This window comes from Vibrio sp. 05-20-BW147, assembly GCF_013369385.1.
Classification (GTDB): domain Bacteria; phylum Pseudomonadota; class Gammaproteobacteria; order Enterobacterales; family Vibrionaceae; genus Vibrio; species Vibrio floridensis.
Genome location: NZ_SZTO01000003.1, coordinates 288,358 through 344,289 on the forward strand (window position 1 = coordinate 288,358; position 55,932 = coordinate 344,289).

A 55,932-nucleotide genomic window follows, 5' to 3' on the forward strand; every position below is an offset into this window, starting at 1 on the left:
AAACAGTGCGGCAACGAGCATTAGAGGGGGCCCCAATGCTCGGCGAGTGGCTTCAAGCAACAACACCATACCAGTGACGGCTACTACTACATCCACCGTAGTTGGAGCCCCTGAACGGCCAGCAAGCTCGGTATAGAAAATGTAGATGTAGGAAGCCGAGAAACTGCCGAGTAAGGCCAATATCCAATCAAGGGCAGGGATATAGTCTCGAGGTGAGTTCTTCAACGCAGGATAGGCGGTGAAGGCAAGAAAGACAGCAAAGGTTAAATGTACGGCTCGTGCTTGCGTGTCATTAAGAACAGCAAAATCAAAAATAAAAGGTAGCGGTGAAGCGTACCACAGTTGAAACAATGACCAGCAAAGAGGAACAAACCAAAGAATTTGTCCCTGTAACCCCGCTGGGTTACGTGCGCCAGTATCGGCTTGAGCCACCATTTCTTGCACATCTTGTGACGGAGTGGTATTCGTCGTCATGTACGTTTCCTTGTTATTGATGGTCTAATTTATGTGATGCGCCCTTGTGTAAGACAAGAGTGCGCTTTCCGTAACGCTGTCTGGTAATAAGAGTTGCAAACAATGGCATGCCAGACAACAGAAATGTTGAAGTCGGGAGCAGAATTGAATAGCAGACAGGAAGCGCGAGCCTCCTGTCTGTGTCAGTGGATGATTACTTAATCAAGCCCACTTCTTTGTAGTATTTCACTGCACCAGGGTGTAGAGGAATAGAGAGACCCGCACTCACCATGTCTTCTTTCTTAAGATTGGCAAATGCAGGGTGTAGACGTTTAAAGGTATCAAAGTTTTCAAATACCGCTTTCGCCACATTATAGGCTACCTCATCAGAAACGTCAGAGGTCGTTACCAATGTCGCCGCTACACCGAAGCTTTTCACGTCTTTGTCCGTGCCGCGGTACATATCCGCAGGGACTGTGCTATAGGCGTAGTATGGGTTATCTGCAACGATCTTATCGATTTGAGGACCTGTTGCTGAAACCAACTTCGCATCACAAGAGGTGGTGGCTTCTTTAATAGAACCATTCGGGTGACCAACCATGTAGATGAAGGCATCAATCTTGTTGTCACAAAGTGCTTGAGAACGCTCAGAACCTTTTAGCTCTGACGCTAACTTAAAGCTGTCGCTAGTCCAGCCCATAGCATCCATTACAACGCTCATTGTTGCATGGTCACCAGAACCTGGATTACCAATATTCACTCGTTTGCCTTTCAGATCTTCTAGCTTATCGATGCCAGCGTCTGAGCGTGCGATGATGTTGAATGGTTCGGTATGCAGTGAGAACATCGCTCTTAGTTTAGGATATGGGCCTTGCTCTTCAAATTTGCTGGTGCCTTTGTAGCCATGATATTGCCAGTCAGATTGCACGATACCGAAGTCTAACTCACCAGAGCGAATAGTGTTTACGTTGTAGATCGAACCACCAGTGGACTCAACAGAACAGCGAATATTGTGATCTTTACGATCTTTGTTGATCAGTTTACAGATGGCGCCCCCGGTTGGGTAGTAAACACCCGTTACAGAACCTGTACCAATCGTAATAAAATCTTGAGCGTGAACTGCACCTGCGCCGATCACAGCGGCAGCAATTGAACCCACTTTAATTAGTGTCTTAAATGCCATGAATGTTCCTTCCTTTATCCATTATTAACCCAGAAGCATAGCCTGCTATCTTCAGGGGTTTCCTTTTGGAAACGGCACCTTTCTCATTTCTATCGTTTGAGAAAGTGGCAGAATAATAACAAATAATTGGCAGATAATTATACAATTGTTAAATCTTATAGCGAAAAAATCTAAGAAAAGAGACGTTTGTTGGATATTTTTGAGTTGGTGATTAAATAGAACAATGACTTAAAATGACAATAATGCTTTTAGAGGTAATGAGGCGTTATGAGTGATATTGTTGATTTAGGTGCAAATTTAAACCATTTGTTAAAGAATGCGCTCCTTTAGTTTACAGCGGAGCGCATCGCAAGTCGCACTTTAGCCTGCGTACTCGAAGAGCTCACAAACCGACTTAAACAGCTGCTCTGTTGTGATGTTAAGGGTTGGGGTAATGAAAATGGTGTCATCTCCAGCGACGACACCTAAGATACCTTCTGACTTACCGAGGGAATCTAGCATACGGGCAATCAGTTGGGCTGCCCCTGGTCCCGTATGAATGACGACCAATGCTTGGTTATGGTCGACGTCAAGCACGAGTTCACGTAGCGAGCTGCTAACAGTCGGTACACCGAGCTCGGTTGGAAGACAGTAAACCATTTCCATTTTTGCATTACGCGTGCGCACCGCCCCAAACTTAGTGAGCATGCGTGAAACTTTAGATTGGTTGATGTTATCAAAGCCTTCTAATTTCAGAGCTTCGACTATTTCACCTTGAGACCCAAAGCGATCTTCTTTCAATAAAGCTTTGAAAGCGCGAACGAGATTATCTTGTTTTTCAGATGGACGCATGAAGTTCAATTTCCAATTATTCTATGGTTTTGCATATTTTCGCATAGGTATTCACTTAGTGCCAAAGGCTGATTGCATTCTGTTAGTTATATCACTGTAAATTTTAAACAGGTTAGCGTCCTATTAGCCGAGTAAATACGGCAACAGAGGTAAAAATGTTGTTTAATTTCTTCAAGCTTAACTCTTTGTCATACCTGCATTTTATGTGGATAATAGCGCCAAATAATGTGGCACGTGAAGATCGAGTTGCGCAAGGTCGCAAAGCGCGCGTTAATTGATTGTAATCAAGTTGTAATTGCTATAGCTTTCTGTACAGCTGTTTACAAAATACCCTACTAAAAACGTTTATAAGAGATCGCTCTCAAGGAGAACTACAATGAAAGTAGCTGTAATTGGTGCCGCGGGTGGCATCGGTCAAGCCCTAGCTCTTTTGCTGAAAAACCGCCTGCCAGCGGGTTCTGATTTAGCCCTATATGATATTGCACCGGTCACTCCTGGTGTTGCTGCTGACCTTAGTCACATCCCAACACCTGTTTCGATCAAAGGTTATGCTGGTGAAGATCCAACGCCGGCACTAGAGGGTGCAGATGTGGTACTTATCTCAGCTGGTGTTGCTCGTAAACCAGGAATGGATCGTGCAGATCTATTCAACGTAAATGCTGGTATCGTCAAAGCGTTAGCGGAAAAAATTGCGGTTGTATGTCCGAACGCTTGTGTTGGTATCATCACTAACCCAGTGAATACCACAGTGCCAATTGCGGCTGAAGTACTGAAAAAAGCGGGTGTTTACGACAAGCGTAAACTGTTTGGTATCACGACTCTCGACGTTATCCGTGCAGAAACCTTCGTTGCAGAGTTGAAAGATCAAGATCCTGGCGAAGTTCGCGTTCCTGTGATTGGCGGCCACTCTGGTGTGACCATTCTGCCTCTTCTTTCTCAAGTCGAAGGCGTGACGTTCACAGATGAAGAAATTGTAGCGTTGACAAAACGTATTCAAAACGCAGGTACTGAAGTGGTTGAGGCGAAAGCAGGTGGCGGAAGCGCAACACTCTCTATGGGCCAAGCCGCTTGTCGTTTCGGTCTTGCGCTCGTGAAAGCGCTTCAGGGTGAAGAAGTGATTGAATACGCGTACGTTGAAGGTAATGGCGAACACGCTAGTTTCTTTGCACAGCCAGTGAAACTTGGCAAAGATGGTGTTGAAGAAGTTCTACCTTACGGCGAGTTAAGTGATTTCGAAAAAGCGGCTCTCGATGGCATGCTAGAAACGCTTAACGGTGACATTCAAATTGGTGTGGACTTCGTAAAGTAAGCCAGCGAATGTGAGTGGTTAGAAAAACAAAGCCGATCGTTGGATCGGCTTTTTGTTTGTGGTTGATAGCATTTTACTTAACAAAAACGAAAGGGAGCCATTGCTCCCTTTCTTCTCGTTGACTATTTGCTGCGTTTTACCGCCATGTGTGCAAGTGTAATTAACGCTTGCTTGTACTCGGACTCAGGCAATACCTTCAATTCTGCAATGGCTTTATCGGCTTCTTCCATCGCTTTTTCTTCAGTGTAGGTCAATGAGCCGGCTTGCTGCATCACCGCCAGAATGTCGTTTAAACGCTCCATTCCGTTGGCGTTTTCGATCGCTTCGCGAATCATTTGAGCGTTGTCTGCACTGGTATGACGCATGGCATGTAATAAAGGCAGTGTGGGCTTGCCTTCTGCGAGGTCATCCCCAACGTTTTTACCCATCTCTTTGCCATCTGATGTGTAATCCATGACATCATCGATCAACTGAAACGCGGTACCGAGATACTTGCCATAATTTTGCAGTGCGGTTTCGACTTCCGCTGGAGCATCATTAAGAATAGCCCCAATTTGTGTTGCGGCTTCAAACAGGCGTGCGGTTTTAGAATAGATCACCTGCATGTAGCTTTCTTCGGTGGTATCAGGATCGTTACAGTTCATCAATTGCATGACTTCACCTTCTGCAATCACGTTTACCGCATCGCTCATGAGTTTAAGGATCTTCATTGATCCTAGTTCAGTCATCATCTGAAAAGAGCGGGTGTAGATGAAATCCCCAACCAAAACACTGGCAGCATTGCCGAATGCGGCATTGGCGGTAGCTTTGCCTCGACGCATGTCTGATTCATCCACGACATCGTCGTGCAACAGCGTCGCAGTATGGATAAACTCAATAAATGCTGCCGCTGTGGTGTGCGCATTGCCCTGATAGCCTAGTGCTTTTGCCGAAATGACGGCAAGGAGAGGGCGAATACGTTTACCGCCACCACTGATGATATAAAAACCAAGTTGATTGATTAAAGAGACATCAGAATTGAGTTGGGCTTGAATTGTTTCGTTCACTTTTGCCATGTCATCGGCAGTAAGCGCTTGGATAGTTTTAAAATCCATCGTATATCCGGCTGAAGTTAGACCCTGCAAGGCTTAATCGATTTGTATAATTGTCGAATAATACACTAAAAAACATTGATTAATACATTACTAAAGGGCATGATTGCCCCACTTTTATTTGGCGATTAGCTTTTCGCCAATTTTTTCAAAATATGGCTTGTCATGGGAAGATCCTTTCTGTAGAATCTGCGCCCTATTGATGATTAGTTTAGCGCACACCCTTATCGCACAAAATGTAGCATAGGCTGTGCGGAAAGAGCGGAGTAAAATATGTACGCTGTTTTCCAATCTGGTGGTAAACAACACCGTGTAAGCGAAGGTCAAACTCTTCGTTTAGAGAAATTAGACGTTGAAACTGGTGCAACTGTTGAATTTGATAAAGTTCTACTTGTTGCTAACGGTGAAGACATCAAAGTTGGTGCTCCTCTAGTAGAGGGCGGTAAAGTAGTTGCTGAAGTTGTACAGCACGGTCGTGGCGATAAAATTAAAATCGTTAAGTTCCGTCGTCGTAAGCACTCTCGTAAGCAACAAGGTCACCGTCAGTGGTTCACGGAAGTGAAGATCACTGGTATTAACGCGTAATCTAATAGGAGAGTTTAACAATGGCACACAAAAAAGCTGGTGGTTCTACTCGTAACGGCCGTGACTCAGAAAGTAAACGTCTGGGTGTTAAACGTTTCGGTGGTGAATCTGTTCTAGCAGGTAACATCATTGTTCGTCAGCGCGGCACTAAGTTCCACGCTGGTAACAACGTTGGCCTAGGTAAAGACCACACTCTATTCGCTCTAACTGACGGTAAAGTTAAGTTCGAAGTGAAAGGTCCTAAAAACCGTAAATTCGTAAGCATCGACGCTGAGTAATTTAGGTTTCTAGCAGAATCGAAAAACCCTGCCGTAATGGTGGGGTTTTTTATTGCAGTCGACATATTCAAAACACCATCTCTTGGTGTCTTCGATCTGTCATCTGCTAAAATGTAGTGATATTGATTTACGGGCGAAATAGCCGGAGTAAGAAATGAAATTCGTTGATGAAGCGGTAATTAAGGTTCAAGCTGGCGACGGCGGAAACGGTGTTGTAAGTTTCTGGCGTGAAAAATTCGTCACCAAAGGTGGCCCAGATGGTGGCGACGGCGGTGACGGTGGTGATGTCTACATCCAAGCCGATGAAAACTTAAATACGCTGATTGACTACCGTTTTCAGCGCTTCTATGAAGCGGAGCGTGGCCAAAATGGTAGCGGTGGCAACTGTACTGGTAAGCGCGGTAAGGATATTACGTTACGCGTGCCTGTTGGTACACGAGCAGTGGATATTCATACTAATGAGATCGTTGCTGAAGTTGCTGAACATGGTAAAAAAGTCATGGTGGCCAAAGGTGGTTGGCATGGCCTAGGTAACACGCGTTTTAAATCCTCGGTTAACCGCGCTCCTCGTCAAAAGACGATGGGGACGAAAGGGGAAATTCGTGAACTTCGCTTAGAGCTTCTGCTACTTGCGGATGTAGGTATGCTTGGTTTGCCAAACGCAGGCAAATCGACCTTTATTCGTGCTGTGTCGGCGGCGAAACCGAAAGTCGCGGATTATCCATTTACTACCTTGATCCCAAGTCTAGGTGTCGTGAGTGTTGTTCCTGAGAAAAGCTTTGTGGTTGCTGATATTCCAGGGTTGATTGAAGGTGCGGCTGATGGTGCAGGTTTGGGAATTCGTTTCCTTAAACACCTAGAGCGTTGTCGTGTACTGTTGCACATGATCGACATCTACCCAATTGATCAATCGGATCCAGTGCAAAATGCGCTGACGATCATCGATGAGCTTGAACAGTACAGTGAAAAATTGGCCAACAAACCTCGTTGGTTAGTCTTTAACAAAGTCGATCTCGTGAGCGAAGAGCAAGCGGATGAGATCATTCAAGAAGTGATCGATGCGTTGGGTTGGGAAGAGCAATACTTCAAGATCTCAGCGGTGAATCGTCAAGGTACGAAAGATCTTTGTTATAAGTTAGCTGACTTCATGGAGCAATTGCCACGTGAAGAACAAGAAATGTCGGAAGCTGAGAAAGTGAACTTCATGTGGGATTACCATCCAGATGCAAATCAGGGTGAAGTGATTACTGAAGACGATGACGACGACTGGGATGATTGGGACGACGAAGAAGATGATGGTCACGTCATCTATGTTCGTGAATAATCGCCTGACGCATATTAAGAGCCGCAATGTGAATTGCGGCTTTTTTGCATCTAAATCATGTTTCAACGATTTCTTTTCGGGCAGAATATTCAGTTTTCAGGAGGTGGGTATGCCTCTTTTTACAGTAAAAGGAATTAGGACGTCGTTATGGCATCAAAACAACGATCGATTTCTCGATTGGTTGCTCAAGCTGGGCAGATGTTGCTAGCCCATGGAGCTGAAAGTACTTTGGTTGGGGATATCATGCGTCGAATCGGCGTTGCTTGTGGCGTTAGCGAAGTCGAAGTGGCTTTGTCTGCTAATGCTTTAGTGGTGACAACGGTGATGAATGGTCATTGCATCACGACGACTCGCAGTTGTGTTGATCGCGGAATCAACATGAAAGCGGTCACTGAAATCCAGCGTATTTGCATCATGATGGAAAAAGGCATTTTAGATGCCAGTATGGCGCAAAAAAAACTCAATGCCATCAGTCCTGAACGTTACAATCGCTGGTTGGTGGTGTTCATGATTGGATTGTCGTGTGCTTCGTTCGCTCGTCTTGCTGGAGGAGATTGGGCTGTATTTGCGATGACTTTCATTGCCTCTGGCTGTGGTATGGTTGTGCGCCAAGAGATCGGGCATCGTCATTTCAACCCACTTTTGAACTTTGCTGCAACGGCGTTCGTGACCACCCTTATCTCTGCACAAGCGGTCATTCTTGAAATTGGCAACTTGCCGACGGTGGTGATGGCCTCGTCTGTGTTAATGCTGGTTCCTGGTTTCCCATTGATTAACTCGGTTGCAGATATGCTGAAAGGTCATATCAATATGGGTATTGCTCGCTTCGTTATGGCGAGTTTACTGACGTTGGCGACCAGCTTAGGGATTGTCGCGGCGATGAGTGTAACGGGTATTTGGGGATGGTCGAGCTAATGGAGTTGCTAATCGGTTTACTCAACGATATGTTTTTTGCCGCGATTCCAGCGGTTGGGTTTGCATTGGTGTTCAATGTGCCACCGAGAGCGTTAATTTATTGTGCGCTCGGCGGTGCCATTGGTCATGGCAGTCGATATTTGATGATGAAATTTGGCATTCCGATCGAATGGGCGACGTTTTTTGCGGCTACCTTAGTCGGGATGATTGGTGTGTACTGGTCACGGCGTTTGTTAGCGCACCCGAAGGTGTTTACTGTCGCGGCATTGATTCCAATGGTTCCCGGCGTATTCACTTTTAAAGCCATGATCGCAATGGTGGAGATCAATCATCTTGGCTATACCCCAGAGTTGGTGGCGGTTTGTATGGAAAACTTTTTAAAAGCGATGTTCATCATTGCGGGACTGGCGGTTGGCCTTGCCGTCCCCGGACTGTTATTCTACCGCCGCAGACCAATAGTGTAAGGAAGAGAGATGATCATCAGTATGATTGCCGCCATGGCAAAGCAAAGAATCATTGGTAAAGATAACCAGATGCCTTGGCATCTTCCCGCAGATTTTGCTTGGTTCAAACGCTGCACGATGGGGAAACCGGTCGTGATGGGGCGTAAAACGTATGCTTCGATCGGACGTCCGTTGCCAGGGCGATTGAATATTGTGATTAGTCGTGATGAAAGCTTGGTTATTGAGGGGGTCACCATGGCCAGCTCGATTGCGCATGCTTTAGCGTTAGCGGGGGATGCGGATGAAGTGATGATCATCGGTGGCGGTTCAATTTACGCTGAGTGTTTACCAAGAGCTGACAAACTCTATCTGACGTTTATCGATGCCACTATTGATGGTGATACTCAGTTTCCTGATTGGGGGGAGCAATGGTACGAGAGCCATCGCGAACATTATTCTGCTGATGAGAAAAATGGCTACGCGATGGATTTTGTTATTTTAGAAAGAGATAATTGCTAGTTTGCTAGTTTGCTAGTTTGCTAGTTTGCTAGTTTGCTAGTTTGCTAGTTTTCTAGTTTTCTAGTTTTCTAGTTTTCTAGTTTTCTAGTTTTCTAGTTTGCTAGTTTTCTAGTGCCTTCTGACTAAATACTTGTTTGTCTTCCCAGCGGATCAGAGTCAGGCTGCCATCCCAAACGCAGCCTGTATCCAATCCAATCACTTCTTCGCTAATATAACCTTCTAAAGCCGCCCAATGACCAAATAAAACGGGTTTATCAAGTGCTCTACGCTGTGGCAATTTAAACCAAGGCATCAGTTCGCTTTCTTTTACTTCTGATGGTGGCAGTTTGCAATCCATATCCAAACGCCCATCGGTGAAGCAAAAGCGCATGCGTGTAAAGGCATTGATGATGTAACGGTAGCGATCCAAGCCGGAGAGATTGTCCTGCCAGAGATCGGGTTGGTTGCAGTACATATTCTCAATCAGCCAGCGGTAATTTTCGCTGCGCAGCAGGCTTTCTACTTCCTCGGCACACAAACGTGCTGTCGTAAGATCCCATTGAGGCGAGATGCCTGCGTGGCAAACGACAAATTCTGGGTGTTCTGCAAGAAGCGGTTGCTGGCGCAGCCACTGGAGTAGTTCATTACCATCTTCACTTGCAAAAATTGGCGCGGTTTTGTCTTTGGCTTTGTTATTGCGGATCCCCAGAGATACGGCAATGAGATGGAGATCGTGGTTACCCAAAACCACTTTGGCACTGTCGCCGAGTGATTTGATAAATCTCAGTGTTTCTAATGATTTTGGTCCGCGCGCGACCAAATCACCAGCGACCCAGAGTGTATCCTGGTTTTTATCAAACTGGCACTGCGCTAATAGCAGCATCAATTCATCAAAACAGCCTTGGATGTCTCCAACAATATAGTTTGCCAAATTATTGCCTCAAATCAGTTAAGAATGTTGGGAACCGCGAGGCGGAAAGGTTCAATTTCGACGACAAATTCTTTGCTTTGAGCATCGTGCATGATGTATTGACCTTGCATGACACCAACTGGGGTGTCTAATGCGGTGCCGCTGCTGTAAGTGTACTCATCACCAGCATCGATAAACGGTTGTTGGCCGACGACGCCATCGCCTTCGACAGAGATCTGTTTGCCATTGGCATCGGTGATCAACCAGCGTCGACTAAGCAGTTGTACGCTCTCAGAACTGTGGTTTTTAATGGTAATGATGTAAGCGAAGATATAGCGAGCAAGTTCAGGATTGGATTGTTCTTCGACGTATTTGGTGTGAACTTGAATTTGAATACGGGGTTGAGATACGTCCATGCTGACTCCGTGTTTGGAAAAGCAGAGAGTGAGTCTATGCTCACTCTCATACCGATAGATTTATTTATGGTTAGCATCCAGCCAGTTTGCCATCGCCACAAATTGCTGCAGCGTCAGATTCTCTGGACGCATGCCAGGGTTTACCCCGAGTTCTTCAAGAACTTGCTCACTCATCAGTGACTTATAACAGTTACGCACGGTTTTGCGGCGTTGGTTAAAGCCTTCGCGGCAGACGCGTTCTAGCCATTGCAGGTTATTTGCTGGGTGAGGTAAGGTCTCGTAAGGAACGAGGCGAACCACCGCTGAGTCGACTTTCGGTGGTGGTACAAAAGCGGTTGGTGGTACTTCCAACACGGGTACCACTTTACAGTAGTATTGTGCCATCACTGTGAGACGACCATAGGCTTTGCTACCCGGACCTGCAGCAAGGCGGTTCACCACTTCTTTTTGCAACATAAAGTGCATGTCTTGAATGTCTTTATGAAATTCAAATAGGTGGAACATCAGCGGTGTTGAAATGTTGTAAGGCAGGTTACCAAAAATACGTAACTTATTGTTTGGTTTCACTAATTGAGTGAAATCAAAACGCATCGCATCCCCTTCATGAATCGTCAGTTTGTCTGCCAATTCTGGATGAGTACGAAGGCGCTCCGCCAAATCTCGGTCAAGTTCGATAACGGTGAATTTGTCCACTTCGCGGCCAACTGGTTCGGTAATCGCGCCTAAACCAGGACCGATTTCAACCAGGTTTTGTCCCGGTCTTGGGTTAATGGCCGATACGATGCCATCAATAATGTACGGATCGTTAAGGAAGTTCTGACCAAAGCGTTTACGCGCTTTGTGCCCCATATGGACATCATTTCTCATTGTTTTTTCTCTACCAGTTCTATCGCATGCTGAAGTGCTGTTCGGAAGCTCCCTGTATCCGCTTGGCCAGTCCCGGCTAAATCGAGTGCAGTTCCGTGATCTACCGATGTTCTTATAAAGGGTAGACCAAGAGTAATGTTGACCGACTGACCAAATCCCTTGTATTTCAACACAGGCAAGACTTGGTCGTGATACATACCTAGAACAGCATCGGCATCGTTTAAATATTTTTCATTGAAAATGGTGTCTGCTGGCAATGGGCCTAGCAGATGGATTCCTTTTTCTTGACGAATTTTTTCCAGCGTCGGCGTGATGGTTTCAATCTCTTCACGGCCTAAGCATCCGTCCTCTCCTGCGTGCGGGTTTAATCCACACACGTAAATCTTAGGCTCGGCAATGGCGAATTTTTCTACTAAGTCGCGATGCAAAATATCGATGATCTTCTGCAATCGCTCTGCAGTGACCGCTTTCGACACATACGCCAATGGAATATGTGTCGTGACAAGCGCTACTCTTAAGCCTTCGGTGGCTAACATCATGACCACAAGAGGCGTGTTTGATAGCTCGGCAAAAAACTCGGTATGGCCGCTAAAAGCAACCCCAGCTCGGTTAATCACCCCCTTGTGAACAGGGCCGGTGACAATAGCATCAAATTCGCTTTTCATACAGCCTAAAGCGGCTCTTTCCAGCGTTTTTAATACATAATGACCATTCTCTTCATTGAGCTGCCCTGCCACACAAGTACTCGGCATATCGATATGCTCGACCACTAATGTCCCCGCTTGTTGGGGGGAGGGGGCAGTTGAAGCATCATAATCAAGCAGGGTAACGTTAATCCCCAATTGCTCTGCACGTTGGGTGAGCATGTTTTTATCTGCACACACCACTAACTGGTGTGGCCAATGCTCTTTTGATAAAGCGAGAACAAGATCGGGACCAATGCCAGCGGGTTCTCCAGCTGTCACCACTAAGCGTTTAACCATCGTTTTCTTCCTCGTTGATGATTTCGACAAACGCACCTGCTCGAAGCTCTTGCATCCAAGCGCCGACTTCCTCGTTGAATTTACGATTAAAGAGGATGCGATAGGCCTTATTTTTCATCGCAGAGTCGGTGCGGTCGACTTCACGGCGGTCAAGCACTTCAACAATATGCCAGCCATGCACGGTCTTAAAGGGCTCGCTAATAGTGCCAACGGCCAAGGTTTCAACTTGATGTTTAAACTCCGGCACATACAAATCAGGAGTTTGATAGCCCAACTCACCGTCTTGCGCTGCTGAGCCAGGGTCTTGGCTGTATTGCTGCGCCAATTCACCAAAGGTTGCTTCGCCTGCGCGAATTCGACGGATAAACTCATTCAGTTCGCGCTGAGCACCTTCATCGCTCAAAATGACCGTTGGTTTTAACAGAATATGTCGTGCATTCACTTCTGTGACAGCGACCGTCTCTAAGCCTTTCACGTCTTCGATTTTGAGAATGTGAAAGCCGACACCACTGCGGAATGGGCCAATGATGCTGCCTTTGTTCTGCATTTTAATTTGATCGGCAAAAATGGTTGGCATCTCTTCTTTACGCATCCAACCCCAATCACCACCTTGCAGTGCTTTAGGTCCTTTGGAATAAGTGTATGCCATGGTGCTGAAATCCGCGCCACTATTCAGTTTATCGACCAGTTCTTTTGCTTGTGCTTCCAGTGCTGACTTATCTTGGCCTTCAGTAAATCGCAGCTGGATGTGGCCAATGCGGTACTCAACGCTGGCATTGGTTTCTTTTGCAAGTAGCTCAGCCAGATTATCGACTTCTGCTGGAAGAATGTTAATTCGACGACGAACTAACGCATTGCGTGCTTCGGATGCCGCCATTTCTTTACGGATCTGCTCGCGAAATTCAGCGTAGCTAACACCTTCACTTACGATTGAAGCAGACAGTTCTTCTATGGATTGCTTGTTGTTGCGTGCAATCTCTTCAATCGCTTGATTGAGGCGAGTGTCATCAATTCGTACGCCGATACGATCGGCTTCTTGTGTTTGCAGTGTATCTAGGATCAATTTGTCGACGATTTGTTCGTGCAGCACTTCAGCGTCGGGCAGAGCTTGGCCGCTTTTTTTCGCATTTGCGCGCAAGGTTTTGGTGGCGGTGTTGATGTCACTTTGTAGGATAACGCCATCGTTCACAATCACAGCGACTTTATCGAGCTCAACAGGCGCGGAAATGGCACTGCTTGTGACAAACATGCCAAGTAAAAGGGTTTTCCAAACGTTCATTTTGTAATCCATGTAAACCATTGTTTTGTTTTTTTGATATGAGATCAAAAAGCACTAATTATTCAGATAGAATGGGCGACCATAAGTGATCGCGTTATCTGAGCTATCTAGCTCTTTTGCGGCGGTATCGGCTTTGTTTTTCGTTGCAAAACCTTGAATGCCAAAGTTAACACTGATGTTGGTATCGTAAACAGGCTCATTGTTGTCCCCACCGACAACGTCATTACGCCATTTCACTAACTGATTGGTGTAGGTGAAGCCGATGTACCAACAGTCTGATTGGTAACGCAAACTGGCCATCCATTCCAAATCGATCTCTTCGGTCAAATCGTAGTAGTACTGACCGCTAGCGGACCAATGACGGTTAATGTTGTATGCACCGACGATACCTGCTTGAGAAATGCCCTTGCGAGTCACTTTGTCGAGCTCTTCAAAACTGATGGTGTCTTCAATATAGTCTTTAGTGACATAGCGATAGTTGCCTTGAATAAAGCCATCGGCAAACTGGTACTCCAAGGTGCTGTTGGCCAACTGCATTTGATTCAAGTCGATATCGTACTGGATACCACCATGGTAAAACAGGTAGTCATCGTAGTTGAAATCGGTTTCGACGGCCCATGATGAATAATTTGAGGTTTCTTCTTTGTTTCCTGTGAGCTTGGTCTTCTTGTCGATGTAATAGATCTGACCAAAAGAGATGTTCAAGCGCTCTTTATGTTCATCGTCAAAGAAACGAGTGCTTGCCCCGTAGCTCAGTTGATTCGCGGAAGCAATTTTATCGATACCACTGTATTTTCGGCTGCGAAAGAGCCCATAGTAGTCAGTTTGCAGCAGCGTCGTATCGTAGTTATAGATAGTATCTTGCTGCTCTTCTGGAATGTAGAGATACTGAAGTTGAGGCTCTAGGCTTTGCGTATAGCCCTCAAATAACTGAGCTTCTCGCTCTAGGTAGAGACGAGCATGGGAACGATATTCTGGAAGCACACGTGTAATCTTTTCGTCAAGTGTCGCTTTTAAATCGGCATCGGTTAATTGTTCCAAATCTTGCTCGTAGTAAGTCGCCAGCAGACGAGCTTCAGTGGTCCACGTTGCCCAACTGGTCGAAAGGGGCACGATAAGACTTGGCTCTACGTGGGCACGCAATGCGTTTGGTTTGGATTTGTCTTTGGTATTGAACTCTGTGAGCTCGCTTTTCAAATCAAAGTTTAAGTAGTTGCCAAACAGAGGAGTGTAGTAGTTGAACTTCATCTGTGGCAGCAAACGATAAGGTTGATTGTTGTCTGGCAATAAAACTTGGAAGTCACGTACTTGCAACGACATATCCCAATGCTCAGAACGGTAGGCTACCTTTCCTTGTTGCAAAAGTTGTCCATCTTCGCGGTTACCAAGATCCGAACTCAAATCACGGAAGTAGTCGATATCACTCACTTGCGAGTAATCAAGTGAGACTAACCACTGTTTATTGATGATGCCGTCATGTTTGTATTGATAACCCCAGCGGTTTTGCTCTTGATATTTATCGTCGCCGGGCAAGTACTCCCCTTTAAGCTCGCCGGCTCCCCAACCATCGGTGAGATAACGAAAATCAGCATCTTGCTTCACGCCACGCTGCTGCATATAGAGCGTAGTCAGCGTTAAATCGTAGTTTGGGGCGATGTTCCAATAAAAAGGAACCTCAATCTCTAGGCCATCGCTTGAACCATACGATACCGAGGGGAAAAGAAAACCTGTTTTGCGTGTGTTCCCAATGGGTAGGGTTAAATAGGGAGCGTAAAAAACGGGTACATCCAAGACCTCAAATCTTGGATGATAGAAAGTGGCGGTCTCTTCATCTTGGTCTACTTCAATTTTCGAGGCGACCAATCGCCACGAATTGTCATCGGCTGGACAGGAGGTAATGGAGCCATCTTCTAATTCGTATACCGCTTGACCGGTTTTTGCAATATAAGCGGCTTGACCGCGGCCTTGCTGGCAAATAAATTGGTACTCAGTGTTTTCAAGCGCAAAAGTCTCGTCGGTCATGTTGTTCGTGATCTTGCTAGAACTCGCTTTGACTTCGCCATCATTGAAGGTGACATTGCCTTCTGCCACGACAATATTATCTTGTTGGTGTAGGGTAACCGACTGTGCAGTAATTTTTTTATTACCTTGGATGACTTCAACATCACCGGAATAGACGGCTTTATCTCCATTGATGGCTTGTAAATTGTCCGCTTGAATTACGATTTCAGCATTTGCATCATTTTCTTCCGATTGGACCAAACATTGATCGGTGGTGGGCATTTTTTGCGCACTGTTGTTTTGTGTCGCTTCAGCTTGAGCGTTGGAGGCAAACAGGGCGGTCGCTATGGAAGCCGCTAAAAATGTCCGAGAGAAATGTTGCATTAAAGGAACTACCCTATGTCACTGCTGTGCTTTGGCACTATGGTGGTCGTGGTGAAAAAATGATTGCCTTATCATAAAGGAAATCCGTGCTTCCAGCACTATATGACCGTCACTGACGGGAAAAATTCATAGATTGAGAACTCACAAATGCAGATTTTTGGCAAAATTCTTGGTGTCTTTTTTGGTTTTTTGTTCGGCGGGGTGTTTGGTGCGCTGTTCGGTTTATTTCTTGGACACCAGTTTGATAAAGCGAGGCGATTGAGTCAAGCGGGCTTTAAAACCGCAGGTTTTGGCCAAGGACCAAGCCAAACGCAGCGACAGGAAGAATTTTTTAAGTCCGCGTTTGCGGTGATGGGGCATGTGGCAAAAGCCAAAGGCCAGGTCACTAAAGAGGAGATCCAACTCGCCAGTGCGATGATGGATCGAATGAGTTTACACGGTGAGCAGCGCAGGGCTGCACAAGAGGCATTTCGTGCAGGAAAAGAGCGAGATTTTCCGTTAGAACAAGTGCTTGAAAGGGTAAAAATCGCCACTAGTGGCCGTTTTGATTTATTGCAGTTTTTTTTAGAACTGCAGATCTCTGCGGCTTTTGCTGATGGTGATGTACACCCGAGTGAGCGTAATGTTTTACACAAAATTGCGCGAGGTTTAGGCTTTTCGTCGGAGCAGTTGGAGCGGCGCTTGCAAATGCAAGAAGCGGCCTTTCGTTTCCAACGTCAAGGTGGGTTTGGTGGGCACCAGCAGCAGTCTAATCACTCTTCCTCTCACGGAGGTTGGCAGCAAGCTTCATCGATGGATCGCCTAGCAGATGCGTACAAGATCTTAGGTGTGGATGCTGATGCTGATGGAAAAGAAGTGAAGCGAGCTTATCGGAAGTTAATGAACGAGCATCACCCAGACAAACTGATGGCCAAAGGCCTACCGCCAGAAATGATGAACGTGGCAAAAGAAAAATCACAAGAAATTCAGAGTGCCTATGACCTGATTAAAAGAGAAAAAGGTTTTAAATAGTTATGGAGCAGGCAGAGGATCTTATCGATCTTTGAAGACGAGAAAGCTTTTTTGCTAGGCGTTTGGAACAAGTGGAAGAATCCGTTCTCAGAACAAAAAAATCCGAGCACATTGAGGTTGCTCGGATTTTTCATTAGATGCTACTACGACTAAAATGAGTGGGTTTGATTAATCAATAAGATTAAGCTCAGCCAGCACTTCTTCTGCCCAGCGTACCCAAGCTTCACGCATCATCAAATTACGGCGCAAGGTGAGGCGCTCTAGGCGGCCTTGCTTATCCAGTGTCGATGGTGTCGCGTAGTAAGCGGCTTCAATTTCTTTGTAGTGTGAGACAAGCTTGCGAGACTCTTCAACCAGTTCACCGAGTTGTAAGCGGTAAGGTGCAGAGGGTTGTACTGAGCAGGCCATCAGTTTTGCTGAAAACTCGTCGCGTACAGTTGGGTGGGCTGTCGGTTGATCAAACCACTCACCTAATGCTGAGCGTCCAGCGTCAGTAATTGAATAAACTTTGCGATCCGGCTTGCCTTCTTGCGGTTCCAATACACAAGTTACCAGCTCTTTCTCTGCCATTTTATTCAGCTCACGGTACACCTGTTGGTGACTTGCTTTCCAAAAGTAGCCGATAGAAGCGGAGAATTCTTTAGTGATATCGTAACCGGTCGCATCACGAGTGCTTAAAACGGTTAGAATTACGTGTGGTAATGACATGTCTTCAATCCAAATGGTCAATAAACTTATGAACAAGCTGCCTGCACGGCGTTTACATTCTTGTTGATGCAATTTGTTTATGTGCAGTCAGCACCAACAATGTTGGTCCTGTCACCTTTAAAGCCGTTTATCACCTAGGGTGGATGGAGCGATTCCATCAGGCTGCAGAAATAATATTTTGATGTGTGATCCGCAGCGGATGAGTAGTATATCTAAATAATAAGCATAAAGTGGAATAGCAGGACAATATTACCCAAAAAACTAACAAAATGCTCAATAGTGATATTTGGTAGAATAAAGTGCTTTTAATGTGCGTCATTTGGTTTTTAATCTAGCTTTATATTCTAGTTTTTTGTTGTTGCGCTTACATGGTGATGGTGATCTGGAGCACAGAATGAGTAATTTTTATAAAATGCCAGCAAGGATGAATCGTGGCTGAAATGAGTCCTTGAAACGCCTGATGTTGCTTTCCGCTTATTAAGAGAAGTGAGGAGAGAATGTCAGTTGCAAGAGGAAAAAGGGCATGAGGCCATTGAAGAGTGAGAGTGGTATTGGATGGGCTCTGAAACAAAAAGAGCTGGCGTCAGTCGCCAGCTCTTTTACGTCTCAATGAACTTAACCTGTGTTACGCATACCTGCGGCGATACCCGCGATGGTCACCATCAACGCTTCTTCAAGCGCTTCCGATACCACGCCTGCTTGACGAGTGCGGTAAAGCAGTTCTGCTTGAAGCATATTCAACGGTTCGATGTAGATATTACGTAGTCGAATAGACTCTTGACCCCAAGGATCGCTTTGCATCAAGTTCTCGTTGTTTTCGACGTTAAGCACGGCTTTGATGTCGCTTTGCAGCTGCTCACGTAAACGATCACCAAGGGGTAGCAGCGATTTGTCGGCGAGACGTTCATCATAGTAACGAGAAATCTCACTGTTACACTTGAGGTACACCATCTCAAGCATGCCCAAACGCGTGGAGAAAAATGGCCATTCACGGCACATTTCTTCTAAAAGTGCTTGATGGCCTTTGTCAATCGAGTACTGAATCGCTTCACCAGCACCTAACCACGCAGGCAATAGTAAGCGGTTTTGGCTCCAAGAGAAAATCCAAGGAATTGCACGTAGGCTTTCCACGCCACCATTTGGGTTGCGCTTGGCAGGGCGAGAGCCTAGTGGCAGTTTACCCAACTCCAGCTCAGGTGTTGCTTGGCGGAAGTAAGGGACAAAGTCTGGCTCACCACGAACCACACTTCGGTAGGCTTCACAGCTTACTTGCGACAGCACTTCCATCAGATCGCGCCACTCTTGTTTTGGCTCTGGTGGTGGCAGCAAGTTGGCTTCAAGGATCGCACTGGCGTACATGTTGAAGCTGTTAACAGCCACATCAGGCAAACCGAGTTTGAAGCGAATCATCTCACCCTGTTCGGTTACGCGTAGGCCGCCTTTCAAGCTCTTTGGTGGTTGAGACAGCAGTGCTGCATGTGCCGGAGCACCGCCACGACCAATGGTACCGCCACGGCCATGGAATAAGGTCAGCTCAATGCCTTCTTGTTCAGCGACGTTCACTAAGGCTTCCATCGCATGGTATTGAGCCCAGCCTGCCGCCATTACGCCGGCGTCTTTTGCTGAGTCGGAATAACCGATCATCACCATTTGATGGTTTTGAATAAAGCCACGATAGAGGTCAATGCTCATCAATTGTTTGATCACCGCTTCGGCGTTGTTTAGATCGTCGAGCGTTTCAAACAGCGGGCAAACGTCCATGCGATAAGGGCAGCCTGATTCTTGCAGCAGTAGATGCACCGCGAGTACATCAGAGGCTGTTTTGGCCATCGAGATGACGTAAGCACCAAACGCTTCACGGGATTGCGCGGCAATGATTTTGCACGTATCGAGCACTTCTTTGACTGGCTCTGAAGGTTGCCAATCACGTGGTAGTAGAGGGCGCTTCGATGACAGTTCATTGGTCAAGAAAGCGATTTTGTCTTGTTCACTCCAGTGATTGTAATCACCAATGCCTAAGTAACGTGTCAGCTCTGAAAGGACATCAGCATGACGGGTGCTTTCTTGACGAATGTCCAAGCGAACCAGATGTACACCAAACGCTTTGACGCGACGCAGTGTATCGAGTAGCGAGCCTTCGGCGATCATGCTCATGCCACATTCGCGTAGTGACTGATAACAAGCGAAAAGAGGATCCCAAAGTTGCTCAACACTTTGCAGCGGCGCTTTTACTGCCAGCTTCTGGCCGTTAATTTTCGCATCCAGGATATCTTTGGTATCACTCAGCAGCGTGCGCAGTTGTTTCAGGATGGCACGATAAGGCTCGTGTTCATCTTCACCTGCCAATTGACGAACGGTGTCGTTGCACTTGGTCATTGACAGCTCGCTGATCAACTCATTGATGTCTTTGAGGTAAAGATCCGCCGCTTTCCAGCGCGAGAGCAGCAACACTTCACGTGTCACAGTATGGGTCACAAACGGGTTGCCATCTCGGTCACCACCCATCCAAGATGAGAAATGAACAGGGCGAGCATCAATTGGCAAGCCTTGGTCTAGATAGTCTTTGAGCTTTTCATCAAGCTCGCGTAGAAAATCTGGCACTGCTTCCCAGAGTGAATTTTCCACCACGGCAAACCCCCACTTCGCTTCATCGAGTGGTGTTGGGCGCTGTTTGCGAATCACGTCGGAGTGCCAGCTTTGTGCGATAAGTTGCTCGAGGCGTTTTTCTGTCTTGTGGCGCTCTTTGTAAGAAAGATCGCTCAGCTCTAACTTAGACAGGCATTCGTTGATTTTGACCAGTTTATTGATCATGGTGCGGCGCGTGATTTCCGTCGGGTGCGCAGTCAGCACCAGTTCAATGTTCAATTCACGAATCGCTTGGGCGGTATCGAGTTTATTGATGCCGTTTTGACCAAGCTTAGCAAACAGCGTATTGATCGCATCCGGCTCACACACGTGTGCATCGCAATGGCGAGAGATGGTGTGGTATTGCTCGGCAATGTTGGTCAAATTCAGAAATTGGTTAAAAGCGCGAGCCACCGGGGTGAGCTGCTCATCTGGCAGGCTTTTGATTTCTTCAATCAGGTTGTTACGATCAGCCTGATTGCCTGCGCGGGCAGATTTGGAGAGCTTACGAATGGTCTCCACCTTCTCTAAGATTTCGTCGCCATGGGCTTCTTGAATGGTGTTACCCAATAAGTGCCCCAACATGCTGACATTACTCTTGAGCGCGGCGTATTTCTCGTTCATTGTCATCCTGCCTCGTAAAAAAATTACATCCATTGTTCCTTGTTAAGCCACCAATCTAGCGAAATTTAATATATTTAGTCAAATAAAGCAGACTAAGTTTGCAAATATTCGCTCGCTGTTCTGACTTAAAGCAAAGTATTGCTTTGTAAATAAACGATATTGAAAATTTATTACAATTTATAAGGCAGAGTGGCGCAAGGCAACTCTGCCGATATGCAACTAAAAACAGTATTTGCGCATTGCTTTACTGAGCACGTCAATCGTCGGGTCGATAAAGTCAAACGCCAAGAACTCATCGGGTTGGTGAGCTTGGTCGATAGAGCCTGGGCCCAGCACCAGTGTGGGGCAGAGCTGCTGCAAAAATGGCGCTTCGGTACAGTAGTTCACGGTTTGTGATGGTGTACCACAGAGATCTTCTATGCCATGAATAAATGGATGATCATGTTGGCACTCGTAACCAGGGATTGGCTCGTGCAGCGGTACGATCTCAATCCGTCCCGGCCATTTTGCTTGCACCTCTTTGAGTGCCCCACGCAGCAGATTATCCAAACCGTCGAGACTAATGCCAGGCAGCGGTCTGACGTCATAATGCAATTCACAGCAACCGCAGATGCGGTTGGCACTATCGCCCCCATGAATATGGCCAAGATTCAGTGTTGGAGAAGGGATCGCAAACCCAGGGTTATGATACTGTTTGATTAACGTATCACGCAGTTGCATCAGCGCGAACAGGACTTCATGCATGATCTCGATGGCATTGACCCCTAATGATGGATCAGAGGAGTGGCCCGATTTCCCTGTGACTCGCACGACATTAGCGACATGGCCTTTGTGCCCACGAACGGGCACTAAACTCGTTGGCTCACCAATGATGCAGTAGTCAGGTTTAAAGGGGGTATGCGCACTAAAGTGGCGCGCACCGAGCATGGTGGTCTCTTCATCACAGGTCGCCAGCACATAAAGGGGTTTATTTTGTCCTTTCCAATCCATGCGTTTGGCGGCTTCATAAATAAAAGCAAAAAAGCCTTTCATGTCGGCGGTGCCCAAACCATAGAACTTGTTGTCTTTCTCAGTGAGTTGGTGAGGGTCAAAGCTCCAGCGGCCTTGATCAAAAGGCACCGTATCACTGTGTCCTGCCAGCAGTAGTCCGCCCTCTCCCTGACCTTTCTGTGCCAATAAATTGTATTTACCTGGTTCGACTTCGGTTACATCCACATCAAAGCCCAACGCGGCAAACCAGTCGGAGAGCTTTTCGATCACCGCTTGGTTGCCTTGGTCCCAACTTGGGTCGCTAGAGCTGATGGATGAGGTGGAAATTAAGCCACGGTAAACATCAAGAAAACTCGGTAATTGCATAGATTATTCACTTCCCCTGTTGACAGTTGGGTAACAAAAAGGTAAAACACATATTAACTCATATTTAATGAATAAAAAATCAATATAAAGCAAATTTTAAATATGAATAGTCACTTTTACACTTTCTAAGTTTACGGATGTACTGAGATGTTAAAAACCACAATCATAGGTGCCAGCGGTTACACAGGCGCTGAGTTGGCACTGATGGTAGAGAAACACCCTGAGCTCACGCTAGCAGGTTTGTATGTATCCGCCAATAGCAGTGATGCCGGCAAGTGTATTTCTCAACTGCATGGCAAACTCGCGGGTGTGATTGAAATGCCCGTGTTGCCGCTAACGGATCCGCTCGGGGTAGCCCAAGACTCTGATGTGATTTTTTTGGCGACGGCACATGAAGTCAGCCATGACCTTGCTCCGCTCTTTTTGCAGCAAGGTTGTCAGGTGTTTGATCTCTCAGGTGCATTCCGTGTGAAAGGCGATGATTTCTATACTCAGTTTTACGGTTTTGCACACCAGCACAGTGAGTGGTTGGACAAAGCGGCATATGGTTTGGCTGAGTGGAATGAAGAAGCCATTAAAGCCAGTCAATTGGTGGCGGTTGCTGGGTGTTACACCACTGCGGCACAATTGGCAATTAAGCCGCTGCTGGTCTCTCAGTTAGTGGATACCAATCAATGGCCAGTGATTAATGCAACCAGTGGTGTTTCTGGTGCAGGTCGCAAAGCGTCGATGACCAATAGCTTTTGTGAAGTCAGCTTACAACCTTATGGCATTTTTAATCACAGACACCAACCGGAAATCGTTCACCATCTTGGTTGTGATGTGATCTTCACGCCTCACCTTGGCAACTTCAAACGTGGCATTTTGGCGACGATTACTATGAAGTTGCAGGATGGTGTGACGAAAGAACAAGTCGCGCACGCTTTTGCGCAAGCCTATGACAGAAAACCTGCGGTGCGCCTTAAAGGGGATGTTATCCCACGCATTCAGGATGTCGAATTTACCCCATTCTGCGATCTTGGCTGGAAGGTTCAAGGTCAACACATCATCGTGATTTCGGCCATTGATAACCTATTAAAAGGGGCATCGAGCCAAGCGATGCAGTGCCTAAATATTCATTACGGTTTTTCACCACTAACAGCCTTGCTGTAACGCTTTGGGTAAGGAAAAGAAGATGACACAACCAAGCTTAAATCCTCTTGTAATCAAATTAGGTGGTGCGGCGCTATCGTGCAGCCAAACCTTGAGCCAACTATTTGGAGCCATTGCCAGCTACCAACAAAAAGAGCAGCGACAAATCGTGATTGTGCACGGTGGCGGTTACCTAGTGGATGAGCTGATGGAAAAGTTACAACTTCCGACAGTGAAGAAAAACGGTTTACGTGTAACACCTTACGATCAAATTCCGCTGATTGCAGGCGCGCTCGCAGGGACTGCGAACAAATTGCTACAAGGACAAGCGATGGCGGATGGTCTGAATGCCATTGGATTAAGCCTTGCCGACGGTGGCTTATGTCAGGTTGAAGAGTTGGATCCAGAGCTCGGAGCGGTAGGCAAAGCGACGCCTGGGGATTCAAGCCTGTTGCAAACGATTTTGAACGCAGGTGCCTTACCGATCATCAGCTCAATTGGTTTAACAGCGCAGGGGCAGCTCATGAACGTCAACGCTGATCAAGCTGCTGTTGCAGTGGCTGGGGCATTAGATGCGCAACTGGTCCTTCTGTCTGATGTGAGTGGTGTGCTTGATGGCAAAGGGCACTTAATTAAGAGCTTAAACCAACAAGAAGCCGATGCCTTGATTGCCGGTAAGGTGATTACCGATGGCATGATTGTCAAAGTCCAAGCTGCCTTAGAAGCCGCAAACGATTTAGGGCGAGCGATTGAAGTCGCAACCTGGCGCTATCCAGAAAATCTGGAAAAACTGTTTGCCGGAGAAAGTATCGGGACCCAGTTCTTACCTGCATAACTATTTGAATGAAACAGCTATACCCAAACAACTTGAAGCTGCAGGTAGGCGGCAAATGAGTGAATCCCCATGAGCATAGATACGCTATGTGATTGGGGTGAACGAATGCAGCCAACACCGCTGCAGCTTCAAGTAGGAAGGGTATAACTCAACAAGATTAAGAAGTCGTATGGCACTGACCGCCGAGTGCAGGCCAGACAAATGGAGAATGGAAATGAGCAAATTAAATGTCAATAAAGTGGTTGTCGCTTATTCAGGCGGTTTGGATACGTCAGTGATCATTCCTTGGTTAAAAGAGAACTACGATTGTGAAGTGGTGGCCTTTGTTGCTGATGTGGGTCAAGGCGAGGAAGAGCTTGTCGGTATTGAAGAGAAAGCGATCGCCTCTGGCGCTTCAGAATGTTATGTCGTCGATCTGAAAGAAGAGTTGGTCGCTGACTACATCTACCCAACACTGAAAACGGGCGCTTACTACGAAGGCAAATACCTCTTGGGGACGTCTATGGCGCGTCCGGTGATTGCCAAAGCACAAGTTGAAATTGCCCGTAAAGTGGGGGCTGATGCACTGTGTCACGGCTGTACTGGTAAAGGGAATGACCAAGTGCGTTTTGAAGGTGCCTTCGCCGCATTGGCCCCTGATCTGAAAGTGATTGCGCCTTGGCGTGAATGGGATCTTGTGAGTCGTGAGCAGTGTTTAGACTACTTGGCTGAGCGCAACATTCCTTGTGCTGCGTCGTTGACCAAAATCTATTCTCGTGACGCGAATGCGTGGCATATCTCTACTGAGGGTGGCGTACTAGAAAGTACCTGGAATGCACCGAATGAAGATTGCTGGGTATGGACCGTCGATCCAGAGCAAGCGCCGAATGAAGCAGAATACGTTACCCTGCAAGTTGAAAAAGGTGAAGTTGTGGCGGTGGATGGTGAGCAAATGACGCCGTACAACGCGCTGGTTTACTTGAACGAAAAAGGGGCGAAACACGGTGTTGGTCGTATCGACATTGTAGAAAACCGTCTGGTTGGCATGAAGTCTCGTGGTTGTTATGAAACCCCAGGGGGCACCATTATGATGGAAGCGCTGCGTGCGGTTGAGCAGTTGGTGCTGGACAAAACCTCTTTTGAGTTCCGTGAAGAACTGGGTTTAAAAGCGTCTCACCTTGTCTATGATGGTCGCTGGTTCACACCACTGCGTAAATCGATCATGGCTGCGGCAGATGAGTTGGCACAGGATGTCAATGGTGAAGTCGTGGTGAAGCTGTATAAAGGTATGGCAACAGTGACGCAGAAACGTTCTGAAAACAGCTTGTATTCCGAAGCGTTTGCAACCTTTGGTGAAGATGAAGTGTACGATCAAAGCCACGCAGGCGGCTTTATTCGCCTTTACTCACTTTCTAGCCGCATTCGCGCACTCAATAGCCAGAAATAACCAGCGCGGTTATTGTTGAATACAAGAAAGGCTCAGCAGGCATCTGCTGAGCCTTTTTGTATGGGAGGTTTTAAAATTATTCATGAATAAATATGTAAAAATAATGAATTTATACTTTATTTTTTGGCGAGTTTGTCGTAACGTGGGCACATAACAATACCTGCATTCCTTACCATGAATGGGTAAGGGATCGAGCAACACACTTACACCGGTTAGCAATAGTCATCAGGAGAGACGCAATGGCATTATGGGGCGGAAGATTTACCCAAGCGGCAGATACCAGGTTCAAAGATTTTAACGATTCGCTTCGCTTTGATTACCGACTGGCCGAGCAAGACATTGTTGGCTCTATTGCTTGGTCTAAGGCGTTGCTGTCAGTCAATGTGCTGAGCAAAGAAGAGCAGCAAAAACTGGAGTTTGCGCTGAACGAATTGAAACTTGAGGTGATGGAAGATCCTCATCAAATTCTTCATTCCGATGCGGAAGATATTCATTCGTGGGTTGAACAGCAACTGATTGGTAAAGTGGGCGACCTGGGTAAAAAGCTTCATACTGGTCGCTCGCGCAACGACCAAGTCGCCACTGACCTGAAATTATGGTGTCGCCAGCAAGGGCATCAGTTGCTGTTGGGATTGGATAAATTGCAGACGCAAATGGTGAATGTGGCAAAACAGCACCAAGCCACGGTCCTGCCGGGCTATACCCATTTACAACGTGCTCAACCTGTGACGTTTGCACATTGGTGCTTGGCCTATGTGGAAATGTTTGAGCGTGACTATTCGAGATTGAGCGATGCACTGACTCGTCTTGACACCTGCCCGTTAGGTTCAGGAGCGTTAGCGGGCACAGCGTATCCGATTGATCGTGAGCAACTGGCACAGGATTTGGGCTTCCGTCGTGCGACACGCAACTCACTGGATTCGGTCTCTGATCGCGATCATGTAATGGAGTTGATGTCAGTTGCTTCGATCTCGATGTTGCATTTATCTCGTCTTGCGGAAGACATGATTTTCTACAACTCTGGTGAGTCGGGCTTTATTGAGTTAGCCGATACGGTGACCTCAGGATCGTCCTTGATGCCACAAAAGAAAAACCCAGATGCGCTAGAACTGATCCGTGGCAAAACGGGCCGCGTGTATGGCTCTCTTGCGGGCATGATGATGACGGTAAAAGCCTTACCGCTGGCGTACAACAAAGACATGCAAGAAGACAAAGAAGGGCTGTTCGATGCTCTCGATACTTGGAACGATTGCATGGAGATGGCAGCGCTTTGTTTTGATGGGATTAAAGTCAATGGAGAGCGCACGCTTGAAGCGGCGAAACAAGGTTACGCTAACTCGACTGAACTGGCCGATTACTTGGTGGCCAAAGGGATCCCATTCCGCGAAGCACACCATATTGTCGGTGTTGCTGTGGTCGGGGCCATTGCACAAGGCTGTGCACTTGAAGAGCTATCGCTTGAGCAATTGCAATCTTTCTCTCCCGTGATTGAAGCCGATGTTTACCAAATTCTGACCATAGAGTCGTGTCTTGAAAAGCGCAGTGCGTTAGGTGGGGTATCACCAAAGCAAGTGGCGTATGCGGTTGAACAAGCGGACAAGCGCCTTGCTGCACGCGATACGACGTTAGTTAAGGTACGTCCTGCTCGCATCACCGATATTGAAACTTTAGAGAGCATGGTGGCTTACTGGGCAAACCTAGGGGAAAATTTACCGCGTACACGCAGTGAGATTATCCGCGATATCGGTTTGTTTGCGGTGTCTGAACATCAAGGCTTAGTGACCGGGTGTGCATCCCTTTACATCTACGATTCTGGTTTGGCAGAGATCCGCTCTTTAGGCATCGAAGCGGGCTGGCAGAGACAAGGTCAGGGAACGGCAGTGGTTCAGTATCTGATTGATAAAGCCAAAGACATGGCCATCAAAAAGCTGTTTGTGCTAACTCGTGCCCCTGAGTTCTTCCTGAAACAGAACTTCGTGCAAACCTCGAAGTCGCTGCTTCCTGAAAAAGTCTTGAAAGACTGCGACAAATGCCCACGACAGCATGCGTGTGACGAAGTCGCGCTCGAATTCAATCTAAGTGAGCAGATTATTTCTCAGGTTAAAGTTGCATAGCGTTTGATTTCATTAGAAATTTAGTTCGGGCGATAAAAAAGATCAAAAAAGATCGTATTTTATGGGAACTATCAGAAAGCAGTGCAGTCTACAGAGTTACCACTGCTTTTTCTTAGAAATCTCTAGGAAGACCCCGACACCGAGATTGGTAGCGGGGTTTTTTTATTTCTGCTTATCACGCGTTTTTTCACTGAGCTTGCGAGCCTGCCAAGGCAAAATCACGTACTTCATCCATAAATGCAAAAAGAGCAAAATGTTAAAAGCAAATCCGGCCACGATCAGAGCAATTGATTCGATTGAGGTGGGGTTGTCTCTGAATGCGAACCACCAAATGATCCAGCATATAACGGACAACACGGTCAATTGATCGAGGCAGCGCTGGCATCGACCTATCTTTTTCCAAAACCAGTGTTGAGAGCAATCGTTACATGACATGTGGTCAATTCCATGGATAAATTGAGTAAAGTTTCATGACAAAACCTGCCGCCTATTGGGTATAGTATAAAAGTAACGTACGGAAACTTAAGTACAATATGAAATAAAAACCGCTGTGAGGCGGTCGTTATTTGCCTGCGGCAAATTTCCTTTGTTCTGGCGTCGAGAGTGGGATGAAGATGAAACATCTCATCATTAAACACGACGAAAAATTTTGATAGTTATTAGAATCTGATGTTATGTTTTTGATAGCTATATTCTATTGAGGTGGGTATGAACATTCGCGATTTCGAATACCTAGTGGCTTTGGCAGAGCATAAACATTTCAGAAAAGCAGCTGAAGCGTGTTTCGTGAGTCAACCAACACTAAGCGGACAAATTCGTAAACTGGAAGAAGAGATAGGGACAACGCTACTTGAGCGTAGCAGTCGTCGAGTGCTTTTTACCGATGCTGGTTTGCAACTTGTTGAGCAGGCAAAAAATATTCTCAAAGAGGTCAAAACCTTTAAAGAGATGGCAAGTGGTCAAAGTGGGGCGATGACAGGGCCGATGCATATTGGCTTTATTCCAACGCTGGGCCCTTATTTATTGCCAAAAATTGTACCTCAACTCAAAGAGCGTTTCCCTGAGCTGGAGCTGTTTTTGCACGAAGCACAAACACAACAGTTAGTGCGACAGCTCGAAGATGGCAAACTCGATTGCTTAGTACTGGCGTCGGTAGCAGAGACTGAACCATTTAAAGAAATTGAAGTGTATAACGAACCATTAAGTGTTGCGGTGCCATGCCATCATGAATGGGCTGCGCTCGAACAGCTGGATATGTTAGAGCTCAATGGAAAAACCGTATTAGCGCTTGGGGATGGTCATTGCCTTCGCGATCAGGCGTTAGGATTTTGTTTCGCGGCAGGTGCTCGTGATGATGAACGCTTTAAAGCGACCAGCTTGGAAACGTTGCGCAATATGGTCGCTGCGGGGGCTGGGATCACCTTGCTGCCAGAGCTCTCGGTACCAAAAGAGAAGCAAAAAGATGGCGTGAGTTATATAAAAGCGGTCAATCCGGTGCCTTCTCGGACGATCGTGGTGGTTTATCGCCCTGGCTCTCCACTGCGTGCGCGTTTTGAGCAGTTGGCAGCAACCATCAAAGAACTGCTCGTGAGTGGTTCAAAGCAGTAATGTTTGTCTGCTGCGCCAATAAATAAAAAGGTTGCCAAATGGCAACCTTTTTTGTTTTTGACTGGCTAACTTAGAACAATGCTTCTTCATCACTTGAAGAAGAATAGATGCTTTCTTCCTCGACGCTCGAAACATACTCGGTCGGCTCTGTACCACGAATGAAATACTCAAACAGAGAGCTTTCGTCTGTTTTGTTGGTGAGTAATCCTGTTTCTCGGTCAATACGGACACGAACAATGTTGGCGGGGAGTACTTTCTCGTGCTCTGGAACTCCGTCGAGAGCCAACTTCATAAAATCGATCCACGCTGGCAATGCGGTTTTAGCTCCCGATTCGGCCCCAGAGGTTTGTTGGCTATCTAAGTTGGCGTTAGTGGTGGTTTTACCGAGTGTACGGCTATGATCATCAAAGCCCACCCACGAAATCGCTACCACACCCGGACCATAACCGTTATACCAAGCATCTTTGGAATCGTTGGTTGTGCCGGTTTTACCGCCGATATCGCGTCGCCCCAACGTTTGTGCACGCCAGCCAGTACCATTCCAACCTGTACCTTCACGCCAGTTACCACCACCCCAGATATTGCTGTACATCATTTCGCGCATGATAAAGGCGTTCTGTTCGCTGATCACTTGCTTGGCAAATGGCTGAGTAATCTCGGTGCTTTCACCATTCCCATTATCTACAACGGCTTCTGTGGCCACTGGGCAATCTTGCTGACAGATGGTTTGTGGCTGCGACTCAAACACGACATTGCCATAAGGATCTTCAATATGGCTGATGTAATAAGGCTCTACATAGTAGCCCCCATTGGCAAAAACCGAGAATCCCTGTGCCATTTTCATCGGTGTTAAACTACCAGCACCAAGTGCAATCGTTTCTGAACGTGGCAGTTGGTCGAGCTCAAAACCAAAGCGAGTGAGGTATTCACGCGTTTCGTCCAGCCCTACTTCACGTAGAGTACGAACCGCCATGACGTTTTTCGACGTCGCTAGGCCGATACGTAAACGGGTTGGACCAATATAAGTCGGAGGCGAGTTCTTAGGACGCCATGCCGTACCTTGGCTTTCATCCCACTTGTTGATTGGTGCGTCGTTGATCAACGTGGCCAGAGTCATGCCTTTATCGACCGCAGCTGAGTAAATAAAGGGTTTGATACTCGAACCCACTTGACGAACGGACATGGTGGCGCGGTTGAACTTGTTATGGACAAAGTTGAAACCACCAACGAGAGAAAGTACCGCACCATTATCAGGATTCATGGCGATAAAAGCCGTGTTTGCATTTGGCACTTGGCTTAGTTGCCAGCTTTCATGCTGATCACCCTTTTCATCTTGCGTCATCATTTTGCGCACCCAAACTTGCTCACCTTCAGCAAGGATTTCTTTGGCTGAAGTTGGGGCGCTGCCTTGGCGTTCATCAGTAATGAATTTACGTGCCCAATTCATACCTGACCAAGCGATGGTTTGGCTTTGTTCACGTTTAACCCAAAGGGTTGCGTTTTTGCCTTCAACCTTGGTCACAATGGCTGGTAGCAAATCGCCGTAAGCCGGTTGGTTGCTTAGATGCTCGTCCATCTTAGTTTCATCCCAAGCGGACTCGCCTGCTTTCCAAAGTACACTTTCTGCGCCACGGTACCCATGGCGTTCATCATAGGCCAACAAGTTGTCAATCGCTGCTTTGTTGGCTGCGGCTTGGAGCTTGGAGTCGATGGTCATATAGACATTCATACCAGAAGTATACGCTTTCTCTTCACCGTACTCCTGTACCATCCAAGCTCGAGCAAGTTCAGCAACATACGGTGCGCTGACTTCGATCTCTGCGCCATGGAACTGAGAGATCAGAGTTTCCGCACGTGCGGCATCATACTCTTCTTGGGTAATGTATTTTTCATCCAACATACGCATTAGAACGACATTGCGACGATTGGTCGCACGTTCTAGAGAGTAGATCGGATTGAGCGTTGATGGTGCTTTTGGCATTCCCGCCAAAGTTGCAATCTCGCTTAAGGAGAGATCTTGCAAATCTTTGCCAAAATAAACACGAGCCGCCGCGCCAAAGCCATAAGAGCGATAACCAAGGAAAATCTTGTTAACGTACAGCTCCATAATCTCTTCTTTTGATAAGAGCTGTTCGATGTGAATCGCAATAAAAATCTCTTTCACTTTACGCATCAATTTCTTCTCGTTCGAGAGGAAGAAATTACGTGCTAGCTGCTGAGTGATGGTGCTTGCCCCTTGTTTGGCAGAGCCTGACATTGCGACAACTAACGCCGCTCGGGTAATGCCGATTGGGTCAATCCCGTAATGGTCATAGAAGCGACTGTCTTCTGTCGCGATCAGCGCGTGGATCAACGATTGAGGAATTTGATCGTAGGTGACTGGAATACGACGCTTCTCACCAAATTGCGCAATTAATTTCCCATCTTGGCTAAACACCTGCATCGGCGTTTGCAGTTCGACATCTTTAAGTGTCGCGACATCGGGTAGGTCTGGCTTTACGTATTGATAAAAGCCAAAAATTGTTGTGACTCCAAGAATTATGCAAACTAATGCAAATATAAGTAATCGCTTTATGAACTTCACCGGAGAATCCCTGTTTAGTTGAGGCTGTATGACGGCAAACCCTTGTACTCTAGGCTAAAAAGTTAGCTCGCTGCTATTAACTCTTATTTAACGGTTAATAACAACCTTTGAGCTAAAGAAAATGGGAGCTATTTTGAGATGGGTAAGCCGTTCGTTACCGGAATTGATATTGGTCATCGTAGCCTCAAGGCTGTCATTCTGAAACCTTATGGAGAACGCTACGCTCTATTGGGTTATAAAGAAATAATCATTAATGAGGGCATTTTCTCAGATAATCACACTTTGAATCATCAAGAAATTGTCAATAGCTTGAAAGAACTAAAGAAAGAACTGCCTCTCTTTCGTTATCAAGTTTCTCTCGCTGTGCCAGATAGTGCGGTGATCAGCAAGATACTTTCAATCGACTCTGAACTTGATGGTCGCGAGCGCGAGTTTGCTATTATCCAAGCTTTTGCACATCAATCTCCTTTTCCTGTTGATGAGCTTTTTATCGACTACGTCAAGTTGGTGGATGAGAGCGTAAAGAACCACTCTAGTTATCAAGTATACGCAACCAAAAAAGAAGTGGTGGAAAGTCGTATGCGCGTCACCCAAGAAGTTGGATTGAAGCCTGTCTTGGTGGATGTGCATGCTCACAGCTTATGCCATGTCTTAACCTTGGCAGCGCAGCAGCATCCAGATAAAGCCAATTATTGCCTTCTCGATGTCGGATATGAAACGACGTCGTTAGTGATTACGAGACGTAATGAGCTGCCTTTGGTCAAGGAGTTTGCATATGGAGTTTCACATCTTAATGCTTCAATTGGAGGTGATCTGACTGCTCCTGATGCTCATGAAAAAACCGACATCTTTAATAAAGAGCTGACAGAGCGAGTGCGCCGGCAATTGCAATTGTTTCAATCGATGGAAACGCAGAGCAAAGTGAATGGTATCTGGCTTTGTGGAGAGGGCGCAGTGACGCCTTTACTCAGTGAAACATTGCAGCGAAAGCTGAGTTTGGATTGCGAAGTGCTTAATCCGTTAGGGCTATTCGAGCAAAAAACCGCAAAGAGCAAGCGACGGGTTGTGGATTGGCATCATTTTTCCGTGGCGGCCGGTTTGGCGGTGAGCGGCATTCAATGGTTGGAGGGCAATGATGCAGCATAAGATCAATCTCCTGCCATGGCGTGAGCAAAAACGCGAGGAGCATAAACGTCGTTTTGTGGGGTTACTCGTGTTGGGTACGTTGATTGCGGTTGGCTTCCAGTGGGGCTTTGGGCAGTACTTTTCATACCAACAACGTTTGCAGCAAGAGCGGCTCGATTATCTCAATCATTATATTGCCCAGCTGGATAAGCGCATTCAATCTATGAACATTGCTAAGGAAGAACATAGTCAGATTCTTGCTCGGCTCAAAGTGGTTGAATCGCTTCAAGCTGAACGTAACAAAACCACCATATTTATGAGCTTGATGACCGAAGTGATTCCAGATGGCGTTTATGTCGACAAAATCAAAATGAACGCCAACGAGGTAGAAATCGCCGGAATCAGTGATAGTACCGCGCGTTTGGCAACGATGCTGGACAATCTTGAACGCTCACCATTTTTAAAAGATGTCGAAATGCACTCGATCGTTCATGACAAAGAACGTTTTGGAAAGAGTTTTCAAACCTTCACGGTTTCATTTGTTTTTAATGAGCACATCTCTGAAGAAGCGCAGAGGGAGAAATCTCATGGCTAGTTGGCAAGATTTGGACATGGATGAAATCATGGATTGGCCAATATGGCCGCAATTGATAGTCGTCACTTTGCTGATTCTAGTTATCCAAGGTTTTGGTTATTGGTTTTACCTCAAACCTGAAACGGAAACGCTGCAGAGTTTAATTGAGAAGGAGCACACACTCAAAGTGACCGCCAGAATCAAAGCGACCAAAGTGGCGGCGTTACCTCAGTTGCAATCGCAGTTGGATGAACTGACACAGCGATATGAGTACTTATTGCAACAGCTGCCAGTTCAAAAAGAGCTAGCCACTATGTTGGCATCTGTTAATGAGCTGGGGCTGCAGAATAAGCTCACATTTACTCGTATTGATTGGGGAGAAAAGCTCAACAAAGATTTCCTCTATCAATTGCCATTGAACATTGAGTTGACGGGGGATTATCACGATATTGGCTCATTTTCTGAGTCGATTGCTCGATTGCCTCGCATTATTAGTTTTACCGATGTGACTTGGCATCGTGTCAGTATGGAAAGTAGCACGCTTCATTTTCGAGTCAGGGCAAATACCTATCAGTTTAAGTCAGTGGGTGGTGACGATGAAAAATAGTTTACCACTTATCCTGACGCTACTGGTGCTAGCCGGGTGTCGAGCGAACACCGAGTCAATAGAAGGGTTTGTTCGTCAAGTTGAGCTGGAGGCACGCCAAGAAATGGCCAAGTTGCAGCCTGAGCGAGAGTATATCCCCCTCGAATATCTAGTGAAGGACAATCGGCGTCCTTTCGAGTTACCTAAAGAGGCGGTTATTGCCTCTCAGCCTGTGGTCAAAAAAGATTGTTGGCAGCCAATAGCGAGAGCAAAAAACGGCAAACTGGAACGTTATCCGCTTAGTCAGTTGCGCTTAAAAGGGGTAATGGGAAGTGGTGATACGATTGCTGGTCTGATACAGACACCACAAGGCAAGGTTGAGAAAGTTCACCCAGGACAATTTATTGGCCAAAACAATGGCAAAGTGACGTTGGTTACACCGTCTTACATATTGATCAATGAAACCCTTCCTGATGGATTAGGTTGTTGGCAACAACGTAAAGTCAGACTGGCATTGAGATAGGCAAGAAATTTAAGTGATTTGTGAGTTGAAGATGAAAAACAAAATCCAATTGTTTGCGGGAATCCTTTCCCAAATCGTCTGCCTGTTGTCTGTTTGCATTTTTTCTACTGTTGCAAACGCACAATCTGATGCAGAGAATGCGCTTAAAAGTATTGATTTCAGAACTAATGCGGCTAAAGACGCAATGATCATCGTTGAGTTAGCAACACCTGCTGCGGTAGTAGATTTGAAACCTGTCAAAGAAGGGTTAAGCATCGAACTGATCAATACTTCCGTGAAAGACGAACAGCTTTATCTTTTAGACGTGAAAGATTTTTCGACCGTGGTTGAGAGCATTGAAGTCTTCAGAGAAGTATCAAAAACGCGCCTAGTGGCTAATGTTAACGGCGAATTTCGTCATGATTATCGTCTTTCAGGACGTTACCTTGAAGTGACGATTTCTCGTGTTGAGTCATCGACAGAAGCGCAAGAAAAGAGTGTATTGGAGAAAGAAGGGAAACTGATATCCATCAATTTTCAAGACATTCCAGTACGAAACGTGCTGCAGCTGATCGCTGACTATAACGGGTTTAACCTCGTTGTGTCGGATTCTGTCAAGGGCAATGTTACGTTAAGATTGGATGGTGTGCCGTGGCAACAAGTTCTGGACATCATTCTCCAAGTAAAAGGTTTAGACAAACGGGTCGAAGGGAATGTGGTGTTAGTTGCACCGAAAGATGAGCTAGACCTAAGAGAAAAACAGCAGCTTGAAAAGGAGAGGCTGGCTGAAGAGCTGGGCACCCTTAAATCTGAGATCATTAAGGTTAACTTTGCTAAAGCCTCTGACATTGCAGAAATGATTACCGGAACAGACTCCGTTAGCATGCTATCAGAGCGTGGTAGTGTCGCGATTGATGAGCGTACTAACTCTCTTTTGTTACGTGAGTTACCGGAAAATATTGAAGTGATTCGCGAGATCATTAATTCATTGGATATTCCGGTCAAGCAGGTTCAAATTGAAGCACGAATAGTGACGGTGAATGAGGGCAACCTTGATGAACTTGGTGTCCGTTGGGGATTTACCTCCATCAATGGCAGTAACACTGTGGGTGGCTCGATTGAAAATAATTTAGCAACCATTGGCTTATATACTGCAGGCAGTGGCAGTGGCAGTTCAAGCAAGGACGGTGAAGGCGGTTCTAGCAGTATTGATGACTTCCTTAATGTTAACTTGGCGGCAACCTCTGCGAATGCATCCAGCATCGCGTTTCAAGTGGCTAAACTCGGTTCAGATCTTTTGTTGGATTTGGAGCTGTCCGCGCTACAACGTGAATCAAAAGCAGAGATTATTTCGAGTCCTCGTTTGATTACGACCAACAAGAAACCAGCATACATAGAACAGGGTACTGAAATTCCTTATCTTGAATCTTCTTCGAGCGGAGCGACCACAGTATCATTCAAAAAAGCGGTGTTAAGTTTGAAAGTGACGCCACAAATCACTCCAGATAATCGCCTGGTGTTGGATTTAAGTGTTACACAAGATAGACCCGGTGAAATTGTTAAAACAGGTACAGGGGAAGCGGTCGCGATTGACACGCAGCGTATTGGTACGCAAGTGTTAGTAAATAATGGTGAAACGGTAGTGTTAGGCGGTATCTTCCAACACAGTATTACCAATACCACGGATAAAGTGCCGTTGCTGGGTGATTTACCATTGTTAGGGGCGTTGTTCCGCCGTAGTTACGAAAACATTGGCAAACGAGAATTACTGATTTTTGTTACGCCTAAAGTGATTTTGCAGTAGCGTCCTTTTCCCCACATCTCGAGTGACTGAGCAATTAGATAAAAAATAAAGTTGCATTAGCGGCACCATACCTTGATAATTTCGGGTCTTATCACGAGTATCTGTGAGGAATTGGTGCCACAAGCGCATATTTGAACGGAGTTATTTCCGACTATTCTTGTGGCGATGTCATTGAATTAACGTTGTAAGTTACTGCTAAACATGGCTGAGAAACGTAATATTTTCCTTGTTGGCCCAATGGGCGCTGGCAAAAGTACAATTGGTCGATACCTAGCTCAACAACTCCACATGGAGTTTTTGGATTCTGATACTGTTATTGAAGAGCGCACTGGTGCGGATATTTCTTGGGTATTTGATGTTGAAGGTGAAGAAGGTTTCCGTAAACGTGAAGAAGCGGTTATCAATGATTTAACCTTAGAGCAAGGTATCGTCTTGGCTACGGGTGGTGGCTCGGTGAAAAGCCGCGAAAACCGCAACCGTCTTTCTGCGCGTGGGATTGTGGTATACCTAGAAACGACCATTGAAAAACAGCTCGCGCGTACGAATCGCGACAAAAAACGTCCTTTGTTACAGACGGATAAACCACGTGAAGTACTAGAGTCGCTTGCGGGTGAGCGTAATCCTCTATATGAAGAAATTGCGGATTACACCGTACGCACAGATGATCAAAGTGCAAAAGTGGTAGCCAATCAGATCGTAAAAATGCTAGAAGAAAACTAGTTTTTAGTTTTTCTTTTTTTGTGGAGTGCAACCATGGAACGGATTACGGTCGAATTAGCGGAGCGCAGCTACCCAATCACAATAGGCGCCGGATTGTTTGAAGATTCGGCGCACCTCTCTTTTCTCCCCGCAGGGCAGAAAGTGGTCGTGATTACCAATGTCACGGTAGCCCCTCTCTATGCGGATAAAATTCTTTCTTTATTGCAATCTTTAGGTTGTAAAGCCTCGTTGCTTGAACTACCTGATGGTGAGCGATATAAGAGTTTAGAAACCTTCAACCAAGTGATGAGCTTTCTTCTTGAGGGAAGCTTTGCCCGTGATGTCGTTGTTATCGCATTAGGTGGTGGTGTAATTGGTGATTTAGTTGGTTTCTCTGCGGCTTGTTATCAACGTGGTGTGGATTTTATTCAAATTCCAACCACACTATTATCCCAAGTGGACTCTTCTGTTGGTGGTAAAACGGCGGTTAACCATCCACTAGGCAAAAACATGATTGGTGCATTCTATCAGCCTAAATCGGTGATTATTGATACCAACTGTTTGAAAACTCTTCCTGAACGAGAGTTTGCTGCAGGTATTGCTGAAGTGATTAAATACGGCATCATTTATGACGCTGAGTTTTTCACTTGGCTCGATGAGCATCTTGATGCGCTGTATTCATTAGATGAACAAGCATTAACTTACGCCATTGCGCGCTGTTGTGAAATTAAAGCCGAAGTTGTGGCTCAAGATGAAAAAGAGTCAGGCATTCGCGCTTTATTAAACTTGGGCCATACCTTTGGACACGCGATTGAAGCTGAGCTTGGCTACGGCAATTGGTTACATGGTGAAGCCGTTGCAGCGGGTACGGTTATGGCGGCACGCACCGCGCAACTGCAAGGTATGATCGATCAGCAGCAATTTGATAAGATTTTTTCTATACTTAGCAGAGCGAAGCTGCCAGTACATACACCAGAAAGTATGACGTTTGACGATTTCATGACTCATATGATGCGCGATAAGAAAGTGCTATCAGGAAAACTGAGATTGGTGTTACCAAGCAGTATTGGCACTGCAGAAGTTGTGGCAGACGTTTCCCAAGAAGTCATCCGTCAAGCCATTGAAGATTGTCGCACAATCAATTAATTAAGCCTTAAAATAGCTCCATTTGGAGCTATTTTCACAAGGAATCGCTGATGAGTCTTGCCTTGCCTAATATCCTTGAACTGGATTCTCAAACCGAGCTATTAGAACGACTTGAGTTATTAACTAACTTTGGTTCCAACCTTATCACTATTAACGGTGCAAAGGGCTTTGGTAAATCTTGGTTGGCTCAGCGCTATTTAGAGCAATATGCGCAGGAGAAAAATCAGTGTTTGGTGCTTTGCCATCCGAGCCAAGATGATAGCCAACACAGAACTCTAATCTTAAGTCAGTTGGTGAACGAGCCCCTTTTTAATCCCAATGATGCCCTCATAGAAAGTGCGGAACACCTTTTTTCGAATCAAGTATGTGACTTTGCCATCGTCATTGATGATGCGCAGCTTTTGAGTGAAAACCTAGTATCAGAATTATGGGTATGGGTGCTAGAAGCACAAACTAATCCTCAATGGACAGTCAACGTTTTATTGTTTAGTGAATCTGACTCGTTAGAGTCGCTCTTGACTCGCCTTGGATACGGTCAAGAACATAAGCCCGTTGATCTTGATATTGACCGACTTAGCGAGACTGAGGCAATGCGATTCTTTGAAAGCATGGTGGTGCGCTATGTAGACGAAGCCAATGAAAAGAAAGTGCGCTCGGCATTTAAGAAAGTTGACCCTGTACCGGGGGCAATCATGGCATTAGGAGATCTTAAGGTGGAAAAAAGGATAATTATCCGCTCGATTGTGGCTTCCCCAGTCAATATTGTTTTAACAATCTTGTTGCTACTGCTGTTGGCTGCGGCAGGATATTGGTGGATGTTCAGTCAGCCATCCGCAGACGATAAGGCGGCAGAAATGTCTCGAACGCTTGAACAAACTGCCATTCCGACGCTTGAACTTGCGACCGAGCCTGAGCTGTCAACGAAATCCGTTGTTGATCAAGCAGAGCAACAACGTCAGCAAAATGCAGAGCAGTTGCTACAAGATGCGCAAGATGACACCAATGCCTTGCCGCCAGCAGTGACAGAGCAAACCGCCAGTGTGGGCATTAGTGATCATCATCAACAGCGTGTGACGATCGAGTCGGATGTGGTAGACGCGTTGTTGGCTGACAAACCCAAGCAGGTGAATACCGACAATATTGATGCGCTGGTGGCCGAAAATACCACCACAACTCCTGTTGTTGCTTCAGAACCACTTTTGGAGGAAAACAATGCGTTGGTACCTGCGGTGGTGAGTTTTTCTTTTGCTCGAGAAGAACTCAAAGCACTTTCACCACGAGGCTACACTCTACAGTTAGCTGCGATGACCTCAATGCAAGACGTCCAGGTATTCTTAGATAAGCACCAATTACAAAATCAAGTACGAATTTACCCAACGCTGCGTAATGAAACGGAATGGTACATCATTACCTATCAAGATTATCCAACCATTCAAATGGCAAGAGACGCTGTATCAGGATTGCCTAAATCTTTACAGTCGCTGGGGCCTTGGGCAAAATCGCTTAGTCAGGTACACCGAGAGATAGACCGAGTGAAATAAACCTGAGTTTCGTTGGAAAATATGTTACATTCCGCACCCTTGAAATTGGGTTGATAGTTAGAGCAGTAAAGAGCATTTGATGAAGAAGCAGCGAGCCTTTCTAAAATGGGCAGGCGGAAAATATGGCCTTGTGGAGGATATCCAAAAGCACTTACCGCCAGCTCGTAAACTCGTAGAACCTTTTGTCGGTGCGGGTTCTGTGTTCTTGAACACGGACTATGAGCAATATTTGTTGGCCGATATCAACCCAGACTTGATCAACTTATACAATTTGCTCAAAGAGCAACCTGAGCTCTACATCAGTGAAGCAAAGCGCTGGTTTACGCAAGAGAACAATCGTAAAGACGCCTACTTGAGCATCCGTAGTGAGTTCAACAAAACCGATGACGTGATGTTTCGCTCATTAGCGTTTCTCTACATGAACCGTTTTGGTTTCAATGGTCTATGTCGTTACAACAAAAAAGGCGGCTTCAATGTGCCTTTTGGTTCGTATAAAAAACCGTATTTCCCTGAAGCGGAATTAGAGTTTTTTGCGGAGAAAGCGCAGAAAGCGACGTTTGTATGTGAAGGTTATCAAGAGACATTTCGTCGTGCACGCAAAGGGTGTGTGGTGTATTGCGATCCACCGTATGCGCCACTTTCAAATACAGCCAATTTTACGTCATACGCAGGTAATGGCTTCACATTGGATGATCAAGCTGCCTTAGCGGATATTGCGGAAAAAACCGCGAGCGAAAGAGGCATCCCAGTACTTATTTCAAACCACGACACCAAACTGACACGCCGTTTGTATCATGGTGCAGAGCTGAATGTCGTTAAGGTAAAACGCACTATCAGCCGCAATGGTGGCGGGCGCAACAAAGTAGATGAACTGATGGCGCTTTTCCATAAGCCTGACATCAGTTAACCTCAGCGATTCATTCTTCACATTCACACTATTTCACCGAAATGGTGGATCTCCACACTGGCTTCGGTAAAATTGCGCGCACATTGGTTTGCTGTTTTGCTCGTGATTACTGAGGTCAGGTATGAAAGATTTTCTTATTGCTCCATCCATTTTGTCTGCAGATTTTGCTCGTCTAGGTGAAGATGTTGAAAAAGTCTTGGCGGCTGGGGCGGATGTTGTCCATTTCGATGTGATGGATAACCACTATGTTCCGAACCTCACTTTCGGCGCGCCAGTGTGTAAAGCGCTACGTGATTATGGCATTACCGCGCCGATTGATGTGCATTTGATGGTCAAACCGGTCGATCGCATCATTCCCGATTTTGCCAAAGCGGGTGCATCGATGATCACCTTCCATATCGAAGCGTCTGAGCATGTCGATCGAACCTTGCAATTGATCAAAGAGCACGGCTGTAAAGCGGGCGTTGTACTTAACCCTGCGACGCCGTTGGCGAACCTAGAATTCATCATGGATAAAGTGGATCTCATTTTATTAATGTCGGTGAACCCTGGCTTTGGTGGGCAGTCATTCATTCCTCACACTTTGGATAAGCTGCGTGCAGTACGTAAGATGATTGATGCGACTGGGCGTGATATCCGCTTGGAGATCGATGGTGGTGTGAAAGTGGAGAACATTCGTGAAATCGCTGAAGCGGGTGCGGATATGTTTGTTGCAGGTTCAGCCATTTTTGGCCAACCAGATTATAAAGCTGTGATTGACGAAATGCGTGCAGAGTTGGCTAAAGCGTAATTTCCAGAAGCGAGGTTGCTAGATGAGTAGCTTCCTCGCATTCTAGTTTTCTAGTTTTCTAGTTTTCTAGTTTTCTAGTTTTCTAGTTTTCTAGTTTTCTAGTTCCCTAGTTCCCTAGTTCCCTAGTTCCCTAGTTCCTAGTCCCTAGTTCCTAGTTCCTAGTTCCTAGTTCCTAGTCCCTAGTTCCTAGTTCCTAGTTCCTAGTTCCCTATCTTCCTCGCTCTCGGTTGTTTAAAAATACTCCTTGCTTAAACTGAACCCTTTCTGTACTATTTGCCGTCCTTAAACTCGGTCAATAACCCTTAGTTCCTTGCTTCCTCTGGATGACTGAGCCAAATGTGGAAGCTAATAATCCGTAAGGAGCAAACAATGCGTCATTACGAAATCGTATTCATGGTGCACCCTGATCAAAGCGAGCAAGTTGCTGGCATGATCGAGCGTTACACTGGTTCAATCACTGAAGCTGGCGGTAAAATCCACCGTCTAGAAGATTGGGGTCGTCGTCAACTGGCTTACCCAATCAACAAGCTTCACAAAGCTCACTACGTTCTTATGAACGTTGAAGCAGACCAAGCTGTAATCGATGAGCTAGAAACTGCTTTCCGTTACAACGATGCAGTTCTACGCAACATGATCATGCGTACTAAAGCAGCTATCACTGAGCCTTCAATCATGCTTAAGCAGAAAGAAGAACGCGCTCCTCGTCGTGAAGCTGAAGCGAAAGAATTCGCTGCTGAGTAATTGATTTTATGACCAATCGAATGGAGCTGAGCGGCACCGTCGTGAAAGATCCGATTCGAAGCCAAAGCCCTGCTGGAATCTCACATTGTCGATTTTGGCTCGAGCATCGCTCGGTAGTGGTTGAGGCGGATTTACCAAGACAAGTTTTCTGTCGAATGCCAGTGGTTGTCAGCGGTAAAGGGTCACAAGAGATAACTCAACAAATAGTTTTGGGCAGTAACATTAAGGTAAGTGGCTTTGTTGCTTATCAGACCGGCCGAAATGGCGTAGGTAAATTGGTGTTACATGCCGATGACATAATTCATATTTAAGATCAGGAGATAGCCCATGGCTCGTTTCTTCCGTCGTCGTAAATTCTGCCGTTTCACTGCAGAAGGCGTACAAGAGATTGATTACAAAGACGTAGCAACTCTTAAAAACTACATCACTGAAGCTGGTAAAATCGTACCTAGCCGTATCACTGGTACTAGCGCTAAGTATCAGCGTCAACTAGCTCGCGCGATCAAGCGTTCTCGTTACCTAGCTCTACTACCGTACACTGACAAGCATCAGTAATCGGTACCGTTTATTAAGAAAGAGGATTAAACAATGCAAGTTATTCTACTTGATAAAATCGGTAACCTAGGTAGCCTTGGCGACACAGTAAACGTTAAGTCTGGTTACGCTCGTAACTTCCTTATCCCTCAGGGTAAAGCAGTTATGGCTACTAAAGGCAACGTTGAGATGTTCGAAGCTCGTCGTGCTGAACTTGAAGCAAAAGTTGCTGAGCAACTAGCTTCTGCACAAGCTCGCGCTGAGAAAGTAAATGCTCTAGAAGCAGTTGTTATCTCTTCTAAAGCTGGTGACGAAGGTAAACTGTTCGGTTCTATCGGTACTCGTGACATCGCTGATGCAATCACTGCAGCTGGCGTTGAAGTTGCTAAGAGCGAAGTTCGCCTTCCTGAAGGTGCTCTACGTACAACTGGTGAGTTCGAGATCAGCGTTCAACTTCACTCTGAAGTTTTCGCGACCGCTAAACTACAAGTTGTTGCTGAGTAATTTTCAGTTTCAAGACGAAATTTTAAAGCACCTCTCTGAGGTGCTTTTTTTATTGCTCGAGTTTATCGTATCAGAGGATTGAGATTAGAAAGCAAACAGCAGATTGACAGAGAACACGCTGTCAGCTTTGCTTAGACCATCGGGCACTCGGTCGTGGTACTGGCGAGAGTGGGCAATCTTAAGGGCAATGTCTTCGGTAATGTTATTGGTCAAACTTAAATCACTGTCGGTTCGCGTATTGCTGTGACCACTGACGACCGTAATATCGGCCGAGAGACGCAGATTCTCTAACGCTTGCCAACTGGTTTTTAAATTGCCACGGAAAATCCCTTCTTCGACGATTTCAGGGAAAATAATGTCATCGTCATCAATTTCATCCAGATTGGGCTCTTGATAGCGAAAGCCTGGGCCAAATTCGAACTCAAACACAAAGGTGTCCGTGCTGGCAAACTGATAACCCAAACCCGCTGAAATTGTGTAGTCTTTGAAGTACGCACTGTAGCGTGAATCAATGCCTTTAAAGCTGCCGTAAAGGTAGGTTTTAGGGGATAACTTGTAGTCAGATTGCAGGCTGTAAGTTGACGTGCGCTTATCTTCTTCGCCATCTTTGTATAAATTGTAGAATTTCCACTCTCCATTTGAACGGTGGCGACCTTCCGTGTATTCCCCACTGAGGCGTGCGTTGAGCGCTTTAGAATCCGAGTTGCCTGAGTGAGCTTGATAGCCAAACTCCACTTCACTTTTCCACGGAGAGGGAAGGGCGATGTCCTTATCCAAATTATCTTCAGCATAAGCAGTTAGGCTAACGGCGTATAAACCTAACGACAGAAACCAGCGATTGGACACGAACACCTCTTATAATGTGAGCTTATGGCTCAGGATAGTACGAACATACGAGAATAGGTGCGTCAGCCTAAAGTTAAAACTTGTCAGATGGGCAACAAACTCTGCATGCGGAGGCGCGCATCTTAAACCATTTTGAGTATAATGACGCTAAATATAAGTTACAGAGTGTAGTCATGGCGGATAATCGAAAACGCAAAATTCCGGATAGCCAAGTAGATGCAATAAAAGTTCCTCCTCATTCCTTAGAAGCTGAGCAATCGGTGCTTGGTGGTTTGTTATTGGATAATGAACGTTGGGATACGGTTGCTGAGCGTGTGGTCAGCAAGGATTTTTATAGTCGTCCCCACCGTTTGATTTTCGATGCCATTAAAAGCATTTTGGAAGAGAACAAGCCGCTGGATCTGATTACCCTGTCCGAGCATTTAGAACGCCGTGAGCAGTTGGAAGATGTCGGTGGTTTTGCGTACCTTGCCGATTTGGCGAAGAACACGCCAAGTGCTGCTAACATTAATGCCTATGCTGATATCGTTGCTGAGCGAGCTTTAGTACGTAATCTGATCAGTGTGGCCAATGAAATTGCGGACGCGGGTTATGATCCTCAAGGCCGTAGTTCAGAAGATCTGCTCGATCTCGCTGAGAGTAAAGTATTCGCCATCGCGGAAGAACGCACCAGCGAAAACGAAGGCCCACAAAATGTCGATTCCATTCTAGAGAAAACCTTAGAACGTATCGAGCTACTGTACAAGAGCCCGCAAGATGGTGTCACCGGGGTGGATACTGGCTTTACGGATCTGAATAAGAAAACCGCAGGTTTGCAAGGCTCTGACCTTATCATTGTCGCCGCACGTCCATCGATGGGTAAAACCACCTTTGCAATGAACTTGTGTGAAAACGCCGCGATGGTTCAAGACAAGCCTGTGCTTATTTTCTCACTGGAGATGCCCGCGGAACAAATCATGATGCGTATGTTGGCCTCTTTGTCTCGTGTTGACCAAACCAAGATCCGTACCGGTCAGCTGGACGATGAGGATTGGGCGCGTATTTCTTCGACCATGGGTATTTTGATGGAGAAGAAGAACATGTACATCGATGACAGCTCTGGTCTAACGCCAACGGAAGTGCGTTCACGTGCGCGTCGTGTGGCGCGTGAGCATGGTGGTTTATCGATGATCATGGTCGACTACCTTCAATTGATGCGCGTGCCAGCTCTCTCGGATAACCGTACTTTGGAAATTGCGGAGATTTCTCGCTCACTAAAAGCATTGGCGAAAGAGCTGAATGTACCCGTGGTGGCCCTGTCGCAGTTGAACCGTTCGCTAGAGCAACGGGCAGACAAACGTCCTGTGAACTCGGATCTGCGTGAATCTGGCTCTATCGAGCAGGACGCCGACTTAATCATGTTCATCTATCGAGACGAAGTATATAACCCTGACAGCGCACTGAAAGGAACAGCGGAGATCATTATTGGTAAGCAGCGTAACGGTCCTATCGGTTCGGTGCGTTTGACATTCCAAGGACAGTGGTCTCGCTTTGACAATTATGCCGGCCCGGCGTTTGATGATGAGTAACACGATGAATTACATGAAAGCCGCCACGGCTTGTATTGACCTTGTGGCTTTACAACACAATTTACAGTTGATCAAACAGCAAGCCCCGCACAGTAAGTTGATGGCGGTGGTTAAGGCAAATGGCTATGGTCATGGTTTGCGTCACGTAGCTAAGCATGCGGTTGGTGCGGATGCCTTTGGGGTTGCGCGAATTGAAGAAGCGCTACAACTGCGAGCGTGTGGTGTTGTTAAACCCATCTTGCTTTTAGAAGGATTTTACTCTTCGGGTGATTTGCCTGTCTTGGTGACCAACAACATTCAAACGGTGGTGCACTGCGAAGAGCAGTTGTGTGCTTTGGAAGAGGCAGAGCTTGAAACTCCAGTGATGGTGTGGCTCAAGATCGATAGTGGCATGCATCGCCTTGGAGTGCGACCAGAGCAATACCAAGCATTTGTTGAGCGTTTGCATCAGTGCCCGAATGTGGCCAAACCTTTACGCTATATGAGCCACTTTGGTTGTGCTGACGAGATGAACAACGAGATGACGCCGAAACAAATCGAGCTGTTTTTGTCGCTAACTCGAGGTTGCAAAGGTGAGCGCTCGCTTGCAGCTTCTGCAGGATTATTGGCTTGGCAAGAAAGTCAATTGGAGTGGGTGCGCCCGGGCATCATTATGTATGGTGTTTCTCCATTTGGTGACAAGACCGCCTCCGAGCTAGGCTACAAACCAGTGATGACCTTAAAGTCTCATTTAATTGCGGTTCGAGATGTCAAAGCGGGCGAGTCAGTGGGATATGGCGCAACCTGGATCAGCGAACGCGATACCAAAGTAGGGGTAATTGCTATTGGTTATGGTGATGGCTACCCACGAACGGCACCCAACGGAACTCCCGTGTTGGTCAATGGCCGTAAGGTGCCGATTGCCGGGCGAGTCTCTATGGATATGCTTACGGTGGATCTCGGCCCCGATGCAACCGATCGTGTCGGTGATGAGGCGATTCTTTGGGGCGCAGATTTACCAGCGGAAGAGGTGGCGCTGCATATCGGCACCATCGCTTATGAGTTAGTGACTAAACTTACTTCACGCGTTGAAATGTCTTATAGCGAATAAATCAATAATGAAATCAAAACCTGTTTTTCGCTTGGTGGTTGCGGCAACTGGCTTGTGCGCTCTGCCAACTTGGGCTGATGGTTGGCCAAGTTGGTCTCCAGAAACGGCCGTGGTTCCTTACTATTTTGTCAGTGATAGCATGGGTAATACTCTGGGTGTCGCTGGACTCGCACAGCATGTAGGGCAAACTAATGCTTCGGTATTGGGTACCGCGCTTTACTCTGACAAAGGAAGCTATGTCACTTATCTTGCTGCATCAAATTACCAAGTGGGTGATTTCTGGTTGCTCGGTGCGGAAAGCTATCAAGGGAAGTTTGTTGATTACGACTATTACCTTGGTGCCAACGCTAGTAATGATTCAACAGCGGCCGATCGAACGATAGCGACAGGTAAAGAATCGATCACGCGTTTCTCCTTCCGTTATATTGTGCCTTGGGGGCATGCGGCGTTTCGCGGAGCGCGCGCGGCATTAGAACCCACTCGGCAAATTAAAGGCTTCTCGCCAGATCGCAGCGGTATCACCACCATTGAGTTTCAGCCGTTTCATACCTCTCGAGAAATTAATGCTATTGCTGGCCAAGATAGCGATTCTACCGGGCTCAGTTTGAAGTTGGATTGGGATAACCGAAATGATGTTCGCAACCCGACTCAAGGTTTTCGCACTCGACTGGATATCACCTACGCAGATGAAAACTGGGGTAATGATAACGATTGGTTGAAATATGAGTATTCCAGTAGTGGCTTTTGGAATCTCGGTGGTGTCGATGATCTTCTCGACCAACAAGTGTTTGCGTTTAACTTCTATATTGCCGATACGCCTACTTGGAATAATTGTAATGCTCAAACATGTCAAAGACCGCCAGAGTTTGATCAGGTAAGTCTAGGTGGTTTATACCGATTGAGAAGTTTTTCCTCTGGGCGTTTTCATGGCAAATCGGCCATCAACTACAGCGCTGAGTACCGTGTTTTACCCAAATGGCAACCTTTGGATGATATTCCAGTGCTGAATATCTACGATATCCCTTGGTGGCAATGGGTCGCTTTTGTCGATATGGGACGAGTGAGCGACGAAAGCAGTTTCTCTGAACTGCACAGCGATATGCAGTGGAGCGCAGGTGGTGCCGTGCGTTTTCAAGTGGAAGGCATTGTGGTGCGAGCCGAAATGGCATGGGGAAGTGAAGAGAGCCTTTTTCGTGTCATGGTCAACCAGCCGTTTTAACGTTTGCCACATCTTATCATCACTCAAGCCGAGCTATTTGCTCGGCTTGTTTTTTATTCCCCATAGAGCGTGGCCATTATACGACGTTGTCCACCATGATCTCGATGTTCGCCTAAGTAGATCCCTTGCCAAGTGCCTAACGCTAAACGCCCCTGAGAGATTGGAATAGTGAGATGGCATCCTAATGTCGAGGCTTTTATGTGGGCAGGCATATCATCATCGCCTTCATAATCATGCTGATAGTAAGGGGCCCTTTCAGGAACAAAGCGATTAAAGTGTTGCTCCATATCATGTCGAACGGTGGGGTCTGCGTTCTCATTGATGGTCAAACTGGCTGAGGTATGTTGGATAAAAAGATGTAACAAACCAACGGATAATTTTGATAATTCTGGTAATTGTTGTTCAATTTCATCAGTGATCAGATGAAAGCCACGCTTTCGGGCGGGTAGGGTTAAACACTTCTGATACCACATATCCCATTCCTTATAATCTATTTGGCAAATGGATAATTCAACGCTATCTTTGGTTGCAGCGTATGAGAGAGACAACACACTATAGTGAGCCATCACGCTAAGTGGCTTGCTCAAAACAGAAACGGTTTACGTGACTTAACTCAAAGAGCGCGCAGCGCGAGTGCGTCATAATTGCACTCTGAAAAAAAATTACAGATTTATGGTTGTCTTGCGCGAGAGTGCAGTCGACAATCACAATTATTTTTTGCTAAATCGGGGATTCCACCAGTTTTCGCTAGACTGTATGGAATGGAACCTACTGTAACATCGGGATAAATACCATGTTGAAAACTATTAATCCAACGCAAACACAAGCTTGGAAAGCGCTGACAGCGCATTTTGAATCTGCACAAGATATGGATCTGAAAGATCTTTTCGCTCAAGACGCAGCGCGTTTTGATAAGTTCTCAGCACGTTTTGGCAGTGATATTCTTGTCGATTACTCAAAGAACCTGATCAACGAAGAAACGTTAAAACACCTATTCGCACTAGCGAAAGAAACGGAACTAAGTGCTGCTATTAAAGCAATGTTTAGTGGTGAAGCGATCAACCAAACGGAAGGCCGCGCGGTGCTCCATACGGCGCTACGTAATCGCTCAAACCAGGCAGTCCTGGTTGATGGTGAAGACGTGATGCCAGCGGTAAACGCAGTACTTAAGAAAATGAAATCGTTCACTGACCGCGTTATTGGCGGTGAATGGAAAGGTTATACAGGTAAAGCGATCACAGATATCGTCAACATCGGCATTGGCGGTTCAGACCTAGGCCCTTACATGGTGACGGAAGCGCTTGCACCATACAAAAACCACCTAAACTTACACTTTGTTTCTAACGTTGATGGTACTCACATCGTTGAAACACTGAAGAAAGTCGATCCTGAGACAACACTCTTCTTGATCGCGTCTAAGACGTTCACGACTCAAGAAACCATGACAAACGCTCACACTGCGCGTGATTGGTTCCTAGCTACGGCTGGCGATCAAGCACACGTTGCTAAGCACTTTGCGGCACTTTCTACTAATGCTCCAGCGGTATCTGAGTTCGGTATCGACACAGATAACATGTTTGAGTTCTGGGACTGGGTTGGTGGTCGTTACTCTCTATGGTCAGCCATCGGGCTTTCAATTGCACTTGCTGTCGGTTACGACAACTTCATTGAACTTCTAGACGGTGCTCACGAGATGGATAACCATTTCGTCTCTACAGAGCTAGAAAGCAACATTCCTGTGATTCTTGCCCTGATTGGTATTTGGTACAACAACTTCCACGGCGCTGAGTCAGAAGCTATTCTACCTTACGACCAGTACATGCACCGCTTCGCGGCGTACTTCCAGCAAGGTAACATGGAGTCGAACGGCAAATACGTTGACCGCAATGGTAACCCAGTGACTTACCAAACTGGTCCAATTATCTGGGGTGAGCCAGGTACTAACGGTCAGCACGCGTTCTACCAACTGATCCACCAAGGCACCAAGTTAATCCCTTGTGACTTCATTGCACCGGCTGTGAGCCACAACCCAGCAGGTGACCACCATCAGAAACTGATGTCAAACTTCTTTGCACAAACAGAAGCGTTGGCATTTGGTAAAAATGAAGAAACCGTCAAAGCGGAATTGGTTAAAGCCGGTAAAAATGCAGAAGAAGTGGCGGCGATCGCCCCATTCAAGGTATTTGAAGGCAACCGTCCAACCAATTCTATCTTGGTTAAGCAAATCACCCCTCGCACACTGGGTAACCTGATCGCCATGTACGAGCACAAAATCTTCGTTCAAGGCGTTATCTGGAACATCTTCAGCTTTGACCAGTGGGGGGTGGAGCTAGGTAAACAACTGGCAAACCAAATCCTACCTGAGCTAGCTGACGGTTCTGAGATCAGTTCACACGACAGTTCGACCAATGGTCTTATTAACGCATTTAAAGCTTTCAAAGCGTAATCTATAGTTAATAGTAAAAGACGAGAATAATTAGCTTGTCTTCATTTTAGCTAAAAAACCGATATTGCTTCAGTATCGGTTTTTTTTGAGTGTAAAACGTCAGGTAATAGCAATTAGTCTATTCTTCGGTCTGTGATGAGTGAAGGAAATAGAATGTCAATGCTATTAAAAATGCGCTTTTGTGGATAATGTTGTGTATATCGTGTTGGAATGTGTTGAGTAAAATTGAATAAAACAAGGGTTGAATGAAAATCCATCGCTTAAGCTCTATTTTTGCATTTTTTAATAAAAAGGGCTTGCCAACGTGACGCTGATCCCTATAATGCCACCTCGCTGACACGGCAAGGCTTCGAAAGAAACCAGAGCCCATCAGCCAAGGCATTTAGCCAGGTGAGTCACCTGAAAAAAGTTTTGAAAAAAGTGGTTGACACTAAAACTTAACTCGCTAAAATGGCCGCCTCTTCCGAAGTGATGCGATTCACAAAAGAAGAAAGCTCTTTAACAATATAAACCTATCAATCTGTGTGGGCACTCGTTGATGATAATCCAAAAGATTTATCAATGAACTGAGTGACCAAAACGATACTAAGTATCGGCACAGTCAATTTATTCAGTATTCATTGAGCCGAAGCGAAAGCTTCAAAAAACTTTTAATTGAAGAGTTTGATCATGGCTCAGATTGAACGCTGGCGGCAGGCCTAACACATGCAAGTCGAGCGGCAGCACAGAGAAACTTGTTTCTCGGGTGGCGAGCGGCGGACGGGTGAGTAATGCCTGGGAAATTGCCCTGATGTGGGGGATAACCATTGGAAACGGTGGCTAATACCGCATGATGCCTACGGGCCAAAGAGGGGGACCTTCGGGCCTCTCGCGTCAGGATATGCCCAGGTGGGATTAGCTAGTTGGTGAGGTAAGGGCTCACCAAGGCGACGATCCCTAGCTGGTCTGAGAGGATGATCAGCCACACTGGAACTGAGACACGGTCCAGACTCCTACGGGAGGCAGCAGTGGGGAATATTGCACAATGGGCGCAAGCCTGATGCAGCCATGCCGCGTGTGTGAAGAAGGCCTTCGGGTTGTAAAGCACTTTCAGTTGTGAGGAAGGTGGTGTCGTTAATAGCGGCATCATTTGACGTTAGCAACAGAAGAAGCACCGGCTAACTCCGTGCCAGCAGCCGCGGTAATACGGAGGGTGCGAGCGTTAATCGGAATTACTGGGCGTAAAGCGCATGCAGGTGGTTTGTTAAGTCAGATGTGAAAGCCCGGGGCTCAACCTCGGAACTGCATTTGAAACTGGCAGACTAGAGTACTGTAGAGGGGGGTAGAATTTCAGGTGTAGCGGTGAAATGCGTAGAGATCTGAAGGAATACCGGTGGCGAAGGCGGCCCCCTGGACAGATACTGACACTCAGATGCGAAAGCGTGGGGAGCAAACAGGATTAGATACCCTGGTAGTCCACGCTGTAAACGATGTCTACTTGGAGGTTGTGGCCTTGAGCCGTGGCTTTCGGAGCTAACGCGTTAAGTAGACCGCCTGGGGAGTACGGTCGCAAGATTAAAACTCAAATGAATTGACGGGGGCCCGCACAAGCGGTGGAGCATGTGGTTTAATTCGATGCAACGCGAAGAACCTTACCTACTCTTGACATCCAGAGAATCTAGCGGAGACGCTGGAGTGCCTTCGGGAACTCTGAGACAGGTGCTGCATGGCTGTCGTCAGCTCGTGTTGTGAAATGTTGGGTTAAGTCCCGCAACGAGCGCAACCCTTATCCTTGTTTGCCAGCGAGTAATGTCGGGAACTCCAGGGAGACTGCCGGTGATAAACCGGAGGAAGGTGGGGACGACGTCAAGTCATCATGGCCCTTACGAGTAGGGCTACACACGTGCTACAATGGCGCATACAGAGGGCGGCCAACTTGCGAAAGTGAGCGAATCCCAAAAAGTGCGTCGTAGTCCGGATTGGAGTCTGCAACTCGACTCCATGAAGTCGGAATCGCTAGTAATCGTGGATCAGAATGCCACGGTGAATACGTTCCCGGGCCTTGTACACACCGCCCGTCACACCATGGGAGTGGGCTGCAAAAGAAGTGGGTAGTTTAACCTTCGGGAGGACGCTCACCACTTTGTGGTTCATGACTGGGGTGAAGTCGTAACAAGGTAGCGCTAGGGGAACCTGGCGCTGGATCACCTCCTTATACGATGATTATTGCGATGAGTGTTCACACAGATTGATATGGTTTAGAAAGTTTAGAGATAGATGTGGGGCTATAGCTCAGCTGGGAGAGCGCTTGCATGGCATGCAAGAGGTCGACGGTTCGATCCCGTCTAGCTCCACCATTATTAAAGGTTTTTCCTTAAGAATCTTTAAAAATGGTTTTCATTAGAAAATCTGCTCTTTAACAATTTGGAAAGCTGACAAAACAACAATTTATTGTTGTTTGTAAAGTTCTCAATGTTTGTCTGTAAGACAAACACCAACAAACACATTCAAGTGTTCTTGGGAATGTCACTTTTAGTGACTATTCGAAATTGAGTCCGGCAAAATCAACGCTATCTCGCTCATTCAAATAATGAGATAGCAACTTTGGTTGTTTGACTAGAAGACCCTTTGGGGTTGTATGGTTAAGTGACTAAGCGTACACGGTGGATGCCTTGGCAGTCAGAGGCGATGAAGGACGTAGTAACTTGCGATAAGCGTAGATGAGGCAGTAACAGCCACTTGAGTCTACGATTTCCGAATGGGGAAACCCACTGGCATAAGCCAGTATCATTGAGTGAATACATAGCTCAATGAAGCGAACCGGGAGAACTGAAACATCTAAGTACCCCGAGGAAAAGAAATCAACCGAGATTCCGAAAGTAGCGGCGAGCGAAATTGGATTAGCCCTTAAGCTTTACATGTGTTAGACGAACGGTCTGGAAAGTCCGACGATACAGGGTGATAGTCCCGTAGTTGTAGATGCATGTTCAGTGAAATCGAGTAGGGCGGGACACGTGTTATCCTGTCTGAATATGGGGGGACCATCCTCCAAGGCTAAATACTCCTGACTGACCGATAGTGAACCAGTACCGTGAGGGAAAGGCGAAAAGAACCCCTGTGAGGGGAGTGAAATAGAACCTGAAACCGTGTACGTACAAGCAGTAGGAGCACCTTCGTGGTGTGACTGCGTACCTTTTGTATAATGGGTCAGCGACTTATATTCAGTGGCAAGGTTAACCATCTAGGGGAGCCGTAGGGAAACCGAGTCTTAACTGGGCGTCATAGTCTCTGGATATAGACCCGAAACCGAGTGATCTAGCCATGGGCAGGTTGAAGGTTGAGTAACATCAACTGGAGGACCGAACCGACTAATGTTGAAAAATTAGCGGATGACTTGTGGCTAGGGGTGAAAGGCCAATCAAACTCGGAGATAGCTGGTTCTCCCCGAAAGCTATTTAGGTAGCGCCTCGGACGAATACTACTGGGGGTAGAGCACTGTTAAGGCTAGGGGGTCATCCCGACTTACCAACCCTTTGCAAACTCCGAATACCAGTAAGTACTATCCGGGAGACACACGGCGGGTGCTAACGTCCGTCGTGGAGAGGGAAACAACCCAGACCGCCAGCTAAGGTCCCAAATTACAGCTAAGTGGGAAACGATGTGGGAAGGCTTAGACAGCTAGGATGTTGGCTTAGAAGCAGCCATCATTTAAAGAAAGCGTAATAGCTCACTAGTCGAGTCGGCCTGCGCGGAAGATGTAACGGGGCTAAGCTGTAAACCGAAGCTGCGGCAATATCTTTTAGATATTGGGTAGGGGAGCGTTCTGTAAGCCGTTGAAGGTGTGTTGTAAAGCATGCGGGAGGTATCAGAAGTGCGAATGCTGACATGAGTAACGACAAGGGGGGTGAAAAACCTCCCCGCCGGAAGACCAAGGGTTCCTGTCCAACGTTAATCGGGGCAGGGTAAGTCGACCCCTAAGGCGAGGCTGAAAAGCGTAGTCGATGGGAAACGGGTTAATATTCCCGTACTTCTTACAATTGCGATGGGGGGACGGAGAAGGCTAGGTGGGCCTGGCGACGGTTGTCCAGGTTCAAGTGCGTAGGCTGAGTGTTTAGGTAAATCCGGATACTCTTAAGGCTGAGACACGACGTCGAGCTACTACGGTAGTGAAGTCATTGATGCCATGCTTCCAGGAAAAGCCTCTAAGCTTCAGATTGTAAGGAATCGTACCCCAAACCGACACAGGTGGTCGGGTAGAGAATACCAAGGCGCTTGAGAGAACTCGGGTGAAGGAACTAGGCAAAATGGTACCGTAACTTCGGGAGAAGGTACGCTCTTGATGGTGAAGTCCCTTGCGGATGGAGCTGACGAGAGTCGCAGATACCAGGTGGCTGCAACTGTTTATTAAAAACACAGCACTGTGCAAAATCGTAAGATGACGTATACGGTGTGACGCCTGCCCGGTGCCGGAAGGTTAATTGATGGGGTTAGCGTAAGCGAAGCTCTTGATCGAAGCCCCGGTAAACGGCGGCCGTAACTATAACGGTCCTAAGGTAGCGAAATTCCTTGTCGGGTAAGTTCCGACCTGCACGAATGGCGTAATGATGGCCACGCTGTCTCCACCCGAGACTCAGTGAAATTGAAATCGCTGTGAAGATGCAGTGTACCCGCGGCTAGACGGAAAGACCCCGTGAACCTTTACTACAGCTTGGCACTGAACATTGAACCTACATGTGTAGGATAGGTGGGAGGCTTTGAAGACGTGACGCCAGTTGCGTTGGAGCCGTCCTTGAAATACCACCCTTGTATGTTTGATGTTCTAACGTTGGCCCCTAATCGGGGTTGCGGACAGTGCCTGGTGGGTAGTTTGACTGGGGCGGTCTCCTCCCAAAGAGTAACGGAGGAGCACGAAGGTGGGCTAATCACGGTTGGACATCGTGAGGTTAGTGCAATGGCATAAGCCCGCTTAACTGCGAGAATGACGGTTCGAGCAGGTGCGAAAGCAGGTCATAGTGATCCGGTGGTTCTGAATGGAAGGGCCATCGCTCAACGGATAAAAGGTACTCCGGGGATAACAGGCTGATACCGCCCAAGAGTTCATATCGACGGCGGTGTTTGGCACCTCGATGTCGGCTCATCACATCCTGGGGCTGAAGTCGGTCCCAAGGGTATGGCTGTTCGCCATTTAAAGTGGTACGCGAGCTGGGTTTAGAACGTCGTGAGACAGTTCGGTCCCTATCTGCCGTGGGCGTTGGAAGATTGAAGGGGGCTGCTCCTAGTACGAGAGGACCGGAGTGGACGAACCTCTGGTGTTCGGGTTGTGTCGCCAGACGCATTGCCCGGTAGCTAAGTTCGGAATCGATAACCGCTGAAAGCATCTAAGCGGGAAGCGAGCCCTGAGATGAGTCTTCCCTGATACTTTAAGTATCCTAAAGGGTTGTTCGAGACTAGAACGTTGATAGGCAGGGTGTGTAAGCGCTGTGAGGCGTTGAGCTAACCTGTACTAATTGCCCGTGAGGCTTAACCATACAACACCCAAAGGGTTTTGATGGACTCAAA

At 46.6% G+C, this 55,932-nt stretch carries 48 protein-coding genes, 1 tRNA gene and 2 rRNA genes (1 of these 51 only partly in view); 34 read left to right on the forward strand and 17 right to left on the reverse strand.

The features are described 5' to 3' along the window. From FC652_RS04160 to argR, 3 genes are all read right to left on the reverse strand, one after another. A protein-coding gene (locus tag FC652_RS04160) for a TRAP transporter permease (RefSeq protein WP_176297586.1) crosses the window boundary here: on the reverse strand, nucleotides 1-474 show its 5' portion. Its footprint begins 2,106 nt before the window's first position; 474 of the gene's 2,580 nt are visible here — the first part of the coding sequence; its start codon is at nucleotides 472-474; its stop codon lies off the left edge, out of view. 193 nt (nucleotides 475-667) lie between these two features. Beyond that, nucleotides 668-1,636 carry a TAXI family TRAP transporter solute-binding subunit gene (locus tag FC652_RS04165; RefSeq protein WP_176297587.1) on the reverse strand — a complete coding sequence of 323 codons (969 nt, stop codon included), beginning with the start codon at nucleotides 1,634-1,636 and terminating at the stop codon, nucleotides 668-670. 360 nt (nucleotides 1,637-1,996) lie between these two features. Then, nucleotides 1,997-2,467 (reverse strand): transcriptional regulator ArgR, encoded by a 471-nt coding sequence (argR, locus tag FC652_RS04170; protein ID WP_176297588.1) that lies wholly within the window; start codon nucleotides 2,465-2,467, stop codon nucleotides 1,997-1,999. Nucleotides 2,468-2,843: 376 nt separating this feature from the next. Between argR and mdh the strand changes: the two genes are divergently transcribed. After that, nucleotides 2,844-3,776, forward strand: coding sequence for a malate dehydrogenase (mdh, locus tag FC652_RS04175; RefSeq protein ID WP_176297589.1), 933 nt, complete (start codon nucleotides 2,844-2,846; stop codon nucleotides 3,774-3,776). A 122-nt stretch (nucleotides 3,777-3,898) separates the two neighbouring features. Here mdh and ispB read toward each other — a convergent pair whose 3' ends face one another. After that, a complete protein-coding gene (ispB, locus tag FC652_RS04180) occupies nucleotides 3,899-4,870 on the reverse strand; it encodes an octaprenyl diphosphate synthase (protein WP_176297590.1) in 972 nt (323 codons plus the stop codon). Between the two features lie 270 nt (nucleotides 4,871-5,140). Between ispB and rplU the strand changes: the two genes are divergently transcribed. The 6 genes from rplU (at nucleotide 5,141) to folA (ending at nucleotide 8,931) form a co-directional block, all read left to right on the forward strand. Further along, on the forward strand, nucleotides 5,141-5,452 hold the full coding sequence (gene rplU / locus FC652_RS04185) for a 50S ribosomal protein L21 (protein WP_128811754.1): 312 nt from the start codon (nucleotides 5,141-5,143) through the stop codon (nucleotides 5,450-5,452). A 20-nt stretch (nucleotides 5,453-5,472) separates the two neighbouring features. After that, a complete protein-coding gene (rpmA, locus tag FC652_RS04190; RefSeq protein ID WP_176297591.1) occupies nucleotides 5,473-5,730 on the forward strand; it encodes a 50S ribosomal protein L27 in 258 nt (85 codons plus the stop codon). A gap of 154 nt (nucleotides 5,731-5,884) precedes the next feature. Continuing rightward, nucleotides 5,885-7,054: an Obg family GTPase CgtA gene (gene cgtA, locus FC652_RS04195; RefSeq protein ID WP_176297592.1), complete on the forward strand. Its 1,170-nt coding sequence runs from the start codon at nucleotides 5,885-5,887 to the stop codon at nucleotides 7,052-7,054. Between the two features lie 147 nt (nucleotides 7,055-7,201). Continuing rightward, nucleotides 7,202-7,969 (forward strand): threonine/serine exporter ThrE family protein, encoded by a 768-nt coding sequence (locus FC652_RS04200; protein WP_176297593.1) that lies wholly within the window; start codon nucleotides 7,202-7,204, stop codon nucleotides 7,967-7,969. Next, nucleotides 7,957-8,433: a threonine/serine exporter family protein gene (locus tag FC652_RS04205; protein WP_038940587.1), complete on the forward strand. Its 477-nt coding sequence runs from the start codon at nucleotides 7,957-7,959 to the stop codon at nucleotides 8,431-8,433. The genes FC652_RS04200 and FC652_RS04205 overlap by 13 nt, the downstream gene beginning before the upstream one ends. 9 nt (nucleotides 8,434-8,442) lie before the next feature. Continuing rightward, nucleotides 8,443-8,931: a type 3 dihydrofolate reductase gene (gene folA / locus FC652_RS04210; protein WP_176297594.1), complete on the forward strand. Its 489-nt coding sequence runs from the start codon at nucleotides 8,443-8,445 to the stop codon at nucleotides 8,929-8,931. A gap of 100 nt (nucleotides 8,932-9,031) precedes the next feature. Here the strand turns inward: folA and apaH are convergent, their stop codons facing one another. From apaH to lptD, 6 genes are read right to left on the reverse strand one after another with little or no spacing between them, the layout of a single operon-like run. Then, entirely contained in the window at nucleotides 9,032-9,841 is an 810-nt protein-coding gene (apaH, locus tag FC652_RS04215; protein ID WP_176297595.1) for a bis(5'-nucleosyl)-tetraphosphatase (symmetrical) ApaH, read from the reverse strand. A 14-nt stretch (nucleotides 9,842-9,855) separates the two neighbouring features. Next, entirely contained in the window at nucleotides 9,856-10,236 is a 381-nt protein-coding gene (gene apaG, locus FC652_RS04220) for a Co2+/Mg2+ efflux protein ApaG (protein WP_176297596.1), read from the reverse strand. 60 nt (nucleotides 10,237-10,296) lie between these two features. Next, the gene (gene rsmA, locus FC652_RS04225) at nucleotides 10,297-11,103 is read right to left on the reverse strand and encodes a 16S rRNA (adenine(1518)-N(6)/adenine(1519)-N(6))-dimethyltransferase RsmA (RefSeq protein WP_011078742.1); all 807 of its coding nucleotides are present in this window, start codon (nucleotides 11,101-11,103) and stop codon (nucleotides 10,297-10,299) included. Then, nucleotides 11,100-12,086 (reverse strand): 4-hydroxythreonine-4-phosphate dehydrogenase PdxA, encoded by a 987-nt coding sequence (gene pdxA, locus FC652_RS04230; protein WP_176297597.1) that lies wholly within the window; start codon nucleotides 12,084-12,086, stop codon nucleotides 11,100-11,102. The genes rsmA and pdxA overlap by 4 nt, the downstream gene beginning before the upstream one ends. Next, entirely contained in the window at nucleotides 12,079-13,365 is a 1,287-nt protein-coding gene (gene surA, locus FC652_RS04235; protein WP_176297598.1) for a peptidylprolyl isomerase SurA, read from the reverse strand. Before surA ends, pdxA begins: the two co-directional genes overlap by 8 nt. A 54-nt stretch (nucleotides 13,366-13,419) precedes the next feature. Then, nucleotides 13,420-15,750: an LPS assembly protein LptD gene (gene lptD / locus FC652_RS04240; protein ID WP_176297599.1), complete on the reverse strand. Its 2,331-nt coding sequence runs from the start codon at nucleotides 15,748-15,750 to the stop codon at nucleotides 13,420-13,422. A gap of 147 nt (nucleotides 15,751-15,897) precedes the next feature. On the opposite strand from lptD, the gene djlA reads away from it, so the two are divergent. Further along, entirely contained in the window at nucleotides 15,898-16,761 is an 864-nt protein-coding gene (gene djlA / locus FC652_RS04245; protein WP_176297600.1) for a co-chaperone DjlA, read from the forward strand. Nucleotides 16,762-16,929: 168 nt separating this feature from the next. Here the strand turns inward: djlA and FC652_RS04250 are convergent, their stop codons facing one another. The 3 genes from FC652_RS04250 to argE all read right to left on the reverse strand — a co-directional run bounded on the left by FC652_RS04250 (nucleotide 16,930) and on the right by argE (nucleotide 22,074). Continuing rightward, nucleotides 16,930-17,469, reverse strand: a complete 540-nt coding sequence (locus tag FC652_RS04250) for a PadR family transcriptional regulator (RefSeq protein ID WP_176297601.1) — start codon at nucleotides 17,467-17,469, stop codon at nucleotides 16,930-16,932. Between the two features lie 615 nt (nucleotides 17,470-18,084). After that, nucleotides 18,085-20,718: a phosphoenolpyruvate carboxylase gene (ppc, locus tag FC652_RS04255; RefSeq protein WP_176297602.1), complete on the reverse strand. Its 2,634-nt coding sequence runs from the start codon at nucleotides 20,716-20,718 to the stop codon at nucleotides 18,085-18,087. A gap of 219 nt (nucleotides 20,719-20,937) precedes the next feature. Next, nucleotides 20,938-22,074 (reverse strand): acetylornithine deacetylase, encoded by a 1,137-nt coding sequence (argE, locus tag FC652_RS04260; protein ID WP_176297603.1) that lies wholly within the window; start codon nucleotides 22,072-22,074, stop codon nucleotides 20,938-20,940. 147 nt (nucleotides 22,075-22,221) lie between these two features. On the opposite strand from argE, the gene argC reads away from it, so the two are divergent. The 4 genes from argC (at nucleotide 22,222) to argH (ending at nucleotide 27,580) form a co-directional block, all read left to right on the forward strand. Continuing rightward, nucleotides 22,222-23,226: an N-acetyl-gamma-glutamyl-phosphate reductase gene (argC, locus tag FC652_RS04265; protein ID WP_011151286.1), complete on the forward strand. Its 1,005-nt coding sequence runs from the start codon at nucleotides 22,222-22,224 to the stop codon at nucleotides 23,224-23,226. 22 nt (nucleotides 23,227-23,248) lie between these two features. Further along, on the forward strand, nucleotides 23,249-24,040 hold the full coding sequence (argB, locus tag FC652_RS04270; RefSeq protein ID WP_011079346.1) for an acetylglutamate kinase: 792 nt from the start codon (nucleotides 23,249-23,251) through the stop codon (nucleotides 24,038-24,040). Nucleotides 24,041-24,254: 214 nt separating this feature from the next. Then, complete coding sequence (locus FC652_RS04275) at nucleotides 24,255-25,466, forward strand: argininosuccinate synthase (protein ID WP_080538777.1); 1,212 nt, start codon at nucleotides 24,255-24,257, stop codon at nucleotides 25,464-25,466. A 239-nt stretch (nucleotides 25,467-25,705) separates the two neighbouring features. After that, nucleotides 25,706-27,580: an argininosuccinate lyase gene (gene argH / locus FC652_RS04280; protein ID WP_017789759.1), complete on the forward strand. Its 1,875-nt coding sequence runs from the start codon at nucleotides 25,706-25,708 to the stop codon at nucleotides 27,578-27,580. Nucleotides 27,581-27,742: 162 nt separating this feature from the next. On the opposite strand, the gene FC652_RS04285 is transcribed toward argH, so the two are convergent. Continuing rightward, complete coding sequence (locus tag FC652_RS04285) at nucleotides 27,743-28,015, reverse strand: DUF3624 domain-containing protein (protein ID WP_176297604.1); 273 nt, start codon at nucleotides 28,013-28,015, stop codon at nucleotides 27,743-27,745. A 273-nt stretch (nucleotides 28,016-28,288) separates the two neighbouring features. Between FC652_RS04285 and oxyR the strand changes: the two genes are divergently transcribed. Further along, complete coding sequence (oxyR, locus tag FC652_RS04290) at nucleotides 28,289-29,188, forward strand: DNA-binding transcriptional regulator OxyR (protein ID WP_176297605.1); 900 nt, start codon at nucleotides 28,289-28,291, stop codon at nucleotides 29,186-29,188. Nucleotides 29,189-29,258: 70 nt separating this feature from the next. On the opposite strand, the gene FC652_RS04295 is transcribed toward oxyR, so the two are convergent. Then, complete coding sequence (locus tag FC652_RS04295) at nucleotides 29,259-31,772, reverse strand: PBP1A family penicillin-binding protein (protein WP_176297606.1); 2,514 nt, start codon at nucleotides 31,770-31,772, stop codon at nucleotides 29,259-29,261. Between the two features lie 138 nt (nucleotides 31,773-31,910). Between FC652_RS04295 and pilM the strand changes: the two genes are divergently transcribed. From pilM to rplI, 14 genes are all read left to right on the forward strand, one after another. Further along, nucleotides 31,911-32,918 carry a type IV pilus assembly protein PilM gene (pilM, locus tag FC652_RS04300; RefSeq protein ID WP_176297607.1) on the forward strand — a complete coding sequence of 336 codons (1,008 nt, stop codon included), beginning with the start codon at nucleotides 31,911-31,913 and terminating at the stop codon, nucleotides 32,916-32,918. Next, the gene (locus FC652_RS04305; RefSeq protein ID WP_176297608.1) at nucleotides 32,908-33,492 is read left to right on the forward strand and encodes a PilN domain-containing protein; all 585 of its coding nucleotides are present in this window, start codon (nucleotides 32,908-32,910) and stop codon (nucleotides 33,490-33,492) included. Before pilM ends, FC652_RS04305 begins: the two co-directional genes overlap by 11 nt. Next, on the forward strand, nucleotides 33,485-34,078 hold the full coding sequence (locus FC652_RS04310; protein ID WP_176297609.1) for a type 4a pilus biogenesis protein PilO: 594 nt from the start codon (nucleotides 33,485-33,487) through the stop codon (nucleotides 34,076-34,078). The genes FC652_RS04305 and FC652_RS04310 overlap by 8 nt, the downstream gene beginning before the upstream one ends. Beyond that, nucleotides 34,068-34,580 carry a pilus assembly protein PilP gene (locus FC652_RS04315; RefSeq protein WP_176297610.1) on the forward strand — a complete coding sequence of 171 codons (513 nt, stop codon included), beginning with the start codon at nucleotides 34,068-34,070 and terminating at the stop codon, nucleotides 34,578-34,580. Before FC652_RS04310 ends, FC652_RS04315 begins: the two co-directional genes overlap by 11 nt. 13 nt (nucleotides 34,581-34,593) lie before the next feature. Continuing rightward, complete coding sequence (locus tag FC652_RS04320) at nucleotides 34,594-36,363, forward strand: type IV pilus secretin PilQ family protein (RefSeq protein ID WP_176297611.1); 1,770 nt, start codon at nucleotides 34,594-34,596, stop codon at nucleotides 36,361-36,363. A gap of 201 nt (nucleotides 36,364-36,564) precedes the next feature. After that, nucleotides 36,565-37,083: a shikimate kinase AroK gene (gene aroK, locus FC652_RS04325; RefSeq protein ID WP_176297612.1), complete on the forward strand. Its 519-nt coding sequence runs from the start codon at nucleotides 36,565-36,567 to the stop codon at nucleotides 37,081-37,083. 33 nt (nucleotides 37,084-37,116) lie between these two features. Continuing rightward, nucleotides 37,117-38,208 (forward strand): 3-dehydroquinate synthase, encoded by a 1,092-nt coding sequence (gene aroB / locus FC652_RS04330; protein ID WP_176297613.1) that lies wholly within the window; start codon nucleotides 37,117-37,119, stop codon nucleotides 38,206-38,208. A gap of 50 nt (nucleotides 38,209-38,258) precedes the next feature. After that, a complete protein-coding gene (locus tag FC652_RS04335; RefSeq protein WP_176297614.1) occupies nucleotides 38,259-39,749 on the forward strand; it encodes an AAA family ATPase in 1,491 nt (496 codons plus the stop codon). Nucleotides 39,750-39,828: 79 nt separating this feature from the next. Continuing rightward, the gene (locus tag FC652_RS04340) at nucleotides 39,829-40,656 is read left to right on the forward strand and encodes a Dam family site-specific DNA-(adenine-N6)-methyltransferase (RefSeq protein ID WP_176297615.1); all 828 of its coding nucleotides are present in this window, start codon (nucleotides 39,829-39,831) and stop codon (nucleotides 40,654-40,656) included. Between the two features lie 121 nt (nucleotides 40,657-40,777). Further along, complete coding sequence (rpe, locus tag FC652_RS04345; RefSeq protein ID WP_176297616.1) at nucleotides 40,778-41,446, forward strand: ribulose-phosphate 3-epimerase; 669 nt, start codon at nucleotides 40,778-40,780, stop codon at nucleotides 41,444-41,446. A 369-nt stretch (nucleotides 41,447-41,815) separates the two neighbouring features. Continuing rightward, on the forward strand, nucleotides 41,816-42,187 hold the full coding sequence (gene rpsF, locus FC652_RS04350) for a 30S ribosomal protein S6 (RefSeq protein ID WP_011079362.1): 372 nt from the start codon (nucleotides 41,816-41,818) through the stop codon (nucleotides 42,185-42,187). 8 nt (nucleotides 42,188-42,195) lie between these two features. Then, a complete protein-coding gene (priB, locus tag FC652_RS04355) occupies nucleotides 42,196-42,498 on the forward strand; it encodes a primosomal replication protein N (protein ID WP_080609339.1) in 303 nt (100 codons plus the stop codon). 16 nt (nucleotides 42,499-42,514) lie between these two features. Next, nucleotides 42,515-42,742: a 30S ribosomal protein S18 gene (gene rpsR, locus FC652_RS04360; RefSeq protein ID WP_000090472.1), complete on the forward strand. Its 228-nt coding sequence runs from the start codon at nucleotides 42,515-42,517 to the stop codon at nucleotides 42,740-42,742. A gap of 33 nt (nucleotides 42,743-42,775) precedes the next feature. Then, nucleotides 42,776-43,225: a 50S ribosomal protein L9 gene (gene rplI / locus FC652_RS04365; RefSeq protein WP_017419665.1), complete on the forward strand. Its 450-nt coding sequence runs from the start codon at nucleotides 42,776-42,778 to the stop codon at nucleotides 43,223-43,225. Nucleotides 43,226-43,309: 84 nt separating this feature from the next. Here the strand turns inward: rplI and FC652_RS04370 are convergent, their stop codons facing one another. After that, nucleotides 43,310-44,077: a YdiY family protein gene (locus FC652_RS04370; protein WP_080609337.1), complete on the reverse strand. Its 768-nt coding sequence runs from the start codon at nucleotides 44,075-44,077 to the stop codon at nucleotides 43,310-43,312. Between the two features lie 167 nt (nucleotides 44,078-44,244). On the opposite strand from FC652_RS04370, the gene FC652_RS04375 reads away from it, so the two are divergent. From FC652_RS04375 to FC652_RS04385, 3 genes are read left to right on the forward strand one after another with little or no spacing between them, the layout of a single operon-like run. Then, nucleotides 44,245-45,639, forward strand: a complete 1,395-nt coding sequence (locus FC652_RS04375; RefSeq protein WP_026050197.1) for a replicative DNA helicase — start codon at nucleotides 44,245-44,247, stop codon at nucleotides 45,637-45,639. After that, on the forward strand, nucleotides 45,611-46,729 hold the full coding sequence (gene alr, locus FC652_RS04380; RefSeq protein ID WP_176297623.1) for an alanine racemase: 1,119 nt from the start codon (nucleotides 45,611-45,613) through the stop codon (nucleotides 46,727-46,729). The genes FC652_RS04375 and alr overlap by 29 nt, the downstream gene beginning before the upstream one ends. A 7-nt stretch (nucleotides 46,730-46,736) precedes the next feature. Further along, the gene (locus FC652_RS04385; protein ID WP_176297617.1) at nucleotides 46,737-47,948 is read left to right on the forward strand and encodes a BamA/TamA family outer membrane protein; all 1,212 of its coding nucleotides are present in this window, start codon (nucleotides 46,737-46,739) and stop codon (nucleotides 47,946-47,948) included. A gap of 53 nt (nucleotides 47,949-48,001) precedes the next feature. On the opposite strand, the gene FC652_RS04390 is transcribed toward FC652_RS04385, so the two are convergent. Then, nucleotides 48,002-48,421: a secondary thiamine-phosphate synthase enzyme YjbQ gene (locus FC652_RS04390; RefSeq protein ID WP_038964147.1), complete on the reverse strand. Its 420-nt coding sequence runs from the start codon at nucleotides 48,419-48,421 to the stop codon at nucleotides 48,002-48,004. 320 nt (nucleotides 48,422-48,741) lie between these two features. On the opposite strand from FC652_RS04390, the gene pgi reads away from it, so the two are divergent. The 4 genes from pgi (at nucleotide 48,742) to FC652_RS04410 (ending at nucleotide 55,901) form a co-directional block, all read left to right on the forward strand. After that, nucleotides 48,742-50,394, forward strand: coding sequence for a glucose-6-phosphate isomerase (pgi, locus tag FC652_RS04395; RefSeq protein ID WP_176297618.1), 1,653 nt, complete (start codon nucleotides 48,742-48,744; stop codon nucleotides 50,392-50,394). A gap of 651 nt (nucleotides 50,395-51,045) precedes the next feature. Continuing rightward, a 16S ribosomal RNA gene (locus FC652_RS04400) occupies nucleotides 51,046-52,588 on the forward strand. A gap of 66 nt (nucleotides 52,589-52,654) precedes the next feature. Beyond that, nucleotides 52,655-52,730, forward strand: a tRNA-Ala gene (locus FC652_RS04405). Nucleotides 52,731-53,013: 283 nt separating this feature from the next. Further along, nucleotides 53,014-55,901: ribosomal RNA gene (locus FC652_RS04410) — 23S ribosomal RNA — on the forward strand. The 16S and 23S rRNA genes sit together here with 1 tRNA gene alongside, the layout of an rRNA operon. Nucleotides 55,902-55,932: the final 31 nt, after the last annotated feature.

Excerpts from the sequence above, each read along its gene's own strand:
- FC652_RS04165 (WP_176297587.1), bottom strand. The coding sequence starts at position 1,636 with ATGGCATTTAAGACACTAATTAAAGTGGGTTCAATTGCTGCCGCTGTG.
- argR (WP_176297588.1), bottom strand. The coding sequence starts at position 2,467 with ATGCGTCCATCTGAAAAACAAGATAATCTCGTTCGCGCTTTCAAAGCT.
- mdh (WP_176297589.1), top strand. The coding sequence starts at position 2,844 with ATGAAAGTAGCTGTAATTGGTGCCGCGGGTGGCATCGGTCAAGCCCTA.
- ispB (WP_176297590.1), bottom strand. The coding sequence starts at position 4,870 with ATGGATTTTAAAACTATCCAAGCGCTTACTGCCGATGACATGGCAAAA.
- rplU (WP_128811754.1), top strand. The coding sequence starts at position 5,141 with ATGTACGCTGTTTTCCAATCTGGTGGTAAACAACACCGTGTAAGCGAA.
- rpmA (WP_176297591.1), top strand. The coding sequence starts at position 5,473 with ATGGCACACAAAAAAGCTGGTGGTTCTACTCGTAACGGCCGTGACTCA.
- cgtA (WP_176297592.1), top strand. The coding sequence starts at position 5,885 with ATGAAATTCGTTGATGAAGCGGTAATTAAGGTTCAAGCTGGCGACGGC.
- FC652_RS04200 (WP_176297593.1), top strand. The coding sequence starts at position 7,202 with ATGGCATCAAAACAACGATCGATTTCTCGATTGGTTGCTCAAGCTGGG.
- FC652_RS04205 (WP_038940587.1), top strand. The coding sequence starts at position 7,957 with ATGGTCGAGCTAATGGAGTTGCTAATCGGTTTACTCAACGATATGTTT.
- folA (WP_176297594.1), top strand. The coding sequence starts at position 8,443 with ATGATCATCAGTATGATTGCCGCCATGGCAAAGCAAAGAATCATTGGT.
- apaG (WP_176297596.1), bottom strand. The coding sequence starts at position 10,236 with ATGGACGTATCTCAACCCCGTATTCAAATTCAAGTTCACACCAAATAC.
- rsmA (WP_011078742.1), bottom strand. The coding sequence starts at position 11,103 with ATGAGAAATGATGTCCATATGGGGCACAAAGCGCGTAAACGCTTTGGT.
- pdxA (WP_176297597.1), bottom strand. The coding sequence starts at position 12,086 with ATGGTTAAACGCTTAGTGGTGACAGCTGGAGAACCCGCTGGCATTGGT.
- surA (WP_176297598.1), bottom strand. The coding sequence starts at position 13,365 with ATGAACGTTTGGAAAACCCTTTTACTTGGCATGTTTGTCACAAGCAGT.
- lptD (WP_176297599.1), bottom strand. The coding sequence starts at position 15,750 with ATGCAACATTTCTCTCGGACATTTTTAGCGGCTTCCATAGCGACCGCC.
- djlA (WP_176297600.1), top strand. The coding sequence starts at position 15,898 with ATGCAGATTTTTGGCAAAATTCTTGGTGTCTTTTTTGGTTTTTTGTTC.
- FC652_RS04250 (WP_176297601.1), bottom strand. The coding sequence starts at position 17,469 with ATGTCATTACCACACGTAATTCTAACCGTTTTAAGCACTCGTGATGCG.
- ppc (WP_176297602.1), bottom strand. The coding sequence starts at position 20,718 with ATGAACGAGAAATACGCCGCGCTCAAGAGTAATGTCAGCATGTTGGGG.
- argE (WP_176297603.1), bottom strand. The coding sequence starts at position 22,074 with ATGCAATTACCGAGTTTTCTTGATGTTTACCGTGGCTTAATTTCCACC.
- argC (WP_011151286.1), top strand. The coding sequence starts at position 22,222 with ATGTTAAAAACCACAATCATAGGTGCCAGCGGTTACACAGGCGCTGAG.
- argB (WP_011079346.1), top strand. The coding sequence starts at position 23,249 with ATGACACAACCAAGCTTAAATCCTCTTGTAATCAAATTAGGTGGTGCG.
- FC652_RS04275 (WP_080538777.1), top strand. The coding sequence starts at position 24,255 with ATGAGCAAATTAAATGTCAATAAAGTGGTTGTCGCTTATTCAGGCGGT.
- argH (WP_017789759.1), top strand. The coding sequence starts at position 25,706 with ATGGCATTATGGGGCGGAAGATTTACCCAAGCGGCAGATACCAGGTTC.
- FC652_RS04285 (WP_176297604.1), bottom strand. The coding sequence starts at position 28,015 with ATGTCATGTAACGATTGCTCTCAACACTGGTTTTGGAAAAAGATAGGT.
- oxyR (WP_176297605.1), top strand. The coding sequence starts at position 28,289 with ATGAACATTCGCGATTTCGAATACCTAGTGGCTTTGGCAGAGCATAAA.
- pilM (WP_176297607.1), top strand. The coding sequence starts at position 31,911 with ATGGGTAAGCCGTTCGTTACCGGAATTGATATTGGTCATCGTAGCCTC.
- FC652_RS04305 (WP_176297608.1), top strand. The coding sequence starts at position 32,908 with ATGCAGCATAAGATCAATCTCCTGCCATGGCGTGAGCAAAAACGCGAG.
- FC652_RS04310 (WP_176297609.1), top strand. The coding sequence starts at position 33,485 with ATGGCTAGTTGGCAAGATTTGGACATGGATGAAATCATGGATTGGCCA.
- FC652_RS04315 (WP_176297610.1), top strand. The coding sequence starts at position 34,068 with ATGAAAAATAGTTTACCACTTATCCTGACGCTACTGGTGCTAGCCGGG.
- aroK (WP_176297612.1), top strand. The coding sequence starts at position 36,565 with ATGGCTGAGAAACGTAATATTTTCCTTGTTGGCCCAATGGGCGCTGGC.
- aroB (WP_176297613.1), top strand. The coding sequence starts at position 37,117 with ATGGAACGGATTACGGTCGAATTAGCGGAGCGCAGCTACCCAATCACA.
- FC652_RS04335 (WP_176297614.1), top strand. The coding sequence starts at position 38,259 with ATGAGTCTTGCCTTGCCTAATATCCTTGAACTGGATTCTCAAACCGAG.
- FC652_RS04340 (WP_176297615.1), top strand. The coding sequence starts at position 39,829 with ATGAAGAAGCAGCGAGCCTTTCTAAAATGGGCAGGCGGAAAATATGGC.
- rpe (WP_176297616.1), top strand. The coding sequence starts at position 40,778 with ATGAAAGATTTTCTTATTGCTCCATCCATTTTGTCTGCAGATTTTGCT.
- rpsF (WP_011079362.1), top strand. The coding sequence starts at position 41,816 with ATGCGTCATTACGAAATCGTATTCATGGTGCACCCTGATCAAAGCGAG.
- priB (WP_080609339.1), top strand. The coding sequence starts at position 42,196 with ATGACCAATCGAATGGAGCTGAGCGGCACCGTCGTGAAAGATCCGATT.
- rpsR (WP_000090472.1), top strand. The coding sequence starts at position 42,515 with ATGGCTCGTTTCTTCCGTCGTCGTAAATTCTGCCGTTTCACTGCAGAA.
- rplI (WP_017419665.1), top strand. The coding sequence starts at position 42,776 with ATGCAAGTTATTCTACTTGATAAAATCGGTAACCTAGGTAGCCTTGGC.
- FC652_RS04375 (WP_026050197.1), top strand. The coding sequence starts at position 44,245 with ATGGCGGATAATCGAAAACGCAAAATTCCGGATAGCCAAGTAGATGCA.
- alr (WP_176297623.1), top strand. The coding sequence starts at position 45,611 with ATGCCGGCCCGGCGTTTGATGATGAGTAACACGATGAATTACATGAAA.
- FC652_RS04385 (WP_176297617.1), top strand. The coding sequence starts at position 46,737 with ATGAAATCAAAACCTGTTTTTCGCTTGGTGGTTGCGGCAACTGGCTTG.
- FC652_RS04390 (WP_038964147.1), bottom strand. The coding sequence starts at position 48,421 with ATGTGGTATCAGAAGTGTTTAACCCTACCCGCCCGAAAGCGTGGCTTT.
- pgi (WP_176297618.1), top strand. The coding sequence starts at position 48,742 with ATGTTGAAAACTATTAATCCAACGCAAACACAAGCTTGGAAAGCGCTG.